This window comes from Novosphingobium sp. ES2-1 (assembly GCF_015169775.1).
GTDB lineage: Bacteria > Pseudomonadota > Alphaproteobacteria > Sphingomonadales > Sphingomonadaceae > Novosphingobium > Novosphingobium subterraneum.
The window spans coordinates 168,066-223,365 of sequence record NZ_CP063445.1 but is presented as its reverse complement, the minus strand read 5'-3'; the positions used below and the strand labels follow the sequence as shown (position 1 = coordinate 223,365).

Sequence of the window (55,300 nt, the reverse complement as noted above, 5' to 3'; positions counted from 1 at the left end):
TACCGGCGCGAACTGGAGACGGCGCTGCTTGCTGTCGACACCGGCAAGGCTCAGGTCCACGCGCTGGCCCGGCGCAGCACCGGCAATGCGGGCGCGGGCCACTACGGGCATGTCGAGCAGCTGCACGCGCGCCGAATCGCCGTCCGTGTCGGTCACGCAGGCGCGGAAGGTCTCACCCTCGCGCCCTTGGAGCATGACTGTCTCGGCAAGGTCGATGACTGCGCGTTCGATCTGGCCGGAGAGCGCTTCGGCCTTGGCCATGACCGCAGGGAGGCGCTGGAACGCAGCTTCGACTTCCGGCTCGACGGGCTTGCCGTTGGCGATGGCAAGCACGGCGCGAATCACGTAGCGGTCAGCGAGGCGACGCAAGGGCGCAGTCGCGTGGGCGTAAGTGGCGGAGATGGCTTCGTGCCATGGCGTGACGCCGGGTATCCACGGGGCATAGCCAGCGCCGCCGCCTGCCCGGCGTACCGCAAGCATGAAGGCGGCGTGGTCGGGATTGCGCTGGTCGAGCGTGCGTTCGAGGGCCTTGAGGTCGACATGTTCCGGCCAATCGAGGCCAAGGCCCGCCGCCGTGCTGCGCAGACGCGCCATTGCCGCTGCGGTCGGGCCTGCCATGACGCGGAACAGGCCGGTCCCGGCTTGCTGCAACGCTTCGGCAATGGCGAGGTTTGCGGCAAGCGAAAGCGTGGCGTTGGCCCGTTCCGAAGCAAGCAGGGGGCGGAAGGACAGGGCGTAGCGTCCACCCCCGAGCGCTTCGACTTCCTGCTCCGGCGGATCGACGCGGGCGGCGCCGCGCGCAGCTTCGGCGGCGGTCATGCGTTCGGCAAAGCGGGCGAAGTCGGCAGGGAGCTGGTCAGGGCGGACGCTGTCGTAGGCGAGCTTGGCCTGGCTGCGGATCATAGCGCGGCGGGCGGCATCGAGCCGCGCCTGGCCATCAGGCGCAAGGCGAACAGTGAACACGACCGCCGGGCGCGGGCCATCGGGCAGGAGGCTCGCGGCACGTTCGGCCAGGGCAGGCGGGTAGAGCCCCGCCTTGCCATCGGGGAGGTACTGCGTTTCGCCGCGCTTCCACGCCTCAGCGTCGACCGGATCGCCATCGACCACGAACCAGGCCACGTCGGCAATGGCGTAGTGGAGGATCAGGTCGTTGCCGGATGCTTCGATATGGAAGGCCTGATCAAGATCGGTGGACGTTGCCGGATCGAGCGTGACGAAGGGCTCGTCGGTGCGATCCACGTGCTCTTGCCCCGGTGTCCTTGCCGCCGCCAGTGCGGCCGCAGCGAGGACTTCGGGCGGGAAGCCTTCGGGCACCTGGAACTGCTGGCGGATGGCGGCGAGACCGGAGGCAAGAGCACCGGACGGATCATGGATGGCCTTCATCCCACAAGGACTAGCAGGCTGTTACGGATCGACAAATTCTCCGGCGCGCTTTTCCATGCCCGCGCGCACGGCTTCCAGCTGATTCTTCGAATACATCAGCTCGTGCTGGGCCACGGATTCGGCCATCAGCACTTCGTCCACGGTCATGTCGGGCGTGCGGTTGGACAGCAGCTTGGCGCCGCGCACGGCAGTGGGGCTTTTCGATGCGATCGTGCGGGCAAGAGCCATGGCATCGGCCAGCGGGTCGGCGCTGACATGGGTGGCAAAGCCGAATTGCACAGCTTCCTCGCCGCTGAATTCGCGGTGGGTGTAGGTCAGTTCACGCAGCACGTCGTCGCGCACATTGCCGCGCCACAGGGCGTATCCGGCCATGTCGGGGACGAGGCCCCACTTCACTTCCATCACCGCCAACCGCGCATCGGGCGCGATGAAGCGGATGTCCGCACCGCTCGCCACCTGCAGGCCGCCGCCGAAGCATACGCCGTGGACAGCCGCGACCACCGGCATCGGCAGCTTGCGCCAGACCATGGCTGCCTGCTGGGCGCGGTTGGCGTTGCCGTGGGTACGGGCAGTGAGACCACCGCCCTCGCCATCGTCCTTCCATCGGCTGGTGTTGCCCATGCTGGAAAGATCAAGCCCTGCACAGAACGATCGACCTGCGCCAGAAAGCACCACCGCGCGCACGCCGCGCTCATGGCCAAGATGGTGCCCGGCTGCGATGATCGCTTCGAACATGGCATCGTCGAGCGCGTTCATCTTGTCGGCGCGATCAAGCAGCACGTGGGCGACGTGATCCTCGATGGTGACGGTGACGCGGTCGTGGAAGTTCATTGCTGGCATCCGTTTTCTGGTTCGTCGGGGCCAAGGTGCCCGAGCGCTCGCTCCCGGTCCAGCTTCCTCATTTGACGGATCGCGCGAAACGGCAACGGCCCCCTCCGCAAAGGCGGAGAGGGCCGTCGTCATCCTGATCAATCGCGCGTCAGGCAGCCGAGGAATTGACGCCCATCGACTGCAGGTAGCGCTTGATGTTGCGCGCGGCCTGGCGGAGGCGCTGTTCGTTCTCGACCATGGCGATGCGCACGAAGCCCTCGCCATCCTCGCCGTAGCCGACGCCCGGGGCGACCGCGACTTCGGCGTGGGTGAGCAGTTGCTTCGAGAATTCGAGGCTGCCGAGATGCTTGAGCGCAGGCGGCAGCGGGGCCCAGGCGAACATCGAGGCCTTGGGGCTGGGAATTTCCCACCCGGCGCGGCCAAAGGCTTCGACCATCACGTCCCGGCGTTTCTGATAAAGCTCGCGATTCTTGACGACGATGTCCTGCGGCCCGTTCAGCGCGGCGCAAGTCGCGGCCTGGATCGGCGTGAAGGCGCCATAATCGAGGTAGGACTTCACCCGCTTGAGCGCAGCGATCAGGCGTGCGTTGCCCACGGCAAAGCCCACGCGCCAGCCGGCCATCGAGAAGGTCTTGGACATCGAGGTGAACTCCACCGCCACGTCCTTTGCGCCCGGCACTTCGAGGATCGAGCGGGTCGGATTGCCGTCGTAGTAGAGCTCGGAATAGGCGAGATCGGACAGGATCCAGACCTTGTTTTCCTTCGCCCAGGCAACGAGGCGTTCATAGAAGGCAAGGTCGACCGTCTCGGCCGTCGGGTTCGACGGGTAGTTGACGATCAGGATCGACGGGCGCGGCACCGAGTACTTCATCGCCCGATCGAGCGAATCCCAGTAGCGCTCGTCCGGCGTGGTCGGAACGGAACGGATGGTGGCCCCGGCAATGATGAAGCCGAAGGTGTGGATCGGATAGCTCGGGTTCGGCGCGAGCACGACATCGCCGGGCGCGGTGATGGCCGTGGCGAGGCTGGCGAGGCCCTCCTTCGAGCCCATCGTCATCACCACTTCAGTCTCGGGGTCGAGATCGACGTTGAAGCGGCGGCCGTAGTAGTTGGCCTGCGCCTTGCGCACGCCCGGAATGCCGGACGAGGCCGAATAGCCATGGGCGTCGGGCTTGCGCGCCACTTCGCACAGCTTCTCGATCACGTGGTCGGGCGGGGGGAGATCGGGGTTGCCCATGCCGAGGTCGATGATGTCCCTACCGGCGGCGCGCGCGGCGGCCCGCATGCCGTTGACTTCGGCAATGACGTAGGGCGGCAGGCGCTTCATGCGGTAGAATTCTTCATCCACGGTTGAATACTCGTCGAAAAGGCGCGGCAGGATCGCCGCAGCGCAGCCCTTACGCCAATTGCCCAGTTGTGGAAACCTTGCTGTCGATGGAAGCATGATCGTGATCGGCGGATGCATCTGCAGGCTAACAAGCTGTCACACGGCGTGTATAGACTGCTGAGACAAGGCCATGACGTAACGGCAGGGAACGGAAGATGACGAACAAGAACCTGGGTGATTCGCCAGCGGATTCAGTCGTGTTCGAAGACTTGTTCCGCCAGCAGGGCGAAGCGATGCGCGCGATGTTCGCGCCGTTGGTGCCCGGCGCCGAAGCCGTTACGACCGATCCTGCCGATCTTCAGCACTGGGCGATGTCGGCGGCCAAGCTGCAGAAGATGTGGCTCGATTTCAGTGCGGAGCAGGCCGGTCAGGTCGAACCGATGCTCGGCCGGCTGGGCGACATCGGCAAGTGGACGCAGACGTTCATGGCCATGGCCGGGCAATTGCCCATCGCGCACGCGGAAACACAGGCGAAGCTGTGGAACGAAAGCGTGGCGCTGTGGTCCTCGGTCATGGGACAGTTCGTCTCGGCCGGAACCGGCAATGCCGCGCCCCCTCAGCTGCCGCGGCAGGACCGGCGGTTCAAGGACAAGCGCTGGCACGAACAGCCCGCTTTCGCGCTGATCCACCAGACCTATCTGCTCCTGTCGGAAAAGCTGCAGCAGATGGCCGACGAGGCGCAAGGGTTGAGCCCCGAGCGCAAGGAGCAGCTGCGCTTTGCCACCAAGGTGGTGACCGATGCGCTTTCGCCGGCCAACTTCCCGCTGACCAATCCGGTGGTGATCGAGCGGACGATGGAGACCAAGGGCGAGAACCTGGTCAAGGGTGTCGAACACCTGCTCGACGACTTGCGCAAGGGGCAGCTCACCCACACCGATCCCGATGCGTTCGAACTGGGCCGCAATATCGCGGTCACGCCGGGCAAGGTGGTGCACGAAACGCCGCTGTTCCAACTTATTCAATACACGCCGACGACCGACGAGGTGTTCGAGACGCCGCTTCTGATCTTCCCGCCGTGGATCAACCGCTTCTACATTCTCGACCTCAACCCGCAGAAGAGCTTCATCCGCTGGGCCGTGGCGCAGGGGCTGACGGTGTTCGTGGTGTCCTGGAAGTCGGCCGATGCTTCCATGGCAGATGTGATGTGGGACGATTACGTTCGCGCCCAGATCGAGGCTATCGATCATGTGCGCGAGCGGCTCAAGGTTCCGGCGGTCCACACCATCGGCTATTGCGTGGCCGGCACAACGCTGGCGGCGACGCTGGCCGTGCTGGCCCGCAGGGGCGAGGCCGACAAGGTTGCCAGCGCCACGTTCTTTACCGCGCAGGTCGATTTCGAGGACGCAGGCGAGCTCAAGAACTTTATCGACGACGGGCAGTTGAAGATGCTGCAAAGCCTGTCCACCGACGGCTACCTCGACGGGCGCTACATGGCGGCCACGTTCAACGCGCTGCGCGGCACGGACCTGATCTGGAACTACGTCGTCAACAACTACCTGCTGGGCGAGGACTATCCGGCGTTCGATCTGCTGCACTGGAACGGAGATACGACCAACCTGCCCTCGCGGTGGCATCAGGCCTATCTTTGCGACCTCTATCGCGACAACCGCCTGATCATTCCGGATGCAATGGTGGTCGATGATACGCCGGTCGATCTGCGCCGCATTGCAACGCCATGCTATATCCAGGCGGGCCGCGAGGATCATATTGCGCCGCCGAACAGCGTGTGGAAACTGACGCGCCATCTGTCTGGAAAGTGGAAGTTCGTGCTGGCCGGTTCGGGACACATTGCCGGGGTGGTGAACCCGCCGGAAGCGGGCAAGTACCAGTATTGGCTCAATCCCAATGATCCAGCGAGCTTGGAGGAGTTCGTGGCCGGCGCCACGGAGACCAAAGGCAGCTGGTGGCCGGACTGGATCGAGTGGATGGCCGAACAGGCACCCAAGCGCGTGGCCGCCAAGGGCAAGCGCATTCCGGGTGGCAAGGGCGACCGCGTTATCGAGGATGCGCCGGGACGCTATGTCCGCAGCCGCTGAGCGTTAAAGGCGCGCGGCATTGGTAATTGGTCCAATACGGAATTTGTGCACCGCACAATTTTCTTGACATTTTGCGGTCGACTCCTATTTGTGCAGTGCAGCAAGAGACGGTTCAACCCGTCCCGTGCGCAAGCAGGAGTCGCCAGGATGGTTGAAGAAACGAAGGAAAGCCCGGAAACCTCCGCCCCCGTGGTGGACGTGCCCGTCGCGCTGGCCGACGCGCCCGAAGCCGTCGCCGGAACTGCCGAGATCGAAGTTTTCGAGCCGGTTGCCGCCGAGAAGCCAAAGGCTTCGCGGCCGCGCAAGGCCAAGCCCGCTGCCAAGCCGGTCGTGGATGCTGAAGCTGCTCCGGTCGAAGCACCTGCCGTGGCAGAGCTGGTTGCACCGAAGGCACGCAAGCCCCAGGTCGCAAAGGCGAAGCCCGTTCGTCAGGCTCCCAAGCCTGCCCCCAAGGCCCGTCCGGCCAAGCCACCCGTGGTGGCCGCTCCGACGGCCGCGGTGAAGCCCGCAGCCAAGCGTCCTTTCACCGCCATTCCAAGCGTGAAGAAAACAAGCGCCGCCCTCAAGAATGCGGCGCCCAGAAAGGAACTGTTCGCAATGGCTACCACCACCGAAATGACCGAAAAGATGACCGCTGCATTCAAGGACGCTCAGGACAAGGCCAAGGCCGCCTTTGGCGACGCCGGCGAGTTTGCCAAGGGTAACGTCGAAGCCGTGGTCGAATCGACCAAGATCCTGGCTTCGGGCCTTCAGGAAATGACCAAGGGCTATGTTGCCGAGACCAAGTCGGTCTTCGAAGCGATGACCGCTGACGTCAAGGAACTGACCACGGTCAAGTCGCCCACCGAATTCTTCGAGAAGCAGTCGGCCCTGCTCCGCAAGAACTTCGACGCTGCGGTTGCCGCCAGCTCGAAGAACAGCGAAGCCATGCTGAAGCTCGCGAACGAGGCCTTCCAGCCGATCTCGACCCGCGTCAGCCTCGCGGTCGAAAAGATCAAGAAGGCCGCCTGAGCCTGACCGGCAGCCAACCGCGCTGCCAGCCACAAGATAAAGGGCCGGTCGGGTTCTCCCGCCGGCCCTTTTGCCGTTCTGATGCTGTCGTGCTGTCGTATCAGCACCACAATTCGCCATCCTCGTGCCACCATCCCCTTCGTGCCCCTTGTGAAGCGGGCCGGTGAGTGCGATATTCGAGGCATCATGAGAGCCGAACCTTTCGATCAACCGGACCTGTCCGTTCCGCTGCGCTGTGCAGAGGGTGACGACACACGTGGTCCGGGCGGAGACGATCAGGTCGGCATCGCTACCAAGACCCGCGCCAAGCCGAAGAAGCCCAGCCAGTTCAAGGTGCTGATGCTGAACGATGATTACACCCCGATGGAATTCGTGGTGATGGTCCTGAAGCGCTTCTTCCACATGGATCTGGAACAGGCAACGCGTGTGATGCTCCACGTCCATCAGCGCGGCGTGGGTGTTTGCGGCGTCTATCCCTACGAGATCGCCGAGACAAAGGTGAACCAGGTGATGGACTTCGCCCGGCAGAACCAGCATCCGCTGCAATGCACGCTGGAAAAGGCGTAAAGCCACCGCTGACCTGACGCAAAGCGCCAGATCGCGAAGGCCGTCAGTGTGCCGTCAAGGCTCCGGTTTCCACAGCCTGGCGGGCGAACGCACGCAGCAGCGCCGCGATCCAAGCCATGGCCAGGCTCTGGGCCTCACGCGAATGCGCGCCGACGCCGCCATCGAGAATCACCTGCGCGACGAACGAACCGTCCTCGAGGCGCCCGCCAGTGAAGATGGCATCACGCGGGATCAGCGCCACCGCGGCCGATTCGAACGCGCCGGAATCAGCAAGGACTCCGATCCAGTCGAACGCGGCATTCAGGCGTCCGCCTTCTTCCTCGGTGTGCGGCGAAGCAATCTCGAGAAGAACCCGCTCGAATCCCTTGCGCTGTTCGGTGGGGGCGAGTTGCTCGCACCAGCGCGCCAGCGCGCTCAACCTTTCCGGATCGGGTTGACCGCCGGCAAAGCCTGCGAACCACGCACTACCGGTTTGCTCATGCGACATCTTGGAACTTTCCCTCACTGGCACTGGCATTATTTCTATGACTTTCAGCGAGGCAATTCCATAACTTTCGTTATGACTTGCGAAAGTCGCGCCGGTTTTCCCTTCCACGAAGCCGTGTGAAGCGCTAGTCCGTAAAAGCTCATGGCTGGTTCACCTGTCGGCAGCCACTCGGGCAAGGCCCAGGCCCCGCCGAATATCGATCCACGAAAAGACGCCAGCACCCGCCACGTGAAGTTCCTTACCGCCACCGATCGCTACATTGCCCGGCTCGTATTCGTGCCGATGCTGTCGGTGTTCGTCCTCGCCGCGTCTCTGCTCATCCTCGACAAGATGCTGAAGCTGTTCGACTTCGTGGCGACAGAGGGCGGACCGGTCAGTGTCGTGTTCAAGATGCTGGCGAACCTGCTGCCGGAATATGCCAGCCTTGCCATCCCGCTCGGCCTGATGCTCGGCATCCTGTTCGCTTTCCGCAAGCTGGCGATGAGTTCCGAACTCGACGTGATGCGTGCGGTCGGGTTGTCCTATACCCGCCTGCTGCGCGTGCCCTACATGTTCGCGATCGGGCTTGCGGCGCTGAACCTGCTGATCGTCAGCTATCTCCAGCCGCTATCGCGCTATTACTACGAACAGCTCCAGTTCGAGCTGCGCTCGGGCGCACTGGGCGCGTCGATCAAGGTCGGCGAGTTCAATTCGCTGCAGGACCGTACCGCCTTGCGCGTCGATTCGAGCCGCGACGAAGGCCGTGACCTGCGCGGCATTTTCGCCCGCCTGCAGACCTCGAATGGGCAGGTCATGGTGATCTCGGCGCGAGAGGGACGCTTCTTTGCGAATAAGGAAAGCCCGGACACGGTAATCCTGCGCCTGACCGACGGTCAGATCGTGCAGGACGGACCGGGCATTGCCTCGCCGCGCGTGCTGACCTTTGCCAGCCACGATCTGCCGATCGACCTGCCGAGGATTGAGCAGTTCCGCCAGCGCGGCGATGCCGACCGCGAGTATTTTCTCCCCGAGTTGCTGCAGATCGGCTGGAACGACCGTTATTCCGAAGAGATTCGCAATCAGTCGAAGGCCAGCCTGAATTATCGGCTGGTCGAGGTCGTGATGATGTTCCTGCTGCCGCTTCTGGCAGTAGCGCTGGCGGTTCCGCCCAAGCGGTCGACTTCGGCACTGGGCGTATTCCTGTCGATCGTGCTCGTGGTCGCCTATCACAAGGTCAACCAGTACGGGCAGGACGTGGCCAGCCTTGGCCGGATCGACCCAGTGCTCGCCCTTTGGGGGCCGTTCGTGGTCTTTTCAGCCCTGATCCTGTGGATGTACTGGAAGATCGCCTACGTTCCCGGTGGCCAGCCAATCGGTGCCCTCGAAACCGGCTTTGCCAAGGTTTCGCGTTCGATCCGCAAGCTGTTCGAGCGCAAGCGGCTGCGCGATGAGCCTGCCCTTGTCGAGGAAGACGCCGCCCATGCAGCTTGAATTCTTCCCGTCGCGCACTCTGGCGAAATACATCGCGAAGATGTTTGCGGTGCGCATCGTTGCCGTGCTGCTGATGCTGGTACTGGTCCTGCAAATGCTCGACCTGTTGAGCGAGAGCGGCAAGGTGCTGGCAGCGCCCGGAAACGGACAGGGCGAGCTGCTGACGTATGTGTCCTTGCGCATGCCGCAACTCATAAGCCGTTTCCTGCCCTATTCGGTGCTGCTGGCCACGATCATCACGCTGATGACGCTGAACCAGAACAGCGAGGTCATCGCGATGAAGGCGGCGGGCCTTTCCGCGCATCAGGTGCTGGCACCACTGTTTCTCGTTGCGGCGGTCACCTCCGCGGTGACCTTCGGTTTCAACGAACGCATCGTCACACGGTCGACAGCTACGCTCAAAGCCTGGCAGAACGTGGAATACGGGCCGATCCCGCAGGAATCGGCGATCAAATCCAATGTCTGGCTACAGGACGGTCCGAACATCCTGTTCGCCCGCTCGGTTGCCGGCGAAGGCAAGTCTATGCGGATGGATGGAGTCAGCTGGTATCGCCGCGACCCCACCGGGATGGTGACCGAAATCGTCACTTCGCCCTCGGCGACCTATGCCAATCCGGGCTGGAAATTCCGCGATCCTGTTGTGTTCGATGTACAATCTGCCCGAAAGACGTCGATCGGCCGCGACGAGGTCTTTGCCAAGACGGTGGAACCGGTCCAGGTCACGATCAGCCGGGTCGATGCCGACGCGGAATCGTTGACCCAGCTATCGGGTTCGCTCGCCGCCATCCGAGAGGCAGGCTTTCGCACCACCGAGCTTGATGGCAAGTGGTGGCACAAGCTTTCTGGGCCGCTGTCAGCGCTGCTCATGCCTCTTCTCGGTGCCGTGGCAGCATTTGGCCTGGCGCGATCAGGACACCTCTTCGTGCGCGCGGTGATCGGCATGGCGCTGGGCTTCGCCTACTTCGTATTCGACAACGCGGCCTTGGCCATGGGCAATTTCGGCGCTTACCCGCCGCTGCTGGCCGCCTGGGCACCTTTCGTCCTGTTCTTCCTCATCGGCGAGACGGTGCTGATCCGGACCGAGGAATAGACCTTAAAATTAGATATTGCTAATTTTCGTAATATCTAATATATGGAGGCCATGACGCTTCCAACCATCACCCCTGCACAAGCCAAGGCGCTGCTCGACGAGGGCGCCCGGCTCATCGACATCCGCGACGCCGACGAACATCGCCGGCAGAGCATTCCGGGCGCGGCCAACATGCCGCTGTCGGCGCTGGAGCCGGTATCCGGCCATCCTGCGGTGATCTGGCATTGCCGTTCGGGCATGCGCACCGCTGCCAACGCCGATCGGCTCGCCGCCGTGTCCGACTGTCCCGGCTACCTTCTGGAAGGGGGCATTGACGGCTGGCGTTCGGCCGGCCTGCCGGTGAAGACCGATGCCAAGGCGCCACTCGAGATCATGCGGCAGGTCCAGATGATCGCAGGGCTGCTGATCCTTGCCGGCGTGGCGCTTTCGCTCACCGTGGCGCAGGGCTTCGTCGCGCTTTCGGCATTCGTCGGTGCGGGCCTGTTCATGGCCGGGGCAACCGGCTGGTGCGGCATGGCCAGGCTGCTTGGCCTGATGCCGTGGAACCACCGCGCCGCCTGAGGCAGCGTGGCCTTTCCACTCAGCGCGGCATCATCGTGCTGCGCGCCAGCCTGCCGACGAGCGGCAGCAGGCCGTTGTAATTGCCCTTCTCATACGTCGAGCCAGTGCCGAGGTGCGCCACGATCCGGCGGTGCGCTTCGGCCAGCGAGTGATAGGGCATCGAGGGCAGCAAGTGGTGCAGCGCGTGGTAGCGCAGACCAACCGGCGCCCACAGCGGCGCCAGCCAGGCGGGCGGGGGTACGTTGACGGAATCGAGGTACTGGCCGGTCACGGTCATGGCCTCGCCCTCGTTCTCCCACAGATGCGCCACCAGCGTACGGATCTGGTTGAGCAGCGCGGTCAGCGAGATCACTGCAATGCCGATAAGCAGCGGACGCCAAGAATGCGTCGCACTCCACCACAACACGAACAGCGCCCAGGCCGATGCACCCAGTTCCTGCCAGAACACCTGCCGCGCAAACTCGCCTTCGGGCGGACGCCGGCGAAATTCCGGGTTGATCGAGAGCGCAGAGGCACGCTCCCACACCAGGCGGCGCAGTGGCGGGATGACCGCCCCCAGCGGCACGAGGATTGCCGAGCGGATCAGCAGACCTATCGGCAGCAGCAGGGCGACCAGCGCGAACAGCGGCAGCGACCACGGTTTCATCAGCGCGAGCGGCAGGTACTCAGGGTCCTCGACCGTGCCATAGCGCGTGCGCGCATGGTGCAGCGTGTGGACGCCTTCGTACATGAGCGAGGGCGTCAGCATCGGGATGCCGACCAGCAGGTTCCACGCAAAGCGGAAGCCCGGCAGCGCGTTCTTGTGGATGTGGGTGAGTTCGTGGATGAACAGCAAGGCGCGGTAGAGCGCGAGCGCCGCGACCACGCCGGACAGCGCGGCGACGGGCGGATTGCCGATCAGGATCGCGCCGGCCAGCGCGGCGTAACCAAGGGCTGCAGAGCCCAGCATGTCGGGCCAGTAGATCTCGGGCCGCGCGGTCGCGATGTCGCGCGTCAATTCGACGGCGGAGCGGAGCATTTCCTTGTCGTCAGGCGTGCCTGCCAGGCCGCGGGGAAGCTTGGCAGCTTCGGCACCGGCAGGAGCCACGTCGCGGGGAGTTTCAAGCGTATCGGTCGCAATCATGCCACAAATTCCAGTATGACCCGTATCTACCGGCTCAGGCCGGCTTTTTTGCACCAAGCAATAGCCTCTGGGCGTCCCCACACCGCGCCCTGCGGCTTGACAATGCGCCGGTCGGGACCGCAGTCCCATCGGCAACGACCCCATATCCGCAAACAAAGGCAAGATCGTGGCTCAAGGCGAAGTAATCATCACACCGGTTTCCGGCAAGGCTGACCGAAAGGCCTTCGTCGACCTTGCGTATCGCCTCAATGCCGGTGACTCCAACTGGGTACCGCCGCTGCGGATGGAAGCCGAAGAGCTGATCACGCCCGGCAAGAACCCGTTCTTCGAACATGCCGACGTGCAACTGTTCCTTGCTCGCCGGGGCAGCGCTGTTGTGGGTCGTATCTCCGCCCACATCGATCATCTGGCGATCGCCATGGATCCCAGGCAGGGCATGGGGCCGGGCACGGGGAACTGGGGCCTGCTCGAGGCCGAGGACGAGGCCGTCGCGCAGGCACTGATCGGCCGCGCTGAAGGCTGGCTGCGCGAAAAGGGCATGACCCGCGTGCTAGCGCCCTTGTCGATGTCGATCTGGGAAGAGCCGGGCCAGTTGACCATGGGCTTTGATCATCCACCGACAGTGATGATGGGCCACCAGCCGCAGCGCTATGACGATTATATCAAGGCCTTGGGCTACCAGCCGGCCAAGACGCTGAACACCTACGAGCTCGACATCACCAAGGGCTTCCCGCCGCTGATCCAGCGCATTGTCCAATCGGGCGAGAAGAACGCCAAGATCCGCATCCGCAATGTCGACAAGTCGAAGTTCGATGCAGAAGCCGCGCTGATCCTCGACATCCTCAACGATGCCTGGTCGGACAACTGGGGCTTTGTCCCGTTTACCGACACCGAGATCAAGTATGCCGGCAAGAAGTTCAAGCCGATCGTGCGCGAAGACCTGATCATGATCGCCGAGTACGAGGGCGAGCCGGTGGCCTTCATGATGACACTGCCCGATCTCAACGAAGTGCTGAAGCCGATGGGCGGAAAGCTGTTCCCGTTCAACTGGGCCAAGCTGCTGCTGTGGCTGCGCAAGCCGCGGGTGCGCACCATGCGCGTGCCGCTGATGGGTGTGCGCAAGCGCCTCCAGGCCTCGCGCCTGGCAAGCCAGTTGGCCTTCATGATGATCGAGGCGATCCGCCTCAACTCGGTGCGCGACTACGGCGCCTCGCGCGGGGAGATCGGCTGGATTCTCGACGACAATCAGGGGATGAACGCCATCGCCGAAGCGATCGACAGCCACGTCAACAAGACTTACGTGATTTACGACAAGCCTCTAGTCTGAGCCTGCCGGCCTGTTCGCGCCCGTCAACATGGCGGGCGGGACGGGCGGTGGAACGCTGCTTGGCTGCCCGCGTTCATCGAGACAGGTCAGATCAGGGTGCGACAGGCGGTGCCGACTACGACACAGGACAACAAGAAGACGGCGCGACGCAAGTCTGGCCGTGCGCTTGGTCCTGCTCTGGTTGTGGAAGACGATGGCCTGGTTGCCATGGACATCGCCGACGCTCTTGGCGAAGCGGGTGCAGCACCGGTAACGACTTGCGCCAGCGTTGCGGAGGCAATGGCGCAGCTCGAACAGTACGTTCCATCGATCCTGGTCCTCGACGTGCACCTTGCAGACAGGGGCGATGGCTGGGCCTTGGCAGAACTGGCCATTCAACTGGGCGAGAACTCGCCGCTGATCATCTTCACCACCGCGACGCCTGAAGCCATCCCCGATACAGCCGCAGGGCTTGGCCGCGTCCTGCCCAAGCCCTTCAGCACTGCCGCACTGGTATCCTTGATACAGCAGGAACGGCCACGTGGCATTCTGGGCCGTATCCGGAGCGCCCTTGCTGGCCAATAAGTCCGGTTGAGCGAATTCCTCCCAACCCTCGGAAACGAAAGCCCCAGCCGCGCGGGGAGCGCAGCCGGGGCCGATCAACCAAAAAAAGGTCCCCGACGTTTCCATCGGGGACCTTTCGGGATCGTATCACCAGCCGCTTGGACGGGAGGGGGGGTCTCGGCGGTGACATACCCTAAACGAGCGTCCCTGAAGGCGGTTCCAAGCTCTCGAAAAATTTTTATCCTTTTAAATCAACGCTTAGATATAAGGCCGCGAAGAAAATGTGCTGCCATCGATCTTTGCGTAGGCTTTTGCCGCGGCAATATCGGGAACGCTGATGGTCGAAAGGGTCCAGTCGACCAGCCCCATGCGCCTGAGAGTCTGCAAGGTGCGGTTGGTATGCACCAGCGACAGCCCCAGCATATCGGCAATCTGCCCCTGCGTAACCGTCAGCGTAAGGACACCGCCCAGCGCAATTCCTGTATCGATGCCGCGCTGGACGAGAAACACGGCCAGAGCTGCCATCCGCTCGCGCGCGTTGCGCTGGCCGAGCGAGACGAGGTGTTCCTCCAGCGCCGCTTCCTCGTGGGCCGCAAGCCAGGTCAGGTCAAACGACAGTCTTGGCTGCTGGGCAACCAGATCGAAGAACTTCTCGCGTACGAAAGTGCACAAGGTGGCATTGGTCAGCGCCTCGACAGTGTGGCTCATTTCCGCATCGAGTGCCGCCTGCAGCCCGAGAAAGTCACCCGGGAACATGAAATTGATGATCTGGCGCCGGCCATCCTCAAGCAGGCGTGTCCGCATGAGGACCCCCGAGAGTACGGTATAGAGGAACGTCGGCCGCGTCCCCTGTGCAAAAACCTGCTCGCCACGGGTGAAGCGCATTTCACCGTGGCGGAACGCGGCAATCCACTGGCGGACATCTGCCGGGGGCTGATGCAAAGCCTCGCAATCAGCAAGCGGGCACGCCAGGCACGGCTGTCCTCCGTTCAGCATCAAGTACCCCCCTCCTCCACCTTGATCCTGCACCATTGCGCCGACTTCCCGCCCGGCGCCGTAGTCTGCATCGTCCCTGCCCATACCCAAGCCTTTCATCATCAGTCCGCTGGACCTGCTATGTCAAAAGACAGGGTTTGTTCCCGTGATGTGCCTTAGGGTTCCCGCATGGAACCGAAAAACGAAGCTGCCGTCAGACACGGTCAGGATCTTGTCCTCGTTGTCGAAGACAGCCTTCTCGTAGCCATGGCCATCGAAGATTCCTTGATGGAACGCGGACTTACGGTGGCTGTTGCCTCCACCATTGAAGCGGCAACGGACCTTGTGGCGAGAGGCCTGCCGGCAGTCGCGTTGCTGGATCTGCAGCTTCCCGACGGCAACTCGCTGGAACTTGCATCGCGCCTGTATGAAGCGGGCTGCGCAGTGGCCATCACTTCCGGGCTGGATTCCGGATCGGTGCCGGAAAGCCACGGATTTGCCATCCAGTTCCGCAAACCCACTTCGCCGGACCTTCTTGCCGATTGGGTCGTTACCACATTGCAGACGCTGCCCGCATCGCGGGCGGGGTAAGCGCATTTTTCCTCTTGTTCCCGATCGGGAACCGGATGACGTTATGGTGCGTTTGATCGCACGTTACTATCCGGGAAGGGGTGCGAATGACTCTGGGTGCCAAGGTTGCCAATCAACTCCCTTATCTGCGCCGCTACGCGCGCGCATTGACGGGAAGCCAGAGCGCGGGCGATTCGTTCGTGCGCGCAACTCTGGAAGCGGCGCTTGCTGACGACTCCCTGCGTGCGATGATCGGCGAAGGGCGTCCGCAGCTCTATCATGCGTTCAACCGGGTGTGGTCGACGGCCTATGTCGACACGGTGGACCGGTCGAGCGGCTTGCTCGGGGATCATGAAGCCGCTGCGCAGGAACGGCTTGCGGCCATGACGCCCGCCAATCGCCAGGCCTTGCTGCTGACCACGCTGGAAGACTTCAGCATCGAAGAAGCAGCCTTCATCATGGGTCGCGAGCCGGCTGATGTCGAACTGCTCGTTCAGGATGCCGTTGCCGAGATCGACCGCGAATCTGCCACGTCGGTTCTCATCATCGAGGACGAGCCGCTCATCTCGATGCAGCTCGAGGACCTCGTCCGCTCGCTCGGCCACGATGTCTGCGGCATGGCGGCTACACGCACCCAGGCGCTTGAGATCGTCCAGCGCGAACAGCCCGGCCTGGTGCTTGCCGACATCCAGTTGGCCGATGGCAGCTCGGGCCTTGACGCCGTGGACGACATCCTGCGCATCGGGTCCGTGCCGGTCATTTTCATTACCGCCTATCCCGAGCGCCTGCTTACCGGCGATCGTCCGGAGCCGACCTACCTCATCACCAAGCCCTTCCAGGAGCAGACCGTGCGCACCGCGATCAGCCAGGCGCTGTTCTTCGGATCAAGTCGTCCGCTCTGAAAGGCTTTTGGCCGAGTGACCAGGCCAAGGGCGCGGTGTCAGCCGCGCCCTTGTCGTATGGCGAAATCGCCGCGCCGTCTGACCGGAATGAGCAGGCTGCAGCGCACGCCTTCGGCCTCGAACTTCAGGTCGACAGGATTGCGCAATTCGTGCGCAACGATCTTCTCTACCAGTTCTGTGCCGAAACCGCGCTTGCGGCGAACGGTGGTGTCGATCGCCGGACCTCCCCGCTCGACCCATTCGATGCGCGCCAGGTTCTCGCCGGCCATATCCCATGTGACCGACACTTGCCCGGTCTCGACACTTAACGCCCCGTACTTTGCCGCGTTTGTGGCCAGTTCGTGGATGGCAAGCCCCAGCGACAAGGCATCGTTCGGCGCGAGTTCCACGTCAGGGCCTGAGATAACGAGATGGCGTTGGGCATCTTGCGCATAGGGCGCGAGTTCGGCCCTTACGACAGCCATGACCGGCGTCGTTCCCCAATCGGACTGAGTCAGCAAATCGTGAGTTGCCGACAGCGCGCGAATGCGCATTTCCAGGCTGTCGGCAAATTCCGGCAGGCTCGTCGCACGGCGACGCGTCAGCGAGATGATCGAAAGCACGTTGGCCAAAGTGTTCTTGACGCGATGGTTGAGTTCGCGCGTCAACGAGTTGCGGATCGAGGACTGCTGCTCGAACCAGGCCAGGGCGATGCGGTCTTCCACGGCCTGCTGGGTCAGCAGACGGGCGAGGACCAGAAGCAAAGTTGCAACGAGCAGGCCGAACAGCAGCGACATGACCGACATTATCGAAAGCATCGGCGTTGTCGGTGCCTCGATCTCCAGAACGAAGCGATGCCCGGCGATGTCGAGCGCCTGACGGATGATCCGTCCGGAGGCTCCGCTCGGGGCGACTTCCGCCATGAGCGTCCTGCCGGATGCATCTTCATCAAAGAGTCGCACGCCCGCACCCCCGAGGTGGCTGGCATCGACAGAAGATTCCAGGAAGCGCTGCGCATTGTAGGGAGAGTAGACGTATCCGCGCAGCGTGCGGGGGTTGGGATCGGTGTTCAGGGTATACACCGGCATGTAGACGAGGAACCCCGGCTTGCGCGTCTCCTTGCCTTCCTGCTGCAGCACCACAGCACCCGACGCCGTGGGCTGGCCGGTCCGCTCGGCCGATTTCATCGCCGCGCGGCGCGCCGCTTCGGAAAACATGTCGAATCCGATCGCACGTCGATTGCGCGGGGTATCGGGCTCGAGGAACATCACCGGGACTACGAACGGACGTTCGGCATCGGGCTTGGGCCTGATCGCAAAATCGCTCACCCCTCCGTTCTGCATGATTGCTTCAACCGTCGGTATATCGGCGCTGTTAACCTTCATCGCCCAGCCGATCCCATCGGATCCGACATATCGGCCATCAAGATGCAGTTGGCGGATAAAGGTACGGAACAGCGGTGCCTCGACCATCTGCTGTGTCGCGAACAACGCTGCACTTGAACGCAGATAGGCGGCATTGGCGTTGGACCGCCGCTCCAGACCGGACGCGACGGACTGGGCAAGTTGCGCCGTGGTGGCGGTTTGGCGACGATCTTCGGCAGTTTCGATGGCTGCGACGCTGATGACCGTGACTGCCATGGTAAGGCCAAAAATACCGACGGGCAGGGCGCGGGGAAAGCGCTCGTACCATCTGGGCGTCAGCTTTTTCTGGGCAAGCAATTTCTCCATCGCGCGCCCGTTGTCCCTTCCATTGCAGGTTTCACCAAAAAACCCGCTTCCCCCGATACAGCCAAACGCCCGCGAAGCGAAAATTTCGCTGCAAGCATCAGGTCGGGAACCGACAGGAGCCAATATCGTTCCACATCAAAACCTCGCGTCGCGTGCTTTGCCGTTTACCTTGATCGCTTTCTGATGAAAGCAATTCAGTGGACGGGCGCGATGCATTCAGAAATGCGCATCTGCCGCGCCGTTGCGGTCACACTTTGGATTTATCCCTGGAGGGGGAGGCGTTGACAGAGCGAATGTCGAAAGAACAACCAATGAATCCGGGTCAGCAGCGCCGCAAAGGCGGAAAACCGCGCCCGCCCGAATGGGCAGATGGGCTCAAGCGCCTTTACGATTCCGTACTCGATGAACCTCTGCCAGACACCTTTGCCGATCTGCTGAACAAGCTGGACGATCCGTCCAATGGCTGAAGCTGCTCCAAAGGCTGCCGGTGCTGACATCGACAAGACGCCTCGCCCCGCCAGCGATCCGGTCACGTTCAAACGCGAACTGACCGGCGTCATCCCTCACCTTCGCGCGTTTGCTCGCGGTCTTTGCGGCAGGCCGGATCTGGCTGACGACCTGGTACAGGAAACGCTGCTCAAGGCCTGGGCCGCGCAGGAGCGGTTCGAGCCCGGCACCTCGATGCGTGCATGGACTTTCGTGATCCTTCGCAATGCCTACCTGACCGACATGCGCCGGAACCGCTTCCGCGCCGACTATGATGAAACCGTAGCTGAACGGATTCTGGTCGCCCCCGCCGCGCAGGAGGGGCCCATGCACCTTTCGGACATGCACCGTGCCTTGCTCACGCTTCCGCCCGAACGGCGCGAGGCATTGCTGCTGGTGGGCGCAGGCGGCTTCAGTTACGAGGAAGCCGCCCAGATTTGCGGTTGTGCCGTGGGTACAATCAAGAGCCGCGTTGGTCGCGCCCGCGCAGCACTGTCGCAAATGATCGAGAATGGGCAAATCCCGCGCCGCAGCACTGATGATGCGGTGGCCCACTCGGCAATCATGAGCGAACTCGATCATACCGTACTCGCCGGCAGCCAGTCCTGACGGACTGCTCTGTCGGAGCAGCAACACTCCCCTGCAAATTCACGCGGCCTCCTGCCAAGGCTATTGATCAGCGCCTGACAACGGTGGATGGAACACTGAAACCTCCGTCAGGCCCGTTTGCGTGAATCAACAGCCGTCAGAAATGCTGGAAAGACCGCTGGACGTCGACGATCCGGCGGATCGTCGTGCACGGCTGCAATCGGCCATTGTCCTTTTGCTGGGGCTGGGGCTGTTCCTTGCCTTGCCGTTCGTGCTCTCCATCGGGTCGGTGGTCTTTCTCCCTCCGGTGACGGCGATGATCTTCACGATCGTCATGTCGCCGCTTGCCGACCGACTGACCCGTCTGGGCCTGCCAAACATGCTGGCATCCTTCATCGCGATCTGCGCGCTGATCGCAGTCGTGTTGATGGCGCTACTGCTGATCCTGCAGCCCGCGTTCGTGATGGTGGATCAGGTCCCGGCCCTGGCCCGGCAGGTTGCCGGACGGTTTGCCGAGCTTCGCGGAAACCTTTCATGGATCGCCGATGTGAACCGGCAGCTTGCCCGGATCACCGGGCATTCGGCCACACGCGAAGTGGTTGTCGCCAGTCCGTCAGTGATCGAACAGGTCGCCTTTGCCACGCCGAGCGTGATCCTGGAAACCCTGCTTACCCTGCTGATGACCTTCTTCATGATCGAATCGCGCATTCGCATGAAGCGACGCATCCTGCTGGATCGCCATTCCTTCAACGCCTCGGTCCGCCTCGCACGGGTCCTGCGCGATGTGCAGGAGCGTGTCGCGAGCTACATCCTTACCGTGGCACAGGTGAACTTCGGCGTCGGCGTCGTCGTGGCGCTGGGGGCATGGGGCTTTGGCCTCGCCGCGCCGGTCATGTGGGGCGGCCTTGCCTTCGTGCTCAATTTTCTGCCCTACCTGGGACCACTGGTGATGATGGGACTGCTGGCTCTGGTGGGGCTCGGCACGGCCAGCAGCGTGGCGGTGGGTCTGGTGCCGGTTCTTGCCTACCTGGTGCTCCACGCTATCGAATCGAATGTGCTGACCCCGTCGATTCTCGGCGCGCGCTTCACCCTCAATCCCGTCGCGATCCTGCTGTCGATCAGCTACTTTTCGTGGATCTGGGGCGTGCTCGGCGCACTGCTTTCGGTCCCGATCCTGCTGACCATCGCCGCGCTGCTTGATCACATCGGCAGGCCGAACCTCGTCGGCTTCCTGTTTGGCGAGGCTCTTTTCGAACCTGCCCGCCTCGCCGGTATCGACGAGGACGGGCAAGCGGATGCGAATCAGGCCGGATAGGTCCAGGTGCCATCGCGGCCGAGGTTCTCGGCGGCAAACTCCCAGTTCAGATGCTTTTCGATCACCGCCTTGAGATATTCGGGGCGCAGGTTCTTGTGGTCGAGGTAGTAGGCGTGCTCCCACAGGTCGATGACCAGCAGCGGCTTGGCATCGCCGGTGGCAAAGGTCGCCGCGTCATGCGTCTGTTCGACAGCCAGCTTGTCGCCGCGGGCCACGAGCCAGACCCAGCCCGAGGCAAAGTGTGCCGCGCCCTGTGACGCCAGTTCCTCGCGCAGGCGGTCGAGCGAGCCCAAGCTGCCTTCGATCGCTGCAGCAAGATCGCCGGTCGGCTCGGACGAGGTCGGTGTCAGGCTATTCCAGTAGAAGGCGTGGTTCCAGCTCTGCGCAGCATTGTTGAACAGGCCCTTGTCGCCCTTTGCCTCGGCAGCGGCGACGACTTCCTCGAGGCTCTTGTCCGCCAGGTCCGTGCCCTCGATCGCGGCATTGGTCTTGTCGACGTAGGCCTTGTGATGCTTGCCGTGGTGCGTCTGCAGCGTCGTCGCCGAGATGCTCGGCTCGAGTGCGGTATCGGCATAGGGAAGCGGGGGAAGTGTAATCGCCATGATAGTCAACGTCCTTGCTTGGAAATCTGCGTCGCAGACCAACGCGCGAGGTAGTCGTTGGTTGCGAAGTCGTCCCGCCCCAAGGTCGTTGAAATTATCGAAACAGCAGTTGCACTTATCGCGCAGGTTCACCGTGTGCGCGGTCGACCGCCGCCGTCACCGCGACGTCCATCGTCACGTTGCCGAGCGTGCGCATGAGGTCGGGCAGGACTTCCACGGCAACCAGGATGGCGAGTGGCTCCACCGGTATGCCCATCGCGATGGAGATGGGGCCGATCGAGGTCACGAAGCTGATTGCGCCGGGCAGGCTGACCGCGCCCAGTGTCGTCAGCGTTGCCACCACGAAGCCCGCAACCAGCATCGAAGGCGTGATCGGCATGCCGAACCAATGCGCAACGTAGATGGCGACAGCGAAGTTCATCGCTGGCCCGGTCGCGCGGAACAGCGCCACGGCAAGTGGCATCACAAGGTCTGAAGTCTGGTCCCGAACGCCCAGCTTGCGGCAAACCGTCAACATTGCGGGAAGCGTTGCGAGAGAGGACTGCGTCGAAAGTGCTAGAGCCTGCGCCGGCAGCACAGCGCGGGCGAACTCGCCCAGCCGCAGACGCGCGCCGAACACGGCAACGGCATAGGCCATAAGGAAGATCACGGTGCCGGCCGACGTCACTACCACAACGTAGTGCGCCAGCGCGCCGATGGCCGAAGTCCCGCTCTGCGCCGCAACCGAAAGGCTGAGGCAGAACACGCCGAGGGGAGCGGCCAGAAGCACCCAGCCGATCACCACCAGCATCGCATTGGCGACGGCCTCGAAGAATGTCGCGAGCGACCGCCGTTGCGTTTCGGCAAGGCGCGTGGCGGCAAGGCCGAACACGGCGGTAAACAGGATGACCGGCAGGATCTGGTCCGTGGCAGCCGATTGCAGCACGTTGGTCGGCACCAGCGATTGCAGGAAGGCGCCAAAGCCGGGCACGGTCGCCTTGTCGTGAATCTGCGCAACGCTGGCCCGCAAGGCTGCTGCGGCGGCGGTCGGCATCGGGAAAACGGAAAGGATCGCCGGGATCAGCAGTCCCGCCATTGCACTTCCGCCGGCTAAGATCGCGAAGAAGAACAGCAGTGCCCGTCTTGCCAGCGCCCCCGCACGCGCTGCGGCCACCGTCTGCGCGATGCCGGTGAACAGCAGCGAAACCACGAGCGGCACGATCGTAGCGCGCAAGGCGTTCAGCCACAGCGTACCGACAGGTTGTGCCACGACCAGCACGGGATCAAGCAGCGCCGGGTCAAGAAACGCCAGGGAAAGGCCCAACGCAAGCCCTCCGACAAGCGCGGCAAAGATCCAGCCTGCGCGGATCGTCGGGATCGGCGGTTGCGTGATGGACGAATTTTCAGAAGGCGGTAAGGTCATCTTGAGACAACTCTAGCTAGGTTGCACGGCAAGGCAACGCATGCCGCCCGGGATCGGGCGCACGAAAAAGAGGGAAACGCCGTTTCATGGCACGCAAGTTCTTCGGCACCGATGGCATCCGGGGCCGGACCAACGCCGGAGTGATGACCGCCGCGACCGCAATGAAGGTCGGGCAGGCGGCAGGCACGTACTTCCAGCGCGGCGACCACCGCCATCGCGTCGTGATCGGCAAGGACACGCGCCTGTCCGGCTACATGATGGAAAGCGCAATGGTCGCCGGGTTCACTTCGGTTGGCATGGATGTCGTCCTGCTCGGACCGATGCCGACGCCCGCAGTCGCCATGCTCACCCGCTCGATGCGGGCGGACCTTGGCGTGATGATCTCGGCCAGCCACAACCCTTTCGAGGACAACGGCATCAAGCTGTTCGGGCCGGACGGCTTCAAGCTTTCGGACGATGCTGAACTCAGCATCGAAGCCATGCTGGCCCAGGATCTTGCCCTCGCCGACGCCACGCAAGTCGGGCGCGCCCGTCGTATCGAGGATGCGCGCGGCCGCTATATCCATGCGGTCAAGGCCAGCTTGCCTGACAACGTGCGGCTCGATGGCCTGCGCATCGTGATCGATTGCGCAAACGGCGCAGCCTACCACGTCACGCCCTCGGCGCTGTGGGAACTCGGCGCGGAAGTCATCGCCATGGGCGTCGAGCCCAACGGCAAGAACATCAATGCCGGGGTCGGCTCCACCCATCTTGATGCGATCAAGGCCAAGGTTCGCGAAGTGCGGGCCGATATCGGCATTGCCCTCGACGGCGACGCCGATCGCCTGATCGTGGTCGACGAGAAAAGCCAGACGGTCGACGGCGACCAGATCATGGCACTGATCGGCACCCAGCTTGCCGCGCGTGGAGAGCTGCGCGGCGGCGGCGTGGTGGCCACTGTCATGTCCAACCTCGGCCTCGAACGCTGCCTCAATGGCAAGGGCCTGACACTCGAACGCACCGCAGTGGGGGACCGCTACGTGCTCGAACGCATGCGCGAAGGCGGGTTCAATGTCGGTGGCGAGCAGTCCGGCCACATGATCCTGACCGATCACGCCACCACTGGTGACGGCACGGTCGCGGCCCTGCAGGTGCTGGCCGCGCTGGTCGAAAGCGGCAAGCCGGCCAGCGAGCTGCTGCATCAGTTCGACCCGGTCCCGCAATTGCTGAAGAACGTGCGCTTTGCTGGCGGCAAGCCCTTGGACGACAAGACGGTGAAGCAGGCGATCGCTGATGCCGAGGCGCGCCTGATCGGCAAGGGCCGCCTCGTCATCCGTCCATCCGGCACCGAACCGGTCATTCGCGTGATGGCCGAGGGTGACGACGCCGGCGAAGTCGAGGCTGTGGTCGACCAGATCTGCGATGCCGTCAGGAAGGCTGCCTGATGCTGGAAATGCGCCCCGATTGCGAACGCTGCGGCGCGGATCTTCCGGCCGAAGCCCCCGGCGCCTTCATCTGCTCGTTCGAATGCACGTGGTGCGCCGAATGCGCCGAAGAGCTCGACGATCGCTGCCCCAACTGCGGCGGTGAACTTATGGACCGCCCGACGCGGGCGAAGGCGCTCCACGCCAAGCACCCGCCCTCGACGGAGCGCAAGTTCAAGGGATGAGGCCACCCCGCGTCCTGTCGATCGCAGGCTCGGATTCCGGCGGCGGCGCCGGCATTCAGGCCGATATCAAGACGATCACCATGCTTGGCGGCTATGCGATGACCGCGATCTGCGCCCTGACCGCGCAGGACACCACCGGCGTCCATGCCGTCCTCCCGGTCGATCCCGCCATGGTCGCCGCGCAGATCGACGCCTGCCTCAACGATCTGGGCGTAGATGCGGTGAAGATCGGCATGCTCGGCTCACCCCAGATTGCGACCGTGGTAGCAGACCGGCTCGAATGCCTGTCCGTGCCCATCGTGTTTGACCCGGTGATGATCTCCACCAGCGGTGCAGCGCTCGCTGACGCAGCTACAATTGCTGCCTTCGAACGACTGATGGCGCTCGCCACGCTGACAACGCCGAACGTACCTGAGCTCGCAGCGCTTGGTGGCGATGCCGCGATGCAGGGGCGGGGCATTGCCTATATCGCCAAGGGCGGGGACGCCGACGGTCCCGAAGTGATCGACCGCCTGGTCATTCCAGGGCAGTCCGAGCGCGTCTGGACCGCACCGCGCATCGAAACGCGCCACACCCACGGCACCGGCTGCACGATGTCGAGCGCCATCGCCACGCTGCTCGTCAGCGGCGCGTCGCTCGAAGAGGCGGTGGAAGACGCCAGAGAATTCGTCCGCGCTGCCCTGCTGGCCGCGCCCGGCTTCGGCGCTGGCCACGGCCCGCTCGGCCATCAGGCGGTGCGCTGATCCCAATCCTCGCGCGTTAGCGCGAAGTAGACGCTGTCGCACCACTCCTCGCCGACCAGCCACGTCCGCGCCGCGCGGTGTGTCTCGGCAAAACCGAGCCGTTCGAGCAGCCGGATGGAAGCCTTGTTGCGCGGATCGACGTCGGCAAGGATGCGCGGCAGGTGATGGACGGTAAAGCCGCGCGCGATCACCATGCCCACCGCCTCACGTGCGAAGCCCTGCCCCCAGACGTCCGGGTCGAACATGTAGCCGAGGTCGGGGAAGCGGTAGAATCCCGCCTTGCCGATGACGCGGCCCTGATGCTCGACGATGAAATCCTCACCCTCCAGGTCAGGGATGTCCGCCATGTTGCCAAGCCATTCCGCTGTCACGGCCTCGCTGTCGTGCGGCGGTGTGGACCAGTAGGCCATGGCACGCGGCTGCCGCATGATCGCGTGCATCGCCGCAAGGTCCTCCTGCGGGCGCACGGGTCGCAACAGCAGCCGCGCGGTCCGGATCATCGGTCAGCAGTCCAGATCGTAGAACTTGACGATGTGGTCCCAGGCTTCCTCGGCTGTCTCCACCGGAATGAACAGCTCCAGGTCCTCGAAGTTGATCACGCCTTCCTCGGCAAGCGCACGGAAGTTCACCACGCGGTTCCAGTAATCACCGCCGAACAGCAGGATCGGAATCGGCTTCATCTTGCCGGTCTGGATCAGGGTCAGCAGTTCGAAGAACTCATCGAAAGTGCCGAAGCCTCCCGGGAACACCGCCACCGCCCGCGCCCGCAGCAGGAAGTGCATCTTCCGCAGCGCGAAGTAGTGGAACTGGAACGAGAGGTGCGGCGTGACATAGCTGTTCGGTGCCTGCTCGTGCGGCAGGACGATGTTCAGCCCGATCGATTCGGCGCCAGCATCGTGCGCCCCGCGATTGGCCGCTTCCATGATCGATGGCCCGCCGCCCGAGCAGATCACGAACTGGCGCTTGCCGTCTTCCACCAGCCCGCACTTGCTGGCGGTGAAGGCCAGCTTACGCGCTTCTTCGTAGTACTTGGCCTTGGCAACAAGGCTCTCGATCACCGCCTTGCGCTCGGGCGTGGTCGCCGTCGCGAGCGCCGCTTCGACCATGTCGGGCGAAGGGATGCGCGCAGACCCATAGACAACCAGCGTCGATCCGATGTCCGCTTCGTCGAGCAGCATCTCGGTCTTGAGCAGTTCCAGCTGGAACCGCACCGGTCGCAATTCCTCGCGCAGGAGGAAGTCGGTGTCACGGAAGGCCAGCCGGTAGGCCGGGTCCTGCTGCTGGGGGGTGGTCTTGGGGTGGTTCTCGACGAAACCGGCTTCCTGCTCGGCCTTGTAGAACTTGCGCTTGGTCAGCTCGTGCTGCTTTTCTTCTTCAGTCATGCCTGCATAGGTCGGTCACCATGCCGGAAAGCGCAACCCCCGAACCGTGCAAGGAAAGATTGCCGCACACGCCAGTGCGCGCTGGTGGGCCCCGCAAGCTGTATGCGGCGGTGCTAGGCCAGTTCAGCGCGATGATGGCACCAGGCGACTGCAAGCCACAGCAAGGCAAAGAACGTCAGGACGCCCCATTCGACAGCGTGCCCCGGCATCTGGTTGAGGGCGACGACACCGGCGGCATACTGGCCTGCGGCGAGGCACAACGCTATCCAGCGCATGGCGTGGGGGCGGAACCGACAAGCCACCGCCACCGCCATCCCGACAACAACCATGAGGAAGAAGAGCGTGTTGACGGAATTGTCGTCGCCAATGATGCCAACGGCAGCGTTTGACCAGACGGTAAGGAAGGCTGCAACACCGGCGAGGATGTAACCCGCGCGCTGTGTTCCTGCCTGAGCATATCTGGCCGCAAGTTCGCATACGGCGCCGATGAAGCCTAGCAGCAGTGCGGCGAACACGAAGTCCCCGGCAGTCCAATTCACCTCCGGGGTCAGTTGCATCGCAAGGACGGGAAGGAGGAGCAGTGCCAGGAGGCTGCCCCATCCGGCAATTCGCCAGCCATTGGCAGTCTTCGAAGTATGGGCGTTGGTCATGATCGAGCCTCCTTGCGCATTTATGGCGGCGATTGATGAGGCGGCGCGGTCTGAAAGGCATGAGGAAAAGATGAGCAATTGCTGACAACACGCCAAGCGCTTGCCAATGCTCCGGTATGGCAGCAGACCCGGACGCAATGGGAAGACACGCACAGATTCTGCGCTTCGGGGACTTCGAGCTCGACTGCGAGAACCGGCAGTTGCTGCAACACGGAAAACCGGTCGAGCTCGGCAGCCGCTACTTCGATGCGCTCGCGCTGCTGGTCGCGCGGCGGGGCGAACTGGTGAGCAAGGACAGCTTCATGGACGAGGTCTGGCAGGGCATCCCGGTTACAGACGAGGCGCTGACACAATGTATCCGCACCCTGCGCCGCGCGCTGGGAGACAATGCGGCCAATCCCCGCTTCATTCAGACAGTGCCGAAACACGGCTACCGCTTCATTGCTGCGATGCCGCAGCAAGCGGATGCTGCCGAACCAATGGCGCGAGCGTCGCGTATCGCCGCGGCCTGCACTTTGTCGGGACTCGTGGCCGGAGCCGCCGCCGGGCTGTGCTATGGCATCATCGCGGGGACTGGCGGTGGCGGTCAGGTGCTTGTTCTGTCCGCGATGATCGGTGTCCTCGGTCTTCTCGCCGGTGCAGGTCTGGGCGCGGGAATGGCTGCCACCGTGGCTTGGCGCCAGAATGCCGATTGGTTGATCGTTGCCGGCGCCGCACTGGGCGGCCTCGCGACTGGCGCTCTGGGCAACCTCTTGGGCCGGGAAGGCGTGGGGTTGCTGTCCGGCGTATCGGACCTTTACGTCACCGGACCTTTTGAGGGCGCAATTCTTGGCTCTGCGGCAGGTCTGGCCTCGTGGGCCGCGTGCACCGGCCAAAGCCGACGTGTCGTGCTTGCCGCCGCACTGTGCGCGGGAGGGACGGCGGGCCTCCTGATCTACCTTTCCGGCGGAGTTCTGCTGGCAGGCTCACTCCAGGCTCTCGAGCTGGGAGTTGCGGGCATGCAGCTCGATGTCGACAGGATTGGCAACCTGCTTGGCGAACAGGGGCTTACAACGACTGCACGGGGGCTCTCCGCGGTCATCGAGGCGCAGGTTTTCGTCTTGGCGATCACCTGGGGGCTGCTCATGGCAGGTAGAAAGTCTGGAAAGCTGGATGCCCCGCGAGGATTCGAACCTCGATAGACGGAATCAGAATCCGTAGTCTTACCATTAGACGACGGGGCAGTGTGAGGCGCGCAACTAGGGGGCGAGTGCGCCCAAGTCAAGCGGTTCAATGGGCATTTTTGGTGCCGGTCTTGCGGGCGGGGCGGCACATCGCTAGCATTGGCATCAAGTACCCGGCCTGCATCAGGCGGCGCGGGAAAACATAAGCGAATACGATTCATGGCGGGTTCCATTCCGCCGGCAAATGGGCAAGGCGCGCGACCGGACGGCCAGCCGGCCAACGGCAAGACGGCAGGCGGCAAGAAGGGGCAAAGGAAAAAGCCCCGTCGGCCGCGCGGCAAGACCGGGAGCGGTGTCCCACCCAAGTCGGCCGGCAAGACCAGTCCGCCCGCAGCACGCGGTGGCGGCACGCACGAGGCTATCGCCGCGGCAACTCCGGCTGTGGTGGCGGAATCTCCCGCACCGCCCGCGTTTGAGCGTGCAAGCACTTGGCAGAAGGGTGCAAGCACCTGGCAGAAACCGCTGCCCCATCACCGCCAGGCCTATGCCGCGATCGACCTTGGCACCAATAACTGCCGCCTCCTGATCGCGAGGCCCTCGGGCGAGCATTTCGTGGTGATCGACGCCTTCAGCCGCGTGGTCCGCCTGGGCGAGGGACTGGCCCAGACCGGGCGCCTTTCCGACGAGGCCATGGACCGCGCGCTTGGCGCCCTGCACGTCTGTGCCGACAAGCTGCGCAAGCGAAACGTGCATCTTGCCCGCTCGGTCGCCACCGAAGCCTGCCGCCGTGCGAGCAACGGCCAGGCATTCATCGATCGCGTTCGCAACGAAACCGGCATCCACCTGAATATCATCACCGCGCAGGAAGAGGCACGCCTCGCCGTGCTCGGCTGCCACATTCTGCTCGAACAGGGCAACGGCCCGGCGATGATCTTCGACATCGGCGGCGGGTCGACGGAGATGGTGCTGGTGGAAACCGGCGAAACCGTGCCCCGCATCCTCGATTGGCAGTCGGTGCCATGGGGCGTCGTCTCTTTGACCGAGAGCATCGGCGCGATTGCCGACGATCCGCATGCCCGCGCGGTCGCCTATGCCGAGATGCGCCGCCGTGTGGACGAAGGTTTTTCCGATTTCACCGCCCGCGTAACGCCGATCCGGCACGCAGCGCAGGGCGAGCGCAGCATCCGCCTGCTGGGCACCAGCGGCACCGTCACCACGCTGGCATCACTCCATCTCGAACTGCCGCAGTATGATCGCCGCGCAGTCGACGGCCTGATCGTGCCGGCCGATTCCATGCGCGACATCTCGCGCCGTCTGTCAACGATGACCCCGGCGGAGCGCATTGCCGTGCCCTGCATCGGCCGCGAACGCTCGGACCTCGTCGTTGCCGGGTGCGCCATCCTCGAATCGATCCTCGACATCTGGCCGGCAGAGCGCCTTGGCATTGCCGATCGCGGCATTCGCGAAGGCATCCTGCGCAGCCTCATGGCCACCGGCGCCGATCCGCGCGGGCCCAGGAAAACGGAAGCAGCATGAGTCGTTCCGGAAAGAATCCCAATGAGCGGCTCAAGAGCGCCAAGGGCCGCTCGGCCTCATCGGTGCGCTGGCTGTCGCGCCAGCTCAACGACCCTTACGTGAAGCAGGCCAAGGCCGAAGGCTGGCGCAGCCGCGCGGCATTCAAGCTGATCGATCTCGATGAGAAGTTCGGCCTGCTCAAAGGCTCGAAGCGTGTCGTCGATCTCGGCATCGCGCCTGGCGGGTGGAGCCAGGTCGTGCGCAAGAAATCGCCGGCGGCAAAGATCGTTGGCATCGATCTCCTACCCACGGATCCGATCGAGGGCGTGACCATCTTCCAGATGGACTTCATGGCCGATGAGGCGCCGGAAGCTCTGCAAGGTGCGCTGGATGGTCCCCCAGATCTCGTGATCTCCGACATGGCCGCCAACACCGTTGGCCACAAGCAGACCGACCACCTGCGCACGATGGGCCTGGTCGAGACGGCTGTAGACTTTGCCGTCCAGACCCTGGCCCCCGGCGGGGCGTTCGTCGCCAAGGTCTTTGCCGGCGGCACCGATGGCGAACTCCTCAAGATCCTCAAGAAGAACTTCACGACTGTAAAGCACGCCAAGCCCCCCTCGAGCCGCAAGGATTCCTCGGAGTGGTACGTGATTGCCCAAGGGTTCAAGGGCCGTGCGGGCGAGCCTGCGTTAACCGACAACTAGCCTGCTGTCGCATCGCGGGACTCAGGACAAACCCCTAGCTGGGCGCGCCTGGCGGGCATGGTTATCAGCACCTTAACCGAAGCACTCCGGAGCCACCCGATGACCTCCATCCGCAGCCTGCTGCTCCCTCTCGCCTTCCTCGGCTTCTCCGGCGGGGCAATGGCAGAAGACATTGCAGCAAGAGGGTGGTCTGCCGACTGGAAGGTCATCGGCGTGGCCGAGGACCGCACCGAAGTGCTCGTGCGTCCCGAATCAGTCCGCGAACTGCCGCCCAGCGCCGCTCGCAGCTTCGCCGTCCGTCAGGTCTGGGCAGGTTTCGATTTCGCCCCCGCCGCGGGCCTGGACACCGGTCGCAAGATCATCCTGTTCCGCTATGACTGCGCCGCGAAGCGCGTGCTTATCGCCGCGGCAACGGACTACGCGACGTCCGGCGAGATCCTGTCCCGCAACGCCGTTGCAGCCGACAGTGCCGATCAGTACGCCCCGGTTGAGCCAGAGACGCTCAATGCAGCGATCATGGCCGAGGCCTGCCACCTCTGACGGTCAGCGCTTCGCGTTCCAGTTGAACAGGAAGCTGCGATGCTCCGCCCAGGTCTGGCCCTCTATGTGATCGCCCACCAGGCACGCCGCCGTGTGATAGGGCCCGGCGTCATCGGTGGTGCGAAAGCTCACGCAAGTCCGCGCGCGGTCGGTCTTCCAGCGTCCTGCCAGTATTTCGCTCTCGTAGAAGCTGCCCTTGACCGTGCCATCGGCCTGCAGCTGTAGCACCATCGGTTTTGTGTAAGGCTCGTCCGGATTGGCAGACAGATCAACGGTCCAGTTGCCCTGTACCGCGGCGGGAGGTTCCGCAGCACCAGCCGGAGTCATGACGAGCAGAAGCGGCAAGGCGGTAAACAGGCGCATGGGGTTCTCCCAAAGCGCAACTCTGCGCGGTTCATGCGCAAACGCAATAGGTACCGAAGACAGTAAAAAGGCGCCCGGATCGCTCCGGACGCCCTTCTGAATCTCGTCTGAAAGCGAAGCTTACTTCTTCGACTTCAGGTAGGCGATCACGTCCGCACGCTGCTGATCGTCAGCAATGCCGGCGAAGGTCATCTTGGTGCCGGCGGCAAAGGCCTTGGGGTTCTTCAGCCAGGCATCGAGCGTGCCATCGTCCCAGGTGCCGCCCTTGCCCTTGAGAGCATCGGAATAGGCAAATCCGGCATGACCGGCCACCGGCGCACCAACCGTGCCGAACAGGTTGGGACCAATGCCGTTGGCACCGCCCTGATCGATGGTGTGGCAAGCCTTGCACTTGGCAAAGACGGCCTCGCCCTTGGCGGCATCGCCAACCAGAGCAACGGCAGCACCTTCGGCAGGCGCAGCACCAGCAGCCGGAACGGCTTCAGGCGCAGGCAGCGGCAGGTTCGAGCCGAGCGAGTTGAGATAGAGAATCACGTTTGCGCGGTCTTCACCCTTGGCCAGACCGGCGAACGACATCTTGGTGCCGGCGGCAAAGGCCTTGGGGTTCTTCAACCAGGCATCAAGCGTGGCGAAATCCCAGTTGCCGCCCTTGGCAGCCAGATCTGCCGAGTAGGCGAATCCGGCAGCGTGCTTGCCCACAGGCTTGCCGACGATGCCATAGAGGTTCGGACCGATGCCGCTTGCGCCGCCCTGCTCGGCGGTGTGGCAGGCCTTGCACTTGGCAAAAACGGCTTCGCCCTTGGCAACGTCACCAGCAGCGAGGAGATTCGCCAGCGGCAGCTCAGCCGCCCCGCCACCCTCGGCACCTTCTTCGACGACGCCCTCGATCGCGTAGCCCATCTTTTCCGGACGGTGCTCCTTGTCGGCCAGGAAGTAGTGCGCCGACAGGCTGGAGAGCCCCAGAGCCACGATGCCCCCGAACAAGGTCCATCCGGCGATGGTATTGAAACGATCGTCCATTTACGAGCCCCATAGGCGCAACGTCAGCACCTTGCCGACACCCGCGCGAGTTCGGGGTCCCTCTAGTCAGGGCCATGCGGCAGCGCAAGATGGTTTGCGCCGCAAATTCGATCTCCCTTGCCCGAAAGAACAGAGCGGCTTAACGCGCGAGCCATCATGCAGAGCTATCCCGCCCCCGCGCTTGCCCTTGTCGAGAACATGGCTGCCGCTGCAGCCGCCGATCCTGCGCGCGCCGTTTCGTTCCAGGGGGCGCCGGGCGCCAACTCCCACCGCGCCGCGCTCGAGGCCTTGCCCGATTGCCTGCCGCTGCCATGCTTCTCGTTCGAAGACGCGCTCGACGCGGTCAAGGAAGGCCGCGCGGCCCACGCGATCATTCCGATCGAGAATTCGCAGCACGGGCGCGTAGCCGACATCCACTTCCTGCTGCCCGAGAGCGGTCTTTCGATTGTCGGCGAACACTTCCTCGAGATCCATGCGAGCCTGATGGCGCTTGGCGATGGTCCGTTCACCGCCGCATACAGTCACCCGCAGGCGCTCGGCCAGTCGCGATTCTATCTGCGTGACCGCGGCATCGTGCCGATGAGCTATGCCGATACCGCCGGGGCCGCTGCCTATATCGCCGAACTGGGCGATCCGACCGTGGCCGCACTTGCACCGCGCATCGCCGCCGAACTCTATGGCCTGAAGGTGATCGAGGACAACGTCGAGGACGCGCACGACAACACCACCCGCTTCGTGATCCTGTCCAGGACCCCGCGCGATCCGACCACCATCTCCGGCCCGGCGATGACCACGTTCGTGTTCGAAGTGCGCAACATCCCGGCTGCGCTTTACAAGGCGCTGGGCGGCTTTGCGACAAACGGTGTCAACATGACCAAGCTGGAAAGCTACCAGCGCGGCGCGAGCTTTGCCGCCACCGAATTCTATGCCGATATCGTCGGTGCGCCGGGTGAACGCCCCGTCGATCTCGCGCTCGAAGAGCTCGATTTCTTTGCCAAGAACCTGCGAATACTTGGGACTTATCCGATGGAACGCATTCGCGGGCAGTAATCAGGTCCGCTTCGTTCAAGACTTGCCCTTGCCCCGCCGCCTGCCCCGTGCAAGGTTGCGCGGGTGACGGCACCGGCTTCGGCAAAAGTACCAGCAAATGATGCGGCCGCAGCCGAGGCTGCATGGCGCTCGATCCGCGAATCGGGCGATATCCAGTTCGCACCTGTCCCGCCCGATCCCGTTCCCGTAACGCCGGACTGGCTCAAGGCGCTTGGCCGCTTCCTCGAATGGCTTCTCTCACCGCTCGGACGCCTGCTCGGCGGCAGCTGGAGCGTGATCGAGATGCTGATGCTGGTCGGCGCAGGGCTCGGCGTGCTGTGGATCGCATGGAGCCTGCTCTGGCCGCTGTGGCGCGAACGTGGCACCCACCGGAGAGTGGCAGAGCCTGAATGGGCGCCGCTGCGCGAAGAAGCGCTCGCCCTGCTCGAAGACGCTGACCGCCTTGCCGCGCAAGGCCTCTATGGCGAGGCCGCGCATCTCCTGCTCAAGCGCAGCGTTGGCCAGATCGCCCGAGCCCGGCCCGATTGGCTGGCCCCCTCCAGCACCGCGCGCGAAATCGGCACGATCACCGGGCTACCCGGAGAAGCGCGCGCCGCCTTCGGCACCATCGCCAGCCTGGTCGAGCGCGCGCGCTATGCCCTGCGGCCCCTTGGGGCAGACGAATGGAGCACGGCGCGCGAAGCCTATTCGCGCTTTGCCATCGCGCCGCTGACGGTCGCTGCGCAATGAGCAATGCCGCACCAACCCCGTTCTCGCGCGGCACGCTGATCGGGATGCTGCTGGTCGGCGCGCTCGCCTTCGTCGCGCTGCTCTGGTTCCTTGGCAACGGCACCGGCGGCAACGGCAACAACGGCGGCGCACATGTCGGCGGGCAAGGCCTCAATGGCTATGCCGGCCTTGCGCGGATGCTCGAAGCCGAAGGCCTTGACGTCCAGCGCCAGCGCAACCGCCGCGCGCTGGAAAACGCACCGGGCCTGCTCATCCTCACCCCGCCAGTCGATGCCGATGGCAAGGAGATCGCCAGGATCGTCGATGCCCACCGCTACTGGGGCCCGACGATCGTCGTCACCCCCAAGTGGCTGGCAATGGGCGTCAACGCCAAGGCCGCCAAGCGCGGCTGGGTGCAGATGGTCGGCACGCAGGCGCCCGAATGGAAGGGCTTTGCCGACAACGTCACGGTCGAGATCGGCGATGAAGATTCGCCACCCGCGGGCGGCTGGAAGCTTGGTGACCGCCGCGGCAAGTTCCCTGACGATCGCCAGATCGAAACCGGTTCCGGCAAGGGCCTCGTCCCCCTTCTCACCACCGGCAGAGGCAAGACGCTCGCGGCGTTTCTGGATGACGATGGCTACTATCCCGCGCTCAACAATTTCGCCGGGATCGACCCTGGTTACGGCGGCGAGGATGAGGACCTGTACCCTGTCGTCCTCGTGTTCGAGCCCGATCTGCTCGACAACTGGGGCTTGGCCGACCGCAACACCGCCATGCTTGCCCGCGATCTCGTGCTCGCCACGGCGGATGATCGCAGCCAGCCGATCGTCTTCGACATGACCTTCAACGGCTTCGGCGCCAGCCGCAATCTGCTGACCCTCGCGTTCGAGCCACCTTTCCTTGCCGCCACGATCTGCCTTTTCCTCGCCGCGCTGGCGATTGCCTGGCGCGCGCTCAACCGCTTCGGACCGGCGCTGGTGCAGGGGCAGGAAATCGCCTTTGGCAAGGCCGCTCTGGTCGCCAACGCTGCGGGGCTCATCCGCCGCGCCGGCCGCGTCCACCTCGCCGCCGCGCCCTATGCCGATGCCACGCGCGAACGCATTGCGCTGGCGCTGGGCCTGCCCAAGGGCCTCGACCCGCAGGAGACCGAGCGCCTGATCGACGCTGCGCAACTCCGCCGGGCCATCGCCGGCCCACCGTTTTCCCAGGCCGCGCGCCACTTGCGCGATGCCCGCAAGCCCCATGAACTGACGAAGCGCGCCCAAGTGCTGCAGCAGATAGAAAGGCACCTCAAGTGACCGAGACGACCTCCGAAATGTCCCTGACCGAGCTCGGCGCGCTATCCGGCCGGATCCGCGCCGAAGTCGGCAAGGCGATCGTGGGGCAGGAAGAGGTGCTCGATCACCTGCTCGTCGCGCTGTTCGCAGGCGGCCATGTCCTGCTCGAAGGCCCTCCCGGCACAGCCAAGACCTTCCTCGCACAGACCTTTGCCGCCGCTCTCGGCCTTGATTTCGGGCGCATCCAGTTCACCCCCGATCTGATGCCTGGCGACATCCTCGGCTCCAACCTGTTCAATTTCCAGACCAGCCAGTTCACGCTCACGCGCGGCCCCATCTTCCACGAACTGCTGCTGGCCGACGAAATCAACCGCACCCCGCCCAAGACGCAGGCCGCCCTGCTCGAAGCCATGCAGGAGCGCCGCGTCACCCTCGACGGCGAGGTCCACGCCCTGTCCGAACGCTTTACCGTGGTCGCCACGCAGAACCCGATCGAAAGCCAAGGCGTCTACCCGCTGCCCGAAGCCCAGTTGGACCGCTTCCTGTTCAAGCTCCTCGTCGGTTATCCTTCGATCGAAGATGAAGCCCGCATCGTTGCCCGCTACGGCGAAGGCAAGGGCGCACCCAAGCCTGCCGATCTCGGCGTCGTTTCCGTGACCACTGCGGCAGAGCTTGGCCGCGCACAGTCCGCCATCGCCTCGATCACGCTCGCTGAATCGATTGTCGACTACATCGTGCGCCTGGTTCGCGCCACGCGCGAAAGCGGCGATCTGGTCGTCGGAGCCAGCCCCCGCGCCGCCGTGCTGCTGGCCGGGGCCGCCCGCGCACGCGCCGCGCTCGATGGTCGTGATTACGTCATCCCCGACGACGTCAAGGCGCTCGCCACTGCCGTCCTGCGCCACCGCCTGATGCTCAGCCCCGCTGCCGAGATCGAAGGCAAGCAGGTCGAGACCATCGTTGCTGCGCTGGTAGAAGGCACGGAAGCCCCCCGTTGATCAAGCCTGCCGCCATCCTGCCCTCGGGCCGTGCAGTCCTGCTCTTTGCAGGCCTCGCCCCGCTGGCCCTGGTCCTGGCCGCGGCCGCTCCTGCGGCCTGGATCGCCGCACCTGCGCTGGGCGGCGCACTGCTCGTGCTGATCCTGCTCGACGGCCTCTTCGCCGGCTCTCTCGAGGACGTACAGATCCACGCGCCGTCCGATAGCGAGGTCGGCGAACCTGCCACCCTGACGGTGGTCGCCGCACTCGCCCGTGTCCGCAACGGCATCCGCCCCGACGTGGCAATTGCCTGCGACCCTCGCCTTGCCGAGGGGGGCCGTATTGCCCTGCCGCTCACCTTCGCGGACGGCGCATGGAGCGGCAGCACCACGATCGCCCCCACCCGGCGCGGCACCGGCCAGCTCACCCGCCTGTGGCTACGCTGGAGCGGCCCGCTCGGCCTCGCCCACCGCCAGGCCACCCGCGATCTTGAGGCCGAAGTGCGGGTCTGGCCGAACATCGCCCCGGTACGCAGCCCGGCACTGCAGATATTCCTGCGCGATGCCCAGTTCGGCCTGATCGCGCGGCGTATCCGTGGCGAGGGCACTGAATTCGAAGCACTTGCCGAGTACGAACCGGGCATGGACCGCCGCCGGATCGACTGGAAAAGCTCGGCCCGCCACGCCCGCCTTTTCGCCAAGGAATACGAGGTCGAGCGCAACAACCAGATCGTCTTCGCGTTCGATTGCGGACAGGCGATGTGCGAACCGATCGACGGCCTGCCCCGGATCGACCGCGCCGTCACCGCCGCACTCACCACCGCCTATGTCGCACTCAAGGCGCAAGATCGCGTCGCGCTGTTCGGCTTCGCTGCGCGCCCGGAAGTTGCCACCCCGTTCGTCACCGACAGCCGCGATTTCGCTCGCCTGCAGCGCGCCGCCGCCCAGCTTGATTACCATCCCGGCGAGCCCAACTTCACGCTCGCCCTGTCCACGCTCGCCGCACGGCTGCAGCGCCGTTCGCTGATCGTGCTCTTCTCTGATTTCTCCGACCCCACCAGCGCCGAGCTGATGGTCGAGAACGTGGGCCGATTGGTAGAGCGCCACCTCGTGCTGTTCGTGGTCATGGCCGATGCCGAACTCGCCGGCCTTGCAACCGCCACCGTCACCGACATGCAATCTGTCGCCGAAGCGGTCACCGCCACTACGCTTTCCAGGCAGCGCGCAATCGTGCTCCAGCGCCTGCGCCACCTCGGTGTGCGCGTGCTCGAAGCGCCGCATGATCAGATCGGCACGCGGCTGCTCGATTCCTATCTCGCGATCAAGCGCGAGGGACGCATCGGATGAACGCTGTCACCACAGGAATTGCCCAGAAGATCGGCAACTGGTTCGCCCGGCCGACAGAGGCCGCTGTTGCGGCAGAACACGCCGCCCTGCGTTCCGATCGCTTCCGGCTTGAACGCGAAGCCGATTGGAAGCGCCTCGAAGCAGTACTCAAGCGCATGGAGGCCGGGCGCACGCGCGGCGTTTCGGATGAGGACTTGCTCGCCCTTCCGGCTCTTTATCGCACTGCCGCGTCCAGCCTTTCGATCGCCCGCGAAACCTCGTTGGACGCGGCGCTCGTCGCCTATCTCGAAGCGCTGACCCAGCGCGCCTGGTTCCTCGTCTATGGCCCGCGCGCCTCGTTGTGGTCATGGTTTCGCGGCTTCATCGGCGGCGGATGGAGCGCCAGCGTGCGCGGGCTCGGCATCGATCTGCTGATCGCGCTCGCATTGATGGTTGCGGGCACTGCGGTCGGCTGGCTGCTCGTGGCGTCGAACCCCGAATGGTACTATTCGCTGGTCCCTGGCGGCATGGCCGATGTCCGCGTGCCGGGGGCGAGCCGCGAAGTCTTGCACGGCACGCTGTTCGGCAACCAGGACCAGAGCGGGATGGGCGTGTTTGCCGCCGGCCTGTTCAGCAACAACGCGCAAGTCTCGATCATGTGCTTTGCGCTGGGCTTCGCCTTCGGGCTGCCGACCATGCTGTTGCTGGTTCACAACACGGCACTGCTTGGCGCGATGCTGTGGCTATATCATGGACAGCGCCTGCTGCTCGATTTTGTCGGGTGGCTCGCGATTCACGGCACGACAGAGCTGTTCGCGATCCTGCTGGCGGGCGCAGCCGGCATTCATATCGGACGCGCCATGGCCTTCCCCGGCAACATGTCGGTCATGGATGCCGCCGCTGCGGCCGGCCGCCGCGCCGCGCAGGTCATGACCGGCGTGGTCCTCATGCTGATCCTTGCCGCCCTGCTCGAAGGCTTCGGGCGTCAGCTCATAGACTCCACCCCATCGCGCCTCACCGTGGGAGGCTTCATGCTGGTGCTGTGGAGCGGCTATTTCTTCGCCTTCCGGCGTGAGGCCCGCTGATGGCGATACGCCTGCCCTTCCGCCGTGACGCCAAGTCCGCGCCCCGTACTCCGCAGGAGCTTCATGACCGCCGCCGCCGTATGGTCGTCACCCCTGAAGGCGTGGCGCTGCCATTCGTCCTGGCCTCGCGCGGAGCACGCGCCGCTGCACTCTTCCTCGATCTGGCCATGATCGTCGGCGCGATCATCGGTGCCACGCTGCTCATTGCCTATGTCGCCAATGCAGTGGGCATAAACTTCAATGATGATGACAGCCCCGCCGGGCGCGCGGTGCAGGCGCTGGTAGTAGTCTGGATCATCGCGCTGTTCCTGTTTCGCAACGCCTGGTTCCTGTTCTTCGAACTCGGCCCGCGCGGCGCCACGCCGGGCAAGCGTATCACCGGCATCCGCGTCGCCGCCCGCGCGCGTGGCAAGGATGGCGCGCGGTTGACCACCGAAGCGGTTATCGCCCGCAACCTCGTGCGCGATATCGAACTGTTCATGCCTGCGATCTTCATCGTCGTCGCCTCGGTCGAAGGCGGCGATACCGAGATGGCGGCCTGGGCGGGCCTGGTCTGGTTCCTGCTCTTTGCGCTGTTTCCGTTCTTCAATCGCGACAGGCTCCGGTGCGGAGACCTGATCGCGGGAACCTGGGTGGTCGAAGCGCCCAGGCGCAAGCTGGAACAGGCGCTATCGGTTGGCGAAGGTGCGCGCGGCCTGTCGCAGGCCACTGGCGTGCAGTACCGCTTCAGCGACGCCGACCTTGCCGTTTATGGAGAATACGAACTGCAGGTACTCGAGCGCGTGCTGCGAGAGAACCGCGAGGAAGCCCTGCGTGATGTGGCCCGCACGATCTGCGGCAAGATCGGCTGGAACGCAGGCGCGGGCGACGAACGTGCTTTCCTCGAAGCCTATTACGCCCAGCTGCGCGCACGCCTTGAAACCGGCATGCGCTTCGGGCGTCGCAAGGCCGACAAGCACACCTGAGCGCAAGCCCCCGGCCTCCCGTCGCTGATCGGTGGTGCGGATGTGCTTGGGTGGGGCGACCCATTCACGGCTCATCTCAAGCATTGCGAGACTGCGCCCATTCGTGCTCAGAAGTCAATGTTACTGGAAGGGAGGGGCCCAATGGAGCGCGTCAGGATCCTCGAAGACGATCTTTCCGGAGAGGCAATCCGCGAACTTGTCGCCTTCCACCTCTCGGGCATGCATGCCAACTCACCTGCCTGCAAGGTCCACGCACTTCCGGTTGAAAAACTGCGCCAACCCGGCGTCACCTTCTATTCGGCGTGGGTCGGAGATGCGCTTGCCGGGATGGGCGCGATCCGCGAACTTGATTCCACGCATGGCGAACTGAAGTCCATGCGCGTCGCAAGTGATTGGTTGGGAAAGAAAATCGGCGAAGCCATGCTGCTTCACCTGCTTTCGGTTGCACGGCAGCGCGGCTATGCCCGCGTCAGCCTCGAAACCGGCCAAGGCCCCGCCTTCGAACCGGCACTCGGGCTCTATCGCAAGCACGGCTTCGTCAATTGCGAGGCCTTTGCGGAATACGTGCTGGACGATTTCAGCCAGTGCCTGACGCTGCGTCTTTAACCCATTTGGAGTGTTTCCCCGGGGAAACACTCCAGCGTGGCGTTGTGGTCGAGTGGGGTTCAGAGCTTGCCGGTCAGTTCCGGGACGAGCGTGAAGAGGTCGCCGACGAGGCCGATGTCGGCGACCTGGAAGATGGGCGCGTCTTCGTCCTTGTTGATGGCGATGATGGTCTTGCTGTCCTTCATGCCGGCAAGGTGCTGGATCGCGCCCGAGATGCCGACGGCGATGTAGACTTCGGGAGCCACGATCTTGCCGGTCTGGCCGACCTGGTAGTCGTTGGGCACGTAGCCTGCGTCGACCGCGGCGCGCGATGCGCCGATGCCGGCGTTCAGCTTGTCGGCGAGCGGGGTGATGATCTGCTCGAACGTGGCAGCGTCCTTCAGCGCGCGGCCGCCCGAGACGATGATCTTGGCGCTGGTCAGTTCCGGCCGCTCCGACTTGGCGATCTCGGCGCTGACGAAGGTCGACAGGCCACTGTCGCCGGTGGCGCTGACGGCTTCGACTGCTGCACTGCCGCCAGTGGCGGCAGCCTTGGCAAAGGCGGTGCCGCGCACGGTGATGACCAGCTTGGCGTCGGAGCTTTCTACCGTGGCGATGGCGTTGCCGGCGTAGATCGGGCGGGTGAAGGTCTTGGGCCCCTCGACCGAGAGGATGTCCGAGACCTGCATCACGTCGAGCAGCGCGGCAATGCGCGGGGCGACGTTCTTGCCGGTGGTCGTGGCAGGGGCGACGAAGGCGTCGTAATCGGCCATCAGCCCGGCGACGAGCGGGGCGACGTTTTCAGCGAGCGCGTTGCCCAGCGATGCGTCGTCGGCCTTGAGCACACGGGCGACGCCGGCGATCTGCGCAGCAGCCTGTGCAGCAGCGTCGCAGTTCGATCCGGCAACCAGCGCAGTCACTTCGCCCAGTTGAGATGCGGCAGTGACGGCGGCGAGCGTGGCGTCCTTTACGGAAGCGTTGTCGTGTTCGACGAGAACGAGAACCTTGGACATCAGGCTACTCCCATTTCCTTGAGCTTGGCGACCAGCGTGTCGACATCGGGCACCTTGATGCCGGCTGAGCGCACCGGCGGTTCGCTGACCTTGAGCGTCTTGAGGCGCGGCGCGATGTCGACGCCGTAGTCGGCGGGCGACTTGGTGGCGAGCGGCTTGGACTTGGCCTTCATGATGTTGGGCAAGCTTGCGTAGCGCGGCTCATTGAGGCGCAGGTCGGTGGTGACCACCGCGGGCAGCGCCAGCTTCACCGTCTGCAGGCCGCCGTCGATCTCGCGCTTGACGACAACCGCATCGCCTTCGACCGAAACTTCGTTGGCAAAGGTCCCTTGGGGCCGTCCCAGCAGCGCGGCGACCATCTGGCCGACCTGGTTGCTGTCATCGTCGATCGCCTGCTTGCCGGTGATGATCAGAGCAGGCTGCTCCTCATCGGCAATGCCCTTGATGATCTTGGCCACGGCCAGCGGCTCGACCTCGGTGCCGTCCTCGACCTGCACCAGCACCGCCCGGTCCGCACCCATCGCCAGCGCCGTGCGCAGCGTTTCCTGGCTCTTGGCAACGCCCACCGACACCGCCACGATCTCGCTCACCACGCCCTTTTCCTTCAGGCGAATGGCTTCCTCGACCGCGATCTCGTCAAACGGGTTCATGCTCATCTTCACGTTCGCAAGATCAACACCACTCCCATCCGCCTTCACACGTGGCTTCACGTTGTAGTCAATCACCCGCTTCACGCAGACCAGGGCTTTCATCGCCAGGCGTCCTTTCCTTGATTCCGTAGGCCCCGGCATAATTCGCGCTTACGTAAACGTCAACTGCACATCTGGCCATGCGTTGGTCAGCAGCGTTGGAGTGCTGGGCGGCGCAAAAAGTTCGCCGCCGAGAAGCCCTCGTCAGCGTGGCGTGATCGAAAGGACGTGAACGGCCGGCAAATGAAAAGGGGCGCCGGTTGCCCGACGCCCCCTGATCAAACCGCAGTCCGGTGAAAGGTCAGGCAACCTTCCGGACTTCAGCGACGATCTTCTTGGCGGCATCGCCGAGGTCGTTGGCGGGGACGATGGGCAGGCCGGAGTTGGCGAGGATGTCCTTGCCCTGCTGGACGTTGGTGCCTTCGAGGCGGACCACCAGCGGAACCTGCAGGTTCACTTCCTTGGCCGCGGCAACGATGCCGTCGGCGATGATGTCGCACTTCATGATCCCGCCGAAGATGTTGACGAGAATGCCCTTCACCGCCGGGTCCTTGAGGATGATCTTGAACGCCGCGGTGACCTTCTCGGTCGTCGCGCCGCCGCCCACGTCGAGGAAGTTGGCGGGGAATTCGCCGTTCAGCTTGATGATGTCCATCGTCGCCATGGCAAGGCCGGCGCCGTTGACCATGCAGCCGATGTTGCCGTCGAGCTTGATGTAGGCAAGGTCGTACTTGCTCGCTTCGATCTCGGCCGGGTCTTCCTCGGTCTCGTCGCGCAGCGCCATCACGTCGGGGTGGCGGTAGAGCGAGTTCGAATCGAAGCTCATCTTGGTGTCGAGGACGAGCAGGTTGCCGTCTTTCGTCTCGACCAGCGGGTTGATCTCGAGCATGTCGCAATCCAATGCCACGAAGGCGTTGTAGAGCTGCTCGGCGATCTTGCCGGCCTGCTTGTTGAGATCTCCGGTCAGCTTGAGCGCATAGCCGACGGCGCGGCCGTGGTGCGGCATGAAGCCTTCGGCCGGGTCGATGGTGATCGTCGCGATCTTCTCAGGGGTCGAATGCGCGACCTCCTCGATGTCCATGCCGCCCTCGGTCGAGACGATCATCGCGACGCGGCTCGAAGCGCGGTCGACGACCATCGAGAGGTAGTATTCCTTCGCGATATCAACGCCATCGGTGATGTAGAGGCGATTGACCTGCTTGCCCGCCTCGCCGGTCTGCACCGTGACGAGCGTGTTGCCGAGCATTTCCTTGGCGAAAGCTTCGACTTCCTCGACGCTCTTGGCCAGGCGCACGCCGCCCTTGGCATCGGCAGGCAGTTCCTTGAACTTGCCCTTGCCGCGACCGCCGGCATGGATCTGCGCCTTGACCACATAGAGCGGACCCGGAAGCTGCTTGGCCGCAGCAACCGCTTCCTCAACCGTCAGCGCCGCAATCCCAGCCGGAATGCCGACACCAAACTTCGCAAGCAGTTCCTTCGCCTGGTACTCATGGACGTTCATGCGTTATCCCCGTTTCGAACAGGCGCGCCGCACTGGCGCAAAGGTATACGCCGCCATTGGCGCTTGACTCGGAATGCCTTAAGCACAGAGCGGGGAGCTTGAAAAGGAGCGTAAATGCGAGACTCGAAGCTATTTTTGATAACGTCTCGCAATTGCACATTGTTAGGTTCCCCGCTGTGCACGGAGGCGCAGAATGATCGACTATGACCGCCTCCACCAGATCGTTCGCGCCGCCGGTGAAATGGCGCTGGGCCTGTGGCCGGGCCATGGCCACGCCCCCCAGGTGTGGGAAAAGACGCCGGGCAGCCCGGTTTGCGATGCAGACCTTGCGGTCGATGCCTTCCTGAAGCGTGAACTGGGCGCGCTCCTCCCTTCGGCCGGCTGGCTCTCCGAAGAAACGGTGGATCATCCCGAACGATTGGAACGCGGTCTGTGCTGGCTGGTCGATCCCGTGGACGGCACGCGCGACTTTGTGCGCGGGCGACCGGGCTGGTCGGTTTCGGTAGCGCTGGTGAGCGAGGGGCGGCCGCTGATCGGGGCGCTGAGCGCGCCTGCCCGGGGCGAATACTGGTCAGCAGTCGCGGGCCAAGGTGCAGAGCGGAATGGCAGCAAGCTTCAAGCCAGCACGCGCACCGTGCTGGCGGGATCGCGCGTGCCCGCCGACAGCCTGCCCAAGGCCGACGCCGATCTCGTGACCGTCGACAAGCCCAACTCTATCGCACTGCGTATCGCCATGGTCGGTGCCAACGAGGCGGACCTCCTGGCAACGCTGCGCTGGGGCTTCGAATGGGACATCGCCGCCGCCACGCTGATCGCCCGCGAGGCGGGAGCGGTGGTATCCGATGCGTTCGGAAAGCCGCTCGACTACAACAAGCGCGATCCGCGCGCGTTCGGGCTGCTGGTAACCGCCCCGGCGATCCATGCCGCTGCGGTTGAGCGGCTGGCGGAGCGTGCGGCGAAGCTGGCTTAATCGAAATCTTCCGTATCGATCGTCGGCAAAATCGCGCCGGCATAGCGATGGCCGGAGACCGTCTGCTGGTTGATCAGCGCGTCGACCTCGGCAGCGACGACAGCGGGGATTTCCCAGTCCCACCGCGCGATGTTCTCTTCGAGATGTGCAATCTTGCCGGTGCCGGGAATGGCAACGACATGTTCGCCACGTGAGAGGACCCAGGCGAGCGACAACTGCGCAGGAGTGACCCCTTCCCTTGCCGCAATTGTGTTGAACGAATCCACCAGCGCAAGATTCTTGTCCCAGTTCTCGCCAATGAAACGCGGCATGGCCTTGCGAATATCGCCATCGGGCAGCGCTTGCGGATCGCGCAGGCCATTGGCGAGCACGCCGCGTGCCACGGGCGAGAAGGCGACGAAAGCGGTACCGAGATCCTTGCACGCCTCAAGCACGGCGATTTCCGCCTGGCGCGTCCATGGCGAATATTCGGTCTGCATAGCGGCGATGGGGTGAACCGAAGCAGCACGGTGCAGGGTCTCGGCCGACATCTCGGACAAGCCGATGCCACCGATCTTTCCCTCCTTGACAAGGTCGGCCATCGCCCCGACCGATTCCTCGATCGGCACGTTCCTGTCGCGCCGGTGCATGTAGTAGAGATCGATGTGATCGGTCTGCAGCAGCCTGAGCGAGATCTCGAGTTCGCTGCGGATCGTATCGGGATGGCAATCAACGCCGCGCTTCTCGCCGCTGGCAAAAATGCCCATCTTCGAGGCGAGGAACACCTTGTCGCGACGGCCCTTCAGCGCGTTACCGACCTGCGTTTCATTGTGTCCCAAGCCATAGAGGCGGGCAGTGTCGAAATGGTCGTAGCCTATGTCGACCGCGTGCTGGAGCAGGCGGATGCCCTCTTCTTCGCTTGGGCGGCCAGCGTAGGCCCAGCTTAGCGACATGCAGCCGAGACCGATCGGGTTGGTCTCGCGTCCGTTGATCTTGCGGCGCTGAATGGGCATCGAACTGGTCTCCTTTGTCAGAGCCGATGCCAGTCTCGGCCCGCGCCGGTCAACGCCCAATCGTATGTTCCGCATAGCAAACGGCGCCGCCCGGGTGGGCGACGCCGCTGACATGTGCTTCAGTGCTTACTGGCCCGAGCGTGCCGCGTTCACATCGTCCTGACTGATGGGGACGATCTTGATCTCGACGCGGCGGTTGGCCTGACGGCCCTGCTCGGAATCATTCGAGGCGATCGGCTGCGATTCGCCGAAGCCCTGGCTGCGAATGCGGGCGTAACCCACGCCCCGCGAGATCAGGTAATCGGCAACGGCGCGGGCACGGCGTTCCGAAAGGGCCTGATTGTAGGCGTCCGAACCAGTCGAATCGGTGTGACCATACACGTCGATCAACGAGTTCGGATACTGGACCAGCGACTGGGCGACGCGATCGAGCGTTGTGGCAAAGCCGGGCTTCACGGTCGAGCTGTCGACGTCGAATGTCACGCCATTGGGCAGATTGACGAGAATGGCGTTGCCGCCATCGGTCTCGGTCACGTCAACGCCGGTGCCTGCGGTCTGTTCGCGCAGCTCCTTGATCTGCTTGTCCTTCTGGTAACCGATAACGCCACCGGCCACGCCACCGATGCCGGCGCCGACGATGCGTCCGGTCTTGCCGCCGATCAGCCCACCGAGCAGGGCGCCACCAAGCGCGCCGCCGATGCCGCCGATGGCCGTACGCGAAACCTTCTTTTCGCCGGTGTTGGGATCGGTGACGCAGGCCGACAGACTGACCAGCGAAACCGCGCACAGGCTCGACATAAGAACACGACGGATTTTCATTTCCTGTCCCCTTTTACCAGCATCCGGACACGAGCTTAGCGCCGCAATGCCGCTTTGACAGGGTGAAATACGCCCACTTCGACTGAACGGTTCCCGAACGGGAACTTGTGTTTCGCAATCATCAGGAACAATCCTCGCGCTATTCGCCTTTCCCCCTAAATCTGTTAGGGGCCTTTGCGTGACACCTTTTCCATGGTCTGACGTCCTCGTGATCCTGGGCCTCGTTGTGCTCAATGGCCTGTTTTCCATGTCGGAACTGGCGATTGTCTCTGCACGACCTGCCCGCCTGAAAGTCGCCGCCGAAGAGGGCAGCAAGGGCGCGAAAGTTGCCCTGGCGCTGGCGGCTGACCCCGGCAAATTTTTATCGACAGTGCAGATCGGCATCACGCTGGTGGGCATCATCGCAGGTGCCTATTCGGGGTCGAGCCTTGGCGGACCGACAGCCGAGCGGCTTCAGGCCTGGGGATTCCCGGCGCAGTATGCCGACGACGCTGGCTTCGTCATCGTCATCGCCATCACCACGTACCTCAGCCTCGTTGTCGGCGAACTGGTGCCAAAGCAACTGGCGTTGCGCGCAGCGGAACCGATTGCCAAACTGGCGGCGCCGTCCATGGCGCTGATGTCGAAGATCACCGCGCCGTTCGTCTGGCTGCTGGACAATTCCTCCAGCGCGATCATCCGCCTGCTTGGCCTGAAGCAGGGCAGCGAGCAGGAAGTGACCGCCGAGGAACTCCACATGATCTTCGCCGAGGCCACGCGCTCGGGCGTGATCGAGGAGGACGAGCGGGCCATCATGACCGGGATCATGCGCCTTGCCGAACGGCCGGTGCGAGAAGTGATGACGCCGCGTACCGAGCTTCACTGGATCGAACGCAAGGCGAGCGAAGCCGAACTGCGCGAAGCGATCGACGATAGTCCCCACTCGCTGCTGCTGGTTGCGGACGGATCTGTCGATCGCATCGTCGGGGTGGTGAAGGTGCGCGACGTGTTCTCGACGCTGCTGCGCGGGCGCAAGGTGCAACTCGGGCGGCTGATGAAGAAGCCGGCGATCGTGCCTGACCAGCTCGACACGATGGATGCACTCGGCATGATCCAGCAAGCTGAAGTGGCGATCGCACTGGTCCATGACGAGTATGGCCACCTCGAAGGCATCGTCACGCCAGCTGACTTGCTGGCAGCGATTGCCGGGAACTTCGTCGGCCACGCCGACGCCGGTGACGAGCCCATGGTGGTCGAGCGCGAGGATGGATCGCTGCTGATCTCGGGCGCCCTGCCCGCCGATGCCCTGGCCGACCGGCTCGGGCTTGACCTGCCTGATGACCGCGAGTTTGCAACCACAGCCGGCTACTGCCTGTCAGTGCTCAAGAAGCTGCCCAACGAGGGCGAGCATTTCCACGACCAGGGATGGCGGTTCGAGGTGGTCGACATGGATGGCCGCAAGATCGACAAGCTGCTGGTGTGCCGGACCAAGGCCATGCCTGCGGTAGCGCCCGATGGCGACGGTTGAAGCTCACGTCGGATGCTTCGACAAGCTCAGCATGAGCGGGCTTATTTGAGACCATCGCGCCACACCTTCGACGTCCGCTCGTCCTGAGCCTGTCGAAGGATGCCAACGAAAAAGGGGCGCCGCTGCGGACGCCCCTTTCTTGATCGGCTAACGCCTAAAATCAGCGTGGCAGTTCGCTAACGCCCATCAGCGCCTGATCGACGGCGCGGGCGCACTGGCGGCCTTCGCGGATCGCCCAGACGACGAGGCTCTGACCGCGGCGCATGTCACCGCAGGCAAAGACGTTGTCGACGCTGGTCTTGTAGTCGACCACGTTGCCCTTGACGTTGCCACGCGGGTCGAGTTCGACGCCGGCCTGTTCGAGCAGGCCCTGCTTGCGCGGGCCGACGAAGCCCATGGCGAGCAGGATCAGGTCGGCCTTGAGCACGAACTCGCTGCCCGGCACTTCCTGCATCTGGCCATTGACCCATTCGACGCGGACGCATTCGAGTCCCGAGACGTCGTTCTCACCGACGACGCGCTTGGTCAGCACGGCGAACTCGCGCTCGCAGCCTTCCTCGTGGCTCGACGAAGTGCGCAGCTTGAGCGGCCAGTTCGGCCAGCTGAGCGCCTTGTCTTCCTTCTCGGGCGGCTTGGGCATGATTTCGAGCTGGGTGACCGAAGCGGCACCCTGGCGGTTCGAGGTTCCGACGCAGTCCGAACCGGTGTCACCGCCGCCGATCACGACGACGTGCTTGCCGGTGGCGGTGAGTGAGCCGCGCGGGGCAGCGCGCAGTTCGTCATCCCCGGCATTGCGCTTGTTCTGCTGGGTCAGGAATTCCATCGCCATGCGCACGCTGGGAAGTTCGGCGCCGGGGATGTTGAGGCCGCGCGGGTCTTCCGCGCCGCCTGCGAGCACCACGGCATCGAAGTTTTCCTGCAGGCTTGCGAAGGAAACGGTCACGCCCACTTCCACGCTGGTGCGGAACTGGACGCCTTCGGCCTCCATCTGCATCGCGCGGCGGTTGATGTGGGTCTTTTCCATCTTGAAGTCAGGGATGCCGTAGCGCAGCAACCCGCCAACACGGTCGTTCTTTTCGAACACCGTCACCGAGTGGCCGGCGCGGGCCAGCTGCTGGGCCGCGGCCATGCCTGCCGGGCCGGAACCGACGACAGCGACAGACTTGCCGGTCTTCTTGGCAGGCACCTGCGGCTCGATCCAGCCTTCCTTCCATCCGCGATCGACGATGGCGCATTCGATCGACTTGATGGTCACCGGCTGGTCCACGATGTTCAGCGTGCACGCCGCCTCGCACGGGGCGGGGCAGATGCGGCCCGTGAACTCGGGGAAGTTGTTGGTCGAGTGGAGATTGGTCAGCGCTTCGCGCCAGTCGTTCTCGTAGACCAGGTGGTTCCAGTCGGGGATCTGGTTGTTCACCGGACAGCCGTTGTGGCAGTACGGTATGCCGCAGTTCATGCAGCGCGATGCCTGGCCCTTGAGGCCGGCATCATCGTGCGGGATCACGAACTCGCGATAGTGCTTCAGGCGTTCGGCAGGCGCATCGTACTTGCGGTCCTGACGATCGATCTCGAGAAAGCCGGTTGCCTTACCCATTGTAATCTAACCCTTACTCAGCCGCGACCGAGGCGGCTTCGAGGCGCTCGGCCTCCATCTGACGGAGCGCCCGCGCATAGTCGCGCGGCATGACCTTGACGAACTTCGCGAGCGATTCACCCCAGTTGTCGAGGATCTCGCGAGCGCGCTTGCTGCCGGTGTAGAGATGGTGGCGTTCCACCAGCACCCGCAGGCGTTCGGCATCGTGACGCAGCATGTCGCCCATGCCGTAGTCGTAGACATCGATCCCGCGCTGCTGCGGACGGCCTGCACCATCGTCTTCGTCGCGCTCTGCCGAGATCGGCAGGACATCGACCATCGCGCCGTTGACGAGCTGTGCGAAGTTGCCGTCGACGTCGTAGACGTAAGCGACGCCGCCCGACATGCCTGCCGCAAAGTTGCGTCCGGTCTTGCCGAGGACGACGACCACACCGCCGGTCATGTATTCGCAGCCGTGATCGCCAGTGCCTTCGACTACCGCGAGGGCGCCCGAGTTGCGCACCGCGAAGCGCTCACCGCCGACGCCGTTGAAGTAGGCCTCACCGGCGATCGCACCATAGAGCACGGTGTTGCCGACGATGATGTTCTCGGTCGGGTCACGATCGACATGGCTCGGCTGGCGGACGATCACGCGGCCGCCCGACAGGCCCTTGCCGACATAGTCGTTGGCATCGCCGACGAGATCGAGCGTCACGCCATGCGCGAGGAACGCGCCGAACGACTGCCCTGCCACACCCTTGAACGAGATGTGGATGGTGTTGTCCGGCAGGCCCTTGTGCCCGTACTTCTTGGCCACTTCGCCCGAGAGCATCGCGCCGACCGTGCGGTTGACGTTGATGACCTTGCGTTCGAGGCGGACCGGTTCACCCTTGTCCAAGGCCGGAGCGCTGGCAGCGATCAGGTCCTTGTCGAGCGCGGCTTCGAGACCGTGATCCTGCGTCTCGCTCCAGTTCAGAGTCGTGCCTTCGACCGGCTCCACCTTGTGCAGCAGCTTCGACAGATCGACGCCCTGTGCCTTCCAGTGCGACACGGCCTTCTTCACGTCGAGGCGGTCCACGCGGCCGACCATCTCGGCAACCGTGCGGAAGCCCATTTCGGCCATGATCGCGCGCAGCTCTTCGGCGACGAAGAAGAAGTAGTTGATCACGTGTTCAGGCTGGCCGGTGAACCGCGCACGCAGGACCGGGTCCTGGGTGGCGACGCCGACCGGGCAAGTGTTGAGATGGCACTTGCGCATCATGATGCAGCCCGCCGCGATCAGCGGCGCGGTGGCAAAGCCGAACTCGTCAGCGCCGAGCAGCGCGGCAACCGCGACGTCACGGCCCGTGCGCAGGCCACCATCAGCCTGCACGCAGATGCGGCTGCGCAGATTGTTGAGCAGCAGGGTCTGCTGGGTTTCGGCAAGGCCGATTTCCCATGGGCTGCCGGCGTGCGTCAGGGAGGTCAGCGGCGAAGCACCGGTGCCGCCTTCGTAGCCCGAGATCGTCACGTGGTCGGCGCGTGCCTTGGACACGCCCGCTGCCACGGTGCCGACGCCCACTTCGGACACCAGCTTGACCGAGATGCGCGCGCCGGTGTTCACGTTCTTGAGATCGTGAATGAGCTGCGCGAGATCTTCGATCGAGTAGATGTCGTGGTGCGGCGGCGGCGAGATCAGGCCGACGCCCGGGGTCGAGTGACGGGTCTTGCCGATGGTCTTGTCGACCTTGTCACCCGGCAGCTGGCCGCCTTCACCGGGCTTTGCGCCCTGCGCCATCTTGATCTGCACGTCGTCGGCATTGACGAGGTATTCCGCGGTGACACCGAAGCGGCCCGATGCGACCTGCTTGATCGCCGAGCGCATCGAATCGCCATTGGCGAGCGGCTTGAAGCGCGCGGGGTCCTCACCACCTTCGCCGGTGTTCGACTTGCCGCCGATGCGGTTCATCGCCACGGCGAGCGTGGTGTGCGCCTCCCACGAGATCGAGCCGTAGCTCATCGCGCCGGTGGCGAAGCGCTTGACGATTTCGGCAGCTGGTTCAACTTCTTCAAGCGGGACCGGCTGATCAGCCTTCTTCAACTCCATCAACCCGCGGATGGTGAGCATCCGTTCAGACTGGTCGTTGATCGACTCTGCGAACTCACGATACTTTTCAGGCGTGTTGCCACGAACCGCGTGCTGCAGGTTGGCGATGTTCGATGCCGTCCAGGCATGCTCTTCGCCGCGCAGGCGCAGCTGGTACATGCCACCCACATCGAGCATCTTCTTGTAGATCGGATTGTCGCCATAGGCCGTGGCGTGACGGCGCACGGTCTCTTCCGCGATTTCCTTGAGGCCAACGCCTTCGATCGTCGTGGCGGTGCCGGTGAAATAGGCATTCACGAAATCGGTCGACAGGCCGACGGCGTCGAAGATCTGGGCACCGCAGTAGGACTGGTAGGTCGAGATGCCCATCTTGGACATGACCTTGAGGATGCCCTTGCCGATAGCCTTGATATAGTTCTTCTTGACGTCCTTGGCCTCGAGCGGAAGCTCCTTGGCAACGCGGATCTGCTCCAGCGTTTCGAACGCCAGATAGGGGTTGATCGCTTCGGCGCCGTAGCCCGCAAGCACGCAGAAGTGGTGAACTTCGCGCGCTTCGCCCGTTTCGACGACGAGACCGGTCTGCATGCGCAGCCCCTGACGGACGAGGTGCTGGTGCACTGCAGCCGTTGCCAGCGCGGCCGGCATCGGAATGCGCGATTCACACTGGGCGCGGTCAGACAGGATCAGGATGTTCTTGTCGGCGAGAACGGCTTCGGTGGCCGCCCAGCACATTTCCTTGATCGCCATTTCGAGGCCATCGGCGCCGCTGGCGGCATCCCATGTCGTGTCGATGGTACCGGTGCGGAAGGCACCGTCGAGCGCGGCTTCGACCGAGCGGATCTTGGCGACGTCCTCGTTCGTCAGGATCGGCTGGTCGACTTCGAGGCGCTTGTGGGTGCCGGCATCGCGGCCAAGCAGGTTCGGGCGCGGCCCGATCATGCTGACCAGCGACATGACCAGTTCCTCGCGGATCGGGTCGATCGGCGGGTTGGTCACCTGCGCGAAGTTCTGCTTGAAATAGTCAAACAGCAGGCGCGAGCGGTTCGAAAGCACTGCGATCGGCGTGTCGGTGCCCATCGATCCGATCGGATCATCGCCGGCAATGCCCATCGGTTCGAGGAACTTGGTGACGTCTTCCTGCGTGTAGCCGAAAGCCTGCTGGCGATCGAGCAGCGAGGTGGTTTCCACCGGCAGCGCCGCCAGCTCGGGCTCGATCACGTCGAGCTCCTTGAGCTTGTACTGCGCCTGGTCGAGCCATTCTTCGTAAGGCTCGGCATTGGCCAGCTCGGCCTTGATTTCCTCGTCCTCGATGATCTTGCCCTGCTCCATGTCGATCAGGAGCATGCGGCCGGGCTGGAGGCGCCACTTGCGGACGATGTCCTCCTCGCGGAAGGGCAGCACACCGCTTTCCGAAGCCATGCAGATCAGGTCATCACGGGTGATCGAGAAGCGTGCGGGGCGCAGGCCGTTGCGATCGAGCGTGGCGCCGATCTGGCGTCCGTCGGTGAACGCGACGGCTGCGGGACCATCCCACGGTTCCATGAGCGCGGCGTGGTATTCGTAGAACGCGCGACGCTTGGAATCCATCAGCGGGTTGCCGGCCCACGCCTCGGGCACGAGCATCATCACGGCGTGGGCAAGGCTGTAGCCACCGGCGAGCAGCAGTTCGAGCGCGTTGTCGAGGCTGGCGGTGTCAGACTGGCCGTGCGGGATCAGCGGCCACATCTTGTCGAGATCCGGGCCGAGCAGCTCGGATTCCATGGTGCGGCGGCGCGCGTTCATCCAGTTCACGTTGCCGCGAACGGTGTTGATCTCACCGTTATGGGCGATGAAGCGGAACGGGTGTGCCAGCTTCCAGCTCGGGAAGGTGTTGGTGCTGAAGCGCTGGTGCACGAGGCCCAAGGCCGAAACGCAGTCCGGATCGCGCAGATCGTCATAGAACGAGCCGACCTGCGTTGCCAGCAGCAAGCCCTTGTAGACAATCGTGCGGGTCGAGAAGCTCGGCATGTAGAGCTGCGTCACGCCGGGAAGATTGTGCTTCTCGGCCATGGCGGCGAGCGGGTTCTGCGTCTGCTTGCGGATGGCGAGCAGCTTGCGCTCGAAAGCGTCCTGATCCGGCGTGTTGGCACCGCGCTTGATGAAGCACTGGCGGATCACCGGCATCGATTCGACGACGGCCTTGCCGAGGCCGTCCTGCGTGGTCGGCACGTCGCGCCAGCCAATCAGTTCCTGGCCTTCCTTGGCGATGAACTTCTCGAAGAATTCGGTCACGAACAGGCGCGCGGCCTCTTCCTGCGGCAGGAAGCACATGGCCACGGCATAATCGCCCGGCTGCGGCAGGTCCTTGCCTTCGGAAGCGGCCCACTTGCGGAACAACTGGTCGGGGATCTGGATCAGGATGCCAGCGCCATCGCCCAGCAGCGGATCGGCGCCGACGGCACCGCGATGGTCAAGATTGTGCAGAATTTCCAGCGCCTGGTCCACAATCGCATGGCTTTTCTGGCCTTTGATGTGGGCAATAAAGCCCACGCCACAGGCGTCATGCTCATTACGCGGATCGTACAGGCCCTGAAGCGGCGGAAATCCCATCTCGATGATCGTCCTACATCCAATAAGGCAATGGCCAAAAAGGCAGCGGCGCGCGAATCACCCTCGCGGAAAAGCGACGAAAATTGCGCGAAGTGCCCCCATGACTGCAGGAAAGTTATTTTGCAACCGCGCAAGGGCATCAAGTGCGCGGTTAATGCCGTAAATACGGTTGCGACATGGCAGAAAGTGCGGCTCCGCCGCATCTTCCTGCCCGAAAGTGCCGCAAGGGACGTGGAAAACTATCCCTGCGCGGTCATCCGCTGAAGCGTTGCCAGAGCGGCGCGAAGTGCCCGATCGGCCTCTTCGGGTTCAGCCAGCGCACCGGGCGCATCTGGTGACGCATCGGGCAGGACTTCTGCCGGAGTCGAGGGCGCCGCCTGTCCAGGTGCTGCCAGGGGCGAACCCTGGACCGGCAGGATCGAGGGCCGTTCGAACCGGCGCAAGCCACCCTGCAGCGCCGAAACCTGCCCGGGAAAGACCACGGTCGGTTCAACGTCTGCGGGGGCGGGCTCGTCCTCCAGCGCAAGGCCATCGTCGATGCGGGGCGAGTGCTGGCGGAGCGAGGCGGGCCCCATGTCGAGCAGCGAAGGATAGCGCTCTTCCGCGACCTCGGGCTCGGCCGGATCATCGGTGGCGGGTGCGGATGTTTCCGGTGCAGACGCAGCCGGTGCGCGCAGGAAGCGGGCGAGCTGCGCGACTCCCTCCTGCTCGTCGTCTTCGTCAAGCGGCGGCGTCAGTTCAACGGCAAGCGGACGCAGCCGGACGACTCGCAGATCGTCGCGGACTTCATCAACCCGTTCGGGCTGAGGGGCTGCCACGGTTTCGACGGGAACAGGGTTTTCCGGCACCACTGGAGCCGCATAGGCGGAGGCCTCAAGCGGCGCGGCATCACGCACGGGGGGTGCATGGCGGGCAATCGCGACGGCAAGACGTTCGACAAGCTGGACCATGCCCAGACCATCAAGCGGCGCGCGCTCGATCGGGGTCACCTGCGCGGCAGGGGCCTGAAGCAGGGGCTTGGGTGCCAGAACAGAGGCAGCGGGGACCTGCTCTGTCGGCCGAGCGGAATCGTGTTCGACATCGCGAGCCGCAACAGACGGCGCTTCAACTTCCTGCGTGAAGGCGGCCGGAGGCGCAAAGGCTGCGAACTGCTCTTCATCCGAATCGGCAGGGGCGGAAAACGGCCAGGCCCCGAGCGAGCCCTCGGCCGCGCCTGCAGCGGCTTCGAGCAGACCTTCCAGGGCGAGCGGATCTTCATCGCGGGCGACCGGGGGATGGGCTGGGGAAGCATTCTCCCACGGCAGATAGCCGGGGAGCGGCGCATCCTCGGCCGGAACCTGCGGCTGACCTTCGTCGGCCAGCGACAATGCGCGCCGACGCAACGGCGCCACCAGATCTTCGGCGGGCGCGTCAAGCGGCTCACCAAGGTCCTCGGCAGGGTTCAAGACACGGCGGGGTTCGTCGGAACGATCAGCAGCCTCGTCACTGCGCTG

53 protein-coding genes and 1 tRNA gene (2 of these 54 only partly in view) are annotated in these 55,300 nt (G+C 64.1%); 31 read left to right on the top strand and 23 right to left on the bottom strand.

The window, feature by feature from the left end:
* The 3 genes from IM701_RS01100 to IM701_RS01090 all read right to left on the bottom strand — a co-directional run.
* Positions 1-1,383: the 5' portion of an RNB domain-containing ribonuclease gene (locus IM701_RS01100; RefSeq protein ID WP_193827523.1), read on the bottom strand. The gene continues 6 nt to the left of window position 1, outside the view; only the first 1,383 of its 1,389 coding nucleotides appear in the window; the start codon lies at positions 1,381-1,383; its stop codon lies off the left edge, out of view.
* Between the two features lie 21 nt (positions 1,384-1,404).
* A complete protein-coding gene (locus IM701_RS01095; protein WP_062344351.1) occupies positions 1,405-2,223 on the bottom strand; it encodes a crotonase/enoyl-CoA hydratase family protein in 819 nt (272 codons plus the stop codon).
* Positions 2,224-2,362: 139 nt separating this feature from the next.
* Positions 2,363-3,562, bottom strand: a complete 1,200-nt coding sequence (locus IM701_RS01090) for an LL-diaminopimelate aminotransferase (protein ID WP_062344363.1) — start codon at positions 3,560-3,562, stop codon at positions 2,363-2,365.
* Positions 3,563-3,756: 194 nt separating this feature from the next.
* On the opposite strand from IM701_RS01090, the gene IM701_RS01085 reads away from it, so the two are divergent.
* The 3 genes from IM701_RS01085 (at position 3,757) to clpS (ending at position 7,215) form a co-directional block, all read left to right on the top strand.
* A complete protein-coding gene (locus IM701_RS01085; protein ID WP_193827522.1) occupies positions 3,757-5,637 on the top strand; it encodes an alpha/beta hydrolase in 1,881 nt (626 codons plus the stop codon).
* Between the two features lie 147 nt (positions 5,638-5,784).
* Positions 5,785-6,648, top strand: a complete 864-nt coding sequence (phaP, locus tag IM701_RS01080) for a phasin family protein (protein ID WP_193827521.1) — start codon at positions 5,785-5,787, stop codon at positions 6,646-6,648.
* Between the two features lie 186 nt (positions 6,649-6,834).
* The gene (gene clpS / locus IM701_RS01075; RefSeq protein ID WP_230487749.1) at positions 6,835-7,215 is read left to right on the top strand and encodes an ATP-dependent Clp protease adapter ClpS; all 381 of its coding nucleotides are present in this window, start codon (positions 6,835-6,837) and stop codon (positions 7,213-7,215) included.
* Between the two features lie 43 nt (positions 7,216-7,258).
* Here the strand turns inward: clpS and IM701_RS01070 are convergent, their stop codons facing one another.
* A complete protein-coding gene (locus tag IM701_RS01070) occupies positions 7,259-7,702 on the bottom strand; it encodes a hypothetical protein (RefSeq protein WP_193827520.1) in 444 nt (147 codons plus the stop codon).
* Positions 7,703-7,930: 228 nt separating this feature from the next.
* On the opposite strand from IM701_RS01070, the gene lptF reads away from it, so the two are divergent.
* From lptF to IM701_RS01055, 3 genes are read left to right on the top strand one after another with little or no spacing between them, the layout of a single operon-like run.
* Positions 7,931-9,172, top strand: a complete 1,242-nt coding sequence (gene lptF / locus IM701_RS01065; RefSeq protein ID WP_039337277.1) for an LPS export ABC transporter permease LptF — start codon at positions 7,931-7,933, stop codon at positions 9,170-9,172.
* Positions 9,162-10,262, top strand: coding sequence for an LPS export ABC transporter permease LptG (lptG, locus tag IM701_RS01060; protein WP_193827519.1), 1,101 nt, complete (start codon positions 9,162-9,164; stop codon positions 10,260-10,262). The genes lptF and lptG overlap by 11 nt, the downstream gene beginning before the upstream one ends.
* 51 nt (positions 10,263-10,313) lie before the next feature.
* The gene (locus IM701_RS01055; protein ID WP_193827518.1) at positions 10,314-10,823 is read left to right on the top strand and encodes a rhodanese family protein; all 510 of its coding nucleotides are present in this window, start codon (positions 10,314-10,316) and stop codon (positions 10,821-10,823) included.
* A 19-nt stretch (positions 10,824-10,842) separates the two neighbouring features.
* Here the strand turns inward: IM701_RS01055 and IM701_RS01050 are convergent, their stop codons facing one another.
* The gene (locus IM701_RS01050) at positions 10,843-11,946 is read right to left on the bottom strand and encodes a fatty acid desaturase (RefSeq protein ID WP_039337066.1); all 1,104 of its coding nucleotides are present in this window, start codon (positions 11,944-11,946) and stop codon (positions 10,843-10,845) included.
* A gap of 166 nt (positions 11,947-12,112) precedes the next feature.
* Between IM701_RS01050 and IM701_RS01045 the strand changes: the two genes are divergently transcribed.
* Both IM701_RS01045 and IM701_RS01040 read left to right on the top strand, forming a co-directional pair.
* Entirely contained in the window at positions 12,113-13,273 is a 1,161-nt protein-coding gene (locus tag IM701_RS01045; protein WP_039337065.1) for a hypothetical protein, read from the top strand.
* Between the two features lie 108 nt (positions 13,274-13,381).
* On the top strand, positions 13,382-13,837 hold the full coding sequence (locus tag IM701_RS01040; protein ID WP_062344339.1) for a response regulator: 456 nt from the start codon (positions 13,382-13,384) through the stop codon (positions 13,835-13,837).
* 237 nt (positions 13,838-14,074) lie between these two features.
* Here the strand turns inward: IM701_RS01040 and IM701_RS01035 are convergent, their stop codons facing one another.
* The gene (locus IM701_RS01035; RefSeq protein WP_193827517.1) at positions 14,075-14,812 is read right to left on the bottom strand and encodes a Crp/Fnr family transcriptional regulator; all 738 of its coding nucleotides are present in this window, start codon (positions 14,810-14,812) and stop codon (positions 14,075-14,077) included.
* Between the two features lie 168 nt (positions 14,813-14,980).
* Between IM701_RS01035 and IM701_RS01030 the strand changes: the two genes are divergently transcribed.
* Both IM701_RS01030 and IM701_RS01025 read left to right on the top strand, forming a co-directional pair.
* On the top strand, positions 14,981-15,382 hold the full coding sequence (locus IM701_RS01030; RefSeq protein ID WP_193827516.1) for a response regulator: 402 nt from the start codon (positions 14,981-14,983) through the stop codon (positions 15,380-15,382).
* Between the two features lie 86 nt (positions 15,383-15,468).
* Entirely contained in the window at positions 15,469-16,263 is a 795-nt protein-coding gene (locus IM701_RS01025; RefSeq protein WP_039337064.1) for a response regulator, read from the top strand.
* 38 nt (positions 16,264-16,301) lie between these two features.
* On the opposite strand, the gene IM701_RS01020 is transcribed toward IM701_RS01025, so the two are convergent.
* The gene (locus tag IM701_RS01020; RefSeq protein ID WP_193827515.1) at positions 16,302-17,972 is read right to left on the bottom strand and encodes a CHASE domain-containing protein; all 1,671 of its coding nucleotides are present in this window, start codon (positions 17,970-17,972) and stop codon (positions 16,302-16,304) included.
* Between the two features lie 197 nt (positions 17,973-18,169).
* Here IM701_RS01020 and IM701_RS21770 point away from each other — a divergent pair, with 197 nt between their 5' ends.
* From IM701_RS21770 to IM701_RS01005, 3 genes are all read left to right on the top strand, one after another.
* On the top strand, positions 18,170-18,439 hold the full coding sequence (locus IM701_RS21770; RefSeq protein WP_156135854.1) for a NepR family anti-sigma factor: 270 nt from the start codon (positions 18,170-18,172) through the stop codon (positions 18,437-18,439).
* Positions 18,432-19,067 (top strand): sigma-70 family RNA polymerase sigma factor, encoded by a 636-nt coding sequence (locus IM701_RS01010; RefSeq protein ID WP_193827514.1) that lies wholly within the window; start codon positions 18,432-18,434, stop codon positions 19,065-19,067. Before IM701_RS21770 ends, IM701_RS01010 begins: the two co-directional genes overlap by 8 nt.
* Before the next feature lie 142 nt (positions 19,068-19,209).
* Positions 19,210-20,361 carry an AI-2E family transporter gene (locus IM701_RS01005; protein WP_052242628.1) on the top strand — a complete coding sequence of 384 codons (1,152 nt, stop codon included), beginning with the start codon at positions 19,210-19,212 and terminating at the stop codon, positions 20,359-20,361.
* Here the strand turns inward: IM701_RS01005 and IM701_RS01000 are convergent.
* Both IM701_RS01000 and IM701_RS00995 read right to left on the bottom strand, forming a co-directional pair.
* Complete coding sequence (locus IM701_RS01000; protein ID WP_193827513.1) at positions 20,349-20,963, bottom strand: superoxide dismutase; 615 nt, start codon at positions 20,961-20,963, stop codon at positions 20,349-20,351. The two genes, IM701_RS01005 and IM701_RS01000, sit on opposite strands and share 13 nt — an antisense overlap.
* 115 nt (positions 20,964-21,078) lie before the next feature.
* Entirely contained in the window at positions 21,079-22,365 is a 1,287-nt protein-coding gene (locus IM701_RS00995) for a dicarboxylate/amino acid:cation symporter (RefSeq protein ID WP_193827512.1), read from the bottom strand.
* Positions 22,366-22,451: 86 nt separating this feature from the next.
* Between IM701_RS00995 and glmM the strand changes: the two genes are divergently transcribed.
* From glmM to thiD, 3 genes are read left to right on the top strand one after another with little or no spacing between them, the layout of a single operon-like run.
* Positions 22,452-23,789 (top strand): phosphoglucosamine mutase, encoded by a 1,338-nt coding sequence (gene glmM / locus IM701_RS00990; RefSeq protein ID WP_039337058.1) that lies wholly within the window; start codon positions 22,452-22,454, stop codon positions 23,787-23,789.
* Positions 23,789-24,013 carry a DUF1272 domain-containing protein gene (locus IM701_RS00985; RefSeq protein WP_039337056.1) on the top strand — a complete coding sequence of 75 codons (225 nt, stop codon included), beginning with the start codon at positions 23,789-23,791 and terminating at the stop codon, positions 24,011-24,013. Before glmM ends, IM701_RS00985 begins: the two co-directional genes overlap by 1 nt.
* Positions 24,010-24,756: a bifunctional hydroxymethylpyrimidine kinase/phosphomethylpyrimidine kinase gene (thiD, locus tag IM701_RS00980; RefSeq protein WP_193827511.1), complete on the top strand. Its 747-nt coding sequence runs from the start codon at positions 24,010-24,012 to the stop codon at positions 24,754-24,756. The genes IM701_RS00985 and thiD overlap by 4 nt, the downstream gene beginning before the upstream one ends.
* Here the strand turns inward: thiD and IM701_RS00975 are convergent.
* The 3 genes from IM701_RS00975 to IM701_RS00965 all read right to left on the bottom strand — a co-directional run bounded on the left by IM701_RS00975 (position 24,741) and on the right by IM701_RS00965 (position 26,788).
* Positions 24,741-25,256 (bottom strand): GNAT family N-acetyltransferase, encoded by a 516-nt coding sequence (locus IM701_RS00975; RefSeq protein ID WP_193827510.1) that lies wholly within the window; start codon positions 25,254-25,256, stop codon positions 24,741-24,743. The genes thiD and IM701_RS00975 overlap by 16 nt on opposite strands.
* A gap of 3 nt (positions 25,257-25,259) precedes the next feature.
* Positions 25,260-26,138: an LOG family protein gene (locus IM701_RS00970; protein WP_039337048.1), complete on the bottom strand. Its 879-nt coding sequence runs from the start codon at positions 26,136-26,138 to the stop codon at positions 25,260-25,262.
* 113 nt (positions 26,139-26,251) lie between these two features.
* Positions 26,252-26,788 (bottom strand): hypothetical protein, encoded by a 537-nt coding sequence (locus IM701_RS00965; RefSeq protein WP_193827509.1) that lies wholly within the window; start codon positions 26,786-26,788, stop codon positions 26,252-26,254.
* A 137-nt stretch (positions 26,789-26,925) separates the two neighbouring features.
* On the opposite strand from IM701_RS00965, the gene IM701_RS00960 reads away from it, so the two are divergent.
* Entirely contained in the window at positions 26,926-27,969 is a 1,044-nt protein-coding gene (locus IM701_RS00960) for a transcriptional regulator (protein WP_193827508.1), read from the top strand.
* On the opposite strand, the gene IM701_RS00955 is transcribed toward IM701_RS00960, so the two are convergent.
* Positions 27,938-28,011: transfer RNA gene (locus tag IM701_RS00955), tRNA-Gln, on the bottom strand. The two genes, IM701_RS00960 and IM701_RS00955, sit on opposite strands and share 32 nt — an antisense overlap.
* 159 nt (positions 28,012-28,170) lie before the next feature.
* Between IM701_RS00955 and IM701_RS00950 the strand changes: the two genes are divergently transcribed.
* The 3 genes from IM701_RS00950 to IM701_RS00940 all read left to right on the top strand — a co-directional run bounded on the left by IM701_RS00950 (position 28,171) and on the right by IM701_RS00940 (position 30,713).
* Positions 28,171-29,487, top strand: coding sequence for a Ppx/GppA phosphatase family protein (locus IM701_RS00950; RefSeq protein ID WP_039337042.1), 1,317 nt, complete (start codon positions 28,171-28,173; stop codon positions 29,485-29,487).
* A complete protein-coding gene (locus tag IM701_RS00945; protein WP_062344314.1) occupies positions 29,484-30,173 on the top strand; it encodes an RlmE family RNA methyltransferase in 690 nt (229 codons plus the stop codon). The genes IM701_RS00950 and IM701_RS00945 overlap by 4 nt, the downstream gene beginning before the upstream one ends.
* Before the next feature lie 99 nt (positions 30,174-30,272).
* Entirely contained in the window at positions 30,273-30,713 is a 441-nt protein-coding gene (locus IM701_RS00940) for a surface-adhesin E family protein (protein ID WP_193827507.1), read from the top strand.
* A gap of 3 nt (positions 30,714-30,716) precedes the next feature.
* Here the strand turns inward: IM701_RS00940 and IM701_RS00935 are convergent, their stop codons facing one another.
* Positions 30,717-31,076 (bottom strand): hypothetical protein, encoded by a 360-nt coding sequence (locus IM701_RS00935; protein WP_230487748.1) that lies wholly within the window; start codon positions 31,074-31,076, stop codon positions 30,717-30,719.
* 120 nt (positions 31,077-31,196) lie between these two features.
* Positions 31,197-32,096: a cytochrome c family protein gene (locus IM701_RS22205; RefSeq protein ID WP_193827506.1), complete on the bottom strand. Its 900-nt coding sequence runs from the start codon at positions 32,094-32,096 to the stop codon at positions 31,197-31,199.
* Positions 32,097-32,252: 156 nt separating this feature from the next.
* Between IM701_RS22205 and IM701_RS00925 the strand changes: the two genes are divergently transcribed.
* From IM701_RS00925 to IM701_RS00890, 8 genes are all read left to right on the top strand, one after another.
* A complete protein-coding gene (locus tag IM701_RS00925; protein ID WP_193827505.1) occupies positions 32,253-33,146 on the top strand; it encodes a prephenate dehydratase in 894 nt (297 codons plus the stop codon).
* Positions 33,147-33,209: 63 nt separating this feature from the next.
* Positions 33,210-33,875 carry a DUF4129 domain-containing protein gene (locus tag IM701_RS00920; protein WP_193827504.1) on the top strand — a complete coding sequence of 222 codons (666 nt, stop codon included), beginning with the start codon at positions 33,210-33,212 and terminating at the stop codon, positions 33,873-33,875.
* Positions 33,872-35,155, top strand: coding sequence for a DUF4350 domain-containing protein (locus tag IM701_RS00915; protein ID WP_193827503.1), 1,284 nt, complete (start codon positions 33,872-33,874; stop codon positions 35,153-35,155). The genes IM701_RS00920 and IM701_RS00915 overlap by 4 nt, the downstream gene beginning before the upstream one ends.
* 17 nt (positions 35,156-35,172) lie before the next feature.
* On the top strand, positions 35,173-36,129 hold the full coding sequence (locus IM701_RS00910) for a MoxR family ATPase (RefSeq protein WP_193828298.1): 957 nt from the start codon (positions 35,173-35,175) through the stop codon (positions 36,127-36,129).
* Positions 36,126-37,454: a DUF58 domain-containing protein gene (locus IM701_RS00905; RefSeq protein WP_230487747.1), complete on the top strand. Its 1,329-nt coding sequence runs from the start codon at positions 36,126-36,128 to the stop codon at positions 37,452-37,454. The genes IM701_RS00910 and IM701_RS00905 overlap by 4 nt, the downstream gene beginning before the upstream one ends.
* Complete coding sequence (locus IM701_RS00900) at positions 37,451-38,518, top strand: stage II sporulation protein M (RefSeq protein ID WP_193827502.1); 1,068 nt, start codon at positions 37,451-37,453, stop codon at positions 38,516-38,518. Before IM701_RS00905 ends, IM701_RS00900 begins: the two co-directional genes overlap by 4 nt.
* Positions 38,518-39,483, top strand: a complete 966-nt coding sequence (locus IM701_RS00895) for an RDD family protein (protein ID WP_193827501.1) — start codon at positions 38,518-38,520, stop codon at positions 39,481-39,483. The genes IM701_RS00900 and IM701_RS00895 overlap by 1 nt, the downstream gene beginning before the upstream one ends.
* A gap of 141 nt (positions 39,484-39,624) precedes the next feature.
* Complete coding sequence (locus IM701_RS00890; RefSeq protein WP_193827500.1) at positions 39,625-40,089, top strand: GNAT family N-acetyltransferase; 465 nt, start codon at positions 39,625-39,627, stop codon at positions 40,087-40,089.
* Positions 40,090-40,148: 59 nt separating this feature from the next.
* On the opposite strand, the gene IM701_RS00885 is transcribed toward IM701_RS00890, so the two are convergent.
* From IM701_RS00885 to sucC, 3 genes are all read right to left on the bottom strand, one after another.
* The gene (locus tag IM701_RS00885) at positions 40,149-41,081 is read right to left on the bottom strand and encodes an electron transfer flavoprotein subunit alpha/FixB family protein (protein WP_193827499.1); all 933 of its coding nucleotides are present in this window, start codon (positions 41,079-41,081) and stop codon (positions 40,149-40,151) included.
* Positions 41,081-41,833, bottom strand: a complete 753-nt coding sequence (locus tag IM701_RS00880) for an electron transfer flavoprotein subunit beta/FixA family protein (protein ID WP_039337173.1) — start codon at positions 41,831-41,833, stop codon at positions 41,081-41,083. The genes IM701_RS00885 and IM701_RS00880 overlap by 1 nt, the downstream gene beginning before the upstream one ends.
* A 238-nt stretch (positions 41,834-42,071) precedes the next feature.
* Complete coding sequence (gene sucC / locus IM701_RS00875; RefSeq protein WP_193827498.1) at positions 42,072-43,271, bottom strand: ADP-forming succinate--CoA ligase subunit beta; 1,200 nt, start codon at positions 43,269-43,271, stop codon at positions 42,072-42,074.
* A gap of 193 nt (positions 43,272-43,464) precedes the next feature.
* On the opposite strand from sucC, the gene IM701_RS00870 reads away from it, so the two are divergent.
* The gene (locus IM701_RS00870; RefSeq protein WP_039337177.1) at positions 43,465-44,241 is read left to right on the top strand and encodes a 3'(2'),5'-bisphosphate nucleotidase CysQ; all 777 of its coding nucleotides are present in this window, start codon (positions 43,465-43,467) and stop codon (positions 44,239-44,241) included.
* Here IM701_RS00870 and IM701_RS00865 read toward each other — a convergent pair.
* Positions 44,238-45,233, bottom strand: coding sequence for an aldo/keto reductase (locus IM701_RS00865; RefSeq protein ID WP_062344195.1), 996 nt, complete (start codon positions 45,231-45,233; stop codon positions 44,238-44,240). The two genes, IM701_RS00870 and IM701_RS00865, sit on opposite strands and share 4 nt — an antisense overlap.
* A gap of 126 nt (positions 45,234-45,359) precedes the next feature.
* Positions 45,360-46,052 carry an OmpA family protein gene (locus tag IM701_RS00860; protein ID WP_193827497.1) on the bottom strand — a complete coding sequence of 231 codons (693 nt, stop codon included), beginning with the start codon at positions 46,050-46,052 and terminating at the stop codon, positions 45,360-45,362.
* A 178-nt stretch (positions 46,053-46,230) separates the two neighbouring features.
* Here IM701_RS00860 and IM701_RS00855 point away from each other — a divergent pair, with 178 nt between their 5' ends.
* Entirely contained in the window at positions 46,231-47,559 is a 1,329-nt protein-coding gene (locus IM701_RS00855) for a hemolysin family protein (protein WP_039337184.1), read from the top strand.
* A gap of 160 nt (positions 47,560-47,719) precedes the next feature.
* On the opposite strand, the gene IM701_RS00850 is transcribed toward IM701_RS00855, so the two are convergent.
* A complete protein-coding gene (locus IM701_RS00850; protein ID WP_193827496.1) occupies positions 47,720-49,153 on the bottom strand; it encodes a glutamate synthase subunit beta in 1,434 nt (477 codons plus the stop codon).
* Between the two features lie 13 nt (positions 49,154-49,166).
* Complete coding sequence (gene gltB / locus IM701_RS00845) at positions 49,167-53,747, bottom strand: glutamate synthase large subunit (protein ID WP_230487870.1); 4,581 nt, start codon at positions 53,745-53,747, stop codon at positions 49,167-49,169.
* On the opposite strand from gltB, the gene IM701_RS21755 reads away from it, so the two are divergent.
* Positions 53,664-54,071, top strand: coding sequence for a hypothetical protein (locus tag IM701_RS21755; RefSeq protein ID WP_230487878.1), 408 nt, complete (start codon positions 53,664-53,666; stop codon positions 54,069-54,071). The two genes, gltB and IM701_RS21755, sit on opposite strands and share 84 nt — an antisense overlap.
* On the opposite strand, the gene IM701_RS00840 is transcribed toward IM701_RS21755, so the two are convergent.
* Positions 54,047-55,300, bottom strand: the 3' portion of a protein-coding gene (locus tag IM701_RS00840; protein ID WP_193827494.1) for a hypothetical protein. Its footprint extends 318 nt past the window's final position; only the last 1,254 of its 1,572 coding nucleotides appear in the window; its start codon lies beyond the right edge, outside the window; its stop codon occupies positions 54,047-54,049. The genes IM701_RS21755 and IM701_RS00840 overlap by 25 nt on opposite strands.

What these genes read in the sequence shown, in the direction of transcription:
- IM701_RS01095 (WP_062344351.1), bottom strand. Translation starts at nt 2,223, where the DNA reads ATGCCAGCAATGAACTTCCACGACCGCGTCACCGTCACCATCGAGGAT.
- IM701_RS01085 (WP_193827522.1), top strand. Translation starts at nt 3,757, where the DNA reads ATGACGAACAAGAACCTGGGTGATTCGCCAGCGGATTCAGTCGTGTTC.
- phaP (WP_193827521.1), top strand. Translation starts at nt 5,785, where the DNA reads ATGGTTGAAGAAACGAAGGAAAGCCCGGAAACCTCCGCCCCCGTGGTG.
- clpS (WP_230487749.1), top strand. Translation starts at nt 6,835, where the DNA reads ATGAGAGCCGAACCTTTCGATCAACCGGACCTGTCCGTTCCGCTGCGC.
- IM701_RS01070 (WP_193827520.1), bottom strand. Translation starts at nt 7,702, where the DNA reads ATGTCGCATGAGCAAACCGGTAGTGCGTGGTTCGCAGGCTTTGCCGGC.
- lptG (WP_193827519.1), top strand. Translation starts at nt 9,162, where the DNA reads ATGCAGCTTGAATTCTTCCCGTCGCGCACTCTGGCGAAATACATCGCG.
- IM701_RS01055 (WP_193827518.1), top strand. Translation starts at nt 10,314, where the DNA reads ATGACGCTTCCAACCATCACCCCTGCACAAGCCAAGGCGCTGCTCGAC.
- IM701_RS01050 (WP_039337066.1), bottom strand. Translation starts at nt 11,946, where the DNA reads ATGATTGCGACCGATACGCTTGAAACTCCCCGCGACGTGGCTCCTGCC.
- IM701_RS01035 (WP_193827517.1), bottom strand. Translation starts at nt 14,812, where the DNA reads ATGCTGAACGGAGGACAGCCGTGCCTGGCGTGCCCGCTTGCTGATTGC.
- IM701_RS01030 (WP_193827516.1), top strand. Translation starts at nt 14,981, where the DNA reads ATGGAACCGAAAAACGAAGCTGCCGTCAGACACGGTCAGGATCTTGTC.
- IM701_RS01025 (WP_039337064.1), top strand. Translation starts at nt 15,469, where the DNA reads ATGACTCTGGGTGCCAAGGTTGCCAATCAACTCCCTTATCTGCGCCGC.
- IM701_RS01020 (WP_193827515.1), bottom strand. Translation starts at nt 17,972, where the DNA reads ATGGAGAAATTGCTTGCCCAGAAAAAGCTGACGCCCAGATGGTACGAG.
- IM701_RS01010 (WP_193827514.1), top strand. Translation starts at nt 18,432, where the DNA reads ATGGCTGAAGCTGCTCCAAAGGCTGCCGGTGCTGACATCGACAAGACG.
- IM701_RS01005 (WP_052242628.1), top strand. Translation starts at nt 19,210, where the DNA reads ATGCTGGAAAGACCGCTGGACGTCGACGATCCGGCGGATCGTCGTGCA.
- IM701_RS01000 (WP_193827513.1), bottom strand. Translation starts at nt 20,963, where the DNA reads ATGGCGATTACACTTCCCCCGCTTCCCTATGCCGATACCGCACTCGAG.
- IM701_RS00995 (WP_193827512.1), bottom strand. Translation starts at nt 22,365, where the DNA reads ATGACCTTACCGCCTTCTGAAAATTCGTCCATCACGCAACCGCCGATC.
- glmM (WP_039337058.1), top strand. Translation starts at nt 22,452, where the DNA reads ATGGCACGCAAGTTCTTCGGCACCGATGGCATCCGGGGCCGGACCAAC.
- IM701_RS00985 (WP_039337056.1), top strand. Translation starts at nt 23,789, where the DNA reads ATGCTGGAAATGCGCCCCGATTGCGAACGCTGCGGCGCGGATCTTCCG.
- thiD (WP_193827511.1), top strand. Translation starts at nt 24,010, where the DNA reads ATGAGGCCACCCCGCGTCCTGTCGATCGCAGGCTCGGATTCCGGCGGC.
- IM701_RS00975 (WP_193827510.1), bottom strand. Translation starts at nt 25,256, where the DNA reads ATGATCCGGACCGCGCGGCTGCTGTTGCGACCCGTGCGCCCGCAGGAG.
- IM701_RS00970 (WP_039337048.1), bottom strand. Translation starts at nt 26,138, where the DNA reads ATGACTGAAGAAGAAAAGCAGCACGAGCTGACCAAGCGCAAGTTCTAC.
- IM701_RS00965 (WP_193827509.1), bottom strand. Translation starts at nt 26,788, where the DNA reads ATGACCAACGCCCATACTTCGAAGACTGCCAATGGCTGGCGAATTGCC.
- IM701_RS00960 (WP_193827508.1), top strand. Translation starts at nt 26,926, where the DNA reads ATGGGAAGACACGCACAGATTCTGCGCTTCGGGGACTTCGAGCTCGAC.
- IM701_RS00950 (WP_039337042.1), top strand. Translation starts at nt 28,171, where the DNA reads ATGGCGGGTTCCATTCCGCCGGCAAATGGGCAAGGCGCGCGACCGGAC.
- IM701_RS00945 (WP_062344314.1), top strand. Translation starts at nt 29,484, where the DNA reads ATGAGTCGTTCCGGAAAGAATCCCAATGAGCGGCTCAAGAGCGCCAAG.
- IM701_RS00940 (WP_193827507.1), top strand. Translation starts at nt 30,273, where the DNA reads ATGACCTCCATCCGCAGCCTGCTGCTCCCTCTCGCCTTCCTCGGCTTC.
- IM701_RS00935 (WP_230487748.1), bottom strand. Translation starts at nt 31,076, where the DNA reads ATGCGCCTGTTTACCGCCTTGCCGCTTCTGCTCGTCATGACTCCGGCT.
- IM701_RS22205 (WP_193827506.1), bottom strand. Translation starts at nt 32,096, where the DNA reads ATGGACGATCGTTTCAATACCATCGCCGGATGGACCTTGTTCGGGGGC.
- IM701_RS00925 (WP_193827505.1), top strand. Translation starts at nt 32,253, where the DNA reads ATGCAGAGCTATCCCGCCCCCGCGCTTGCCCTTGTCGAGAACATGGCT.
- IM701_RS00915 (WP_193827503.1), top strand. Translation starts at nt 33,872, where the DNA reads ATGAGCAATGCCGCACCAACCCCGTTCTCGCGCGGCACGCTGATCGGG.
- IM701_RS00910 (WP_193828298.1), top strand. Translation starts at nt 35,173, where the DNA reads ATGTCCCTGACCGAGCTCGGCGCGCTATCCGGCCGGATCCGCGCCGAA.
- IM701_RS00900 (WP_193827502.1), top strand. Translation starts at nt 37,451, where the DNA reads ATGAACGCTGTCACCACAGGAATTGCCCAGAAGATCGGCAACTGGTTC.
- IM701_RS00895 (WP_193827501.1), top strand. Translation starts at nt 38,518, where the DNA reads ATGGCGATACGCCTGCCCTTCCGCCGTGACGCCAAGTCCGCGCCCCGT.
- IM701_RS00890 (WP_193827500.1), top strand. Translation starts at nt 39,625, where the DNA reads ATGGAGCGCGTCAGGATCCTCGAAGACGATCTTTCCGGAGAGGCAATC.
- IM701_RS00885 (WP_193827499.1), bottom strand. Translation starts at nt 41,081, where the DNA reads ATGTCCAAGGTTCTCGTTCTCGTCGAACACGACAACGCTTCCGTAAAG.
- IM701_RS00880 (WP_039337173.1), bottom strand. Translation starts at nt 41,833, where the DNA reads ATGAAAGCCCTGGTCTGCGTGAAGCGGGTGATTGACTACAACGTGAAG.
- sucC (WP_193827498.1), bottom strand. Translation starts at nt 43,271, where the DNA reads ATGAACGTCCATGAGTACCAGGCGAAGGAACTGCTTGCGAAGTTTGGT.
- IM701_RS00870 (WP_039337177.1), top strand. Translation starts at nt 43,465, where the DNA reads ATGATCGACTATGACCGCCTCCACCAGATCGTTCGCGCCGCCGGTGAA.
- IM701_RS00865 (WP_062344195.1), bottom strand. Translation starts at nt 45,233, where the DNA reads ATGCCCATTCAGCGCCGCAAGATCAACGGACGCGAGACCAACCCGATC.
- IM701_RS00860 (WP_193827497.1), bottom strand. Translation starts at nt 46,052, where the DNA reads ATGAAAATCCGTCGTGTTCTTATGTCGAGCCTGTGCGCGGTTTCGCTG.
- IM701_RS00850 (WP_193827496.1), bottom strand. Translation starts at nt 49,153, where the DNA reads ATGGGTAAGGCAACCGGCTTTCTCGAGATCGATCGTCAGGACCGCAAG.
- IM701_RS21755 (WP_230487878.1), top strand. Translation starts at nt 53,664, where the DNA reads ATGGTCAAGATTGTGCAGAATTTCCAGCGCCTGGTCCACAATCGCATG.